The sequence below is a fragment of the Pseudomonas sp. 28 E 9 genome (assembly GCF_900004785.1).
GTDB lineage: Bacteria > Pseudomonadota > Gammaproteobacteria > Pseudomonadales > Pseudomonadaceae > Aquipseudomonas > Aquipseudomonas orientalis_A.
The window spans coordinates 333851-389687 of the sequence record NZ_CVTK01000040.1; the positions used below are offsets into that span (position 1 = coordinate 333851).

General features: G+C 59.9%; 57 protein-coding genes, 1 tRNA gene and 2 pseudogenes (1 of these 60 only partly in view). 41 read left to right on the forward strand and 19 right to left on the reverse strand.

Annotated elements, in window-relative coordinates; genetic code table 11:
• Window positions 1-324 precede the first annotated feature (324 nt).
• Both BFQ00_RS09035 and rarD read left to right on the forward strand, forming a co-directional pair.
• A complete protein-coding gene (locus tag BFQ00_RS09035) occupies window positions 325-1335 on the forward strand; it encodes an aldo/keto reductase (protein WP_065933260.1) in 1011 nt (336 codons plus the stop codon).
• Window positions 1336-1483: 148 nt separating this feature from the next.
• Window positions 1484-2365 (forward strand): EamA family transporter RarD, encoded by an 882-nt coding sequence (rarD, locus tag BFQ00_RS09040; RefSeq protein ID WP_065885686.1) that lies wholly within the window; start codon window positions 1484-1486, stop codon window positions 2363-2365.
• Window positions 2366-2412: 47 nt separating this feature from the next.
• Here rarD and hppD read toward each other — a convergent pair whose 3' ends face one another.
• A complete protein-coding gene (gene hppD / locus BFQ00_RS09045) occupies window positions 2413-3489 on the reverse strand; it encodes a 4-hydroxyphenylpyruvate dioxygenase (protein ID WP_065885685.1) in 1077 nt (358 codons plus the stop codon).
• 395 nt (window positions 3490-3884) lie between these two features.
• Here hppD and BFQ00_RS09050 point away from each other — a divergent pair, with 395 nt between their 5' ends.
• On the forward strand, window positions 3885-5426 hold the full coding sequence (locus tag BFQ00_RS09050; protein ID WP_065933261.1) for an EAL domain-containing protein: 1542 nt from the start codon (window positions 3885-3887) through the stop codon (window positions 5424-5426).
• A gap of 199 nt (window positions 5427-5625) precedes the next feature.
• Window positions 5626-5991: a histone-like nucleoid-structuring protein, MvaT/MvaU family gene (locus BFQ00_RS09055; protein ID WP_065892186.1), complete on the forward strand. Its 366-nt coding sequence runs from the start codon at window positions 5626-5628 to the stop codon at window positions 5989-5991.
• Between the two features lie 270 nt (window positions 5992-6261).
• Here the strand turns inward: BFQ00_RS09055 and BFQ00_RS09060 are convergent, their stop codons facing one another.
• Window positions 6262-6792: a DUF4946 domain-containing protein gene (locus tag BFQ00_RS09060; protein ID WP_065933394.1), complete on the reverse strand. Its 531-nt coding sequence runs from the start codon at window positions 6790-6792 to the stop codon at window positions 6262-6264.
• A gap of 178 nt (window positions 6793-6970) precedes the next feature.
• On the opposite strand from BFQ00_RS09060, the gene gloA reads away from it, so the two are divergent.
• The gene (gene gloA, locus BFQ00_RS09065) at window positions 6971-7492 is read left to right on the forward strand and encodes a lactoylglutathione lyase (RefSeq protein WP_065892185.1); all 522 of its coding nucleotides are present in this window, start codon (window positions 6971-6973) and stop codon (window positions 7490-7492) included.
• 50 nt (window positions 7493-7542) lie between these two features.
• Here the strand turns inward: gloA and ahpF are convergent, their stop codons facing one another.
• The 3 genes from ahpF to BFQ00_RS09080 all read right to left on the reverse strand — a co-directional run bounded on the left by ahpF (window position 7543) and on the right by BFQ00_RS09080 (window position 10872).
• Window positions 7543-9108, reverse strand: a complete 1566-nt coding sequence (ahpF, locus tag BFQ00_RS09070; protein WP_065933262.1) for an alkyl hydroperoxide reductase subunit F — start codon at window positions 9106-9108, stop codon at window positions 7543-7545.
• A gap of 122 nt (window positions 9109-9230) precedes the next feature.
• On the reverse strand, window positions 9231-9794 hold the full coding sequence (ahpC, locus tag BFQ00_RS09075; RefSeq protein ID WP_005788226.1) for an alkyl hydroperoxide reductase subunit C: 564 nt from the start codon (window positions 9792-9794) through the stop codon (window positions 9231-9233).
• A 145-nt stretch (window positions 9795-9939) separates the two neighbouring features.
• Entirely contained in the window at window positions 9940-10872 is a 933-nt protein-coding gene (locus tag BFQ00_RS09080) for a site-specific integrase (protein ID WP_065933263.1), read from the reverse strand.
• 170 nt (window positions 10873-11042) lie between these two features.
• Between BFQ00_RS09080 and BFQ00_RS09085 the strand changes: the two genes are divergently transcribed.
• Window positions 11043-12050, forward strand: a complete 1008-nt coding sequence (locus BFQ00_RS09085; RefSeq protein WP_065933264.1) for a DNA-binding protein — start codon at window positions 11043-11045, stop codon at window positions 12048-12050.
• Here BFQ00_RS09085 and gorA read toward each other — a convergent pair whose 3' ends face one another.
• Window positions 12051-13409 carry a glutathione-disulfide reductase gene (gorA, locus tag BFQ00_RS09090; RefSeq protein ID WP_065933265.1) on the reverse strand — a complete coding sequence of 453 codons (1359 nt, stop codon included), beginning with the start codon at window positions 13407-13409 and terminating at the stop codon, window positions 12051-12053.
• Between the two features lie 106 nt (window positions 13410-13515).
• Window positions 13516-14355, reverse strand: coding sequence for a UTP--glucose-1-phosphate uridylyltransferase GalU (gene galU / locus BFQ00_RS09095; protein WP_003230743.1), 840 nt, complete (start codon window positions 14353-14355; stop codon window positions 13516-13518).
• Window positions 14356-14654: 299 nt separating this feature from the next.
• On the opposite strand from galU, the gene BFQ00_RS09100 reads away from it, so the two are divergent.
• Window positions 14655-14840: a hypothetical protein gene (locus BFQ00_RS09100; protein ID WP_003173828.1), complete on the forward strand. Its 186-nt coding sequence runs from the start codon at window positions 14655-14657 to the stop codon at window positions 14838-14840.
• 144 nt (window positions 14841-14984) lie between these two features.
• Window positions 14985-15266, forward strand: coding sequence for a hypothetical protein (locus BFQ00_RS09105; RefSeq protein WP_065885694.1), 282 nt, complete (start codon window positions 14985-14987; stop codon window positions 15264-15266).
• Window positions 15267-15275: 9 nt separating this feature from the next.
• Here the strand turns inward: BFQ00_RS09105 and BFQ00_RS09110 are convergent, their stop codons facing one another.
• Together BFQ00_RS09110 and BFQ00_RS09115 are read right to left on the reverse strand one after the other, a co-directional pair.
• Entirely contained in the window at window positions 15276-15506 is a 231-nt protein-coding gene (locus BFQ00_RS09110) for a hypothetical protein (RefSeq protein ID WP_065885677.1), read from the reverse strand.
• A gap of 245 nt (window positions 15507-15751) precedes the next feature.
• Window positions 15752-16102 (reverse strand): hypothetical protein, encoded by a 351-nt coding sequence (locus BFQ00_RS09115; RefSeq protein ID WP_065885676.1) that lies wholly within the window; start codon window positions 16100-16102, stop codon window positions 15752-15754.
• Between the two features lie 212 nt (window positions 16103-16314).
• Between BFQ00_RS09115 and BFQ00_RS09120 the strand changes: the two genes are divergently transcribed.
• The 11 genes from BFQ00_RS09120 to BFQ00_RS09165 all read left to right on the forward strand — a co-directional run bounded on the left by BFQ00_RS09120 (window position 16315) and on the right by BFQ00_RS09165 (window position 26045).
• A complete protein-coding gene (locus tag BFQ00_RS09120) occupies window positions 16315-16617 on the forward strand; it encodes a DUF1883 domain-containing protein (RefSeq protein WP_003173824.1) in 303 nt (100 codons plus the stop codon).
• 25 nt (window positions 16618-16642) lie between these two features.
• Window positions 16643-16807 carry a hypothetical protein gene (locus BFQ00_RS29615; RefSeq protein ID WP_163001619.1) on the forward strand — a complete coding sequence of 55 codons (165 nt, stop codon included), beginning with the start codon at window positions 16643-16645 and terminating at the stop codon, window positions 16805-16807.
• 3 nt (window positions 16808-16810) lie between these two features.
• Window positions 16811-17476, forward strand: coding sequence for a DNA oxidative demethylase AlkB (gene alkB / locus BFQ00_RS09125; RefSeq protein WP_065933266.1), 666 nt, complete (start codon window positions 16811-16813; stop codon window positions 17474-17476).
• Between the two features lie 75 nt (window positions 17477-17551).
• Window positions 17552-18598, forward strand: a complete 1047-nt coding sequence (gene ada / locus BFQ00_RS09130) for a bifunctional DNA-binding transcriptional regulator/O6-methylguanine-DNA methyltransferase Ada (RefSeq protein WP_065933267.1) — start codon at window positions 17552-17554, stop codon at window positions 18596-18598.
• A 109-nt stretch (window positions 18599-18707) separates the two neighbouring features.
• Complete coding sequence (locus BFQ00_RS09135) at window positions 18708-19766, forward strand: NAD(P)H-dependent flavin oxidoreductase (protein ID WP_065933268.1); 1059 nt, start codon at window positions 18708-18710, stop codon at window positions 19764-19766.
• 105 nt (window positions 19767-19871) lie between these two features.
• Entirely contained in the window at window positions 19872-20624 is a 753-nt protein-coding gene (gene modA / locus BFQ00_RS09140) for a molybdate ABC transporter substrate-binding protein (protein WP_065933269.1), read from the forward strand.
• Window positions 20625-21305, forward strand: coding sequence for a molybdate ABC transporter permease subunit (modB, locus tag BFQ00_RS09145; protein WP_065933270.1), 681 nt, complete (start codon window positions 20625-20627; stop codon window positions 21303-21305). It begins immediately after the preceding gene.
• Window positions 21306-21310: 5 nt separating this feature from the next.
• Window positions 21311-22390: a molybdenum ABC transporter ATP-binding protein gene (gene modC, locus BFQ00_RS09150; protein ID WP_065933271.1), complete on the forward strand. Its 1080-nt coding sequence runs from the start codon at window positions 21311-21313 to the stop codon at window positions 22388-22390.
• Window positions 22391-22465: 75 nt separating this feature from the next.
• Window positions 22466-23515 (forward strand): DNA topoisomerase IB, encoded by a 1050-nt coding sequence (locus BFQ00_RS09155; RefSeq protein WP_065885669.1) that lies wholly within the window; start codon window positions 22466-22468, stop codon window positions 23513-23515.
• 124 nt (window positions 23516-23639) lie between these two features.
• Window positions 23640-25274 (forward strand): ATP-binding cassette domain-containing protein, encoded by a 1635-nt coding sequence (locus BFQ00_RS09160; protein ID WP_065933395.1) that lies wholly within the window; start codon window positions 23640-23642, stop codon window positions 25272-25274.
• A 66-nt stretch (window positions 25275-25340) separates the two neighbouring features.
• The gene (locus BFQ00_RS09165) at window positions 25341-26045 is read left to right on the forward strand and encodes a YoaK family protein (protein ID WP_065892164.1); all 705 of its coding nucleotides are present in this window, start codon (window positions 25341-25343) and stop codon (window positions 26043-26045) included.
• 155 nt (window positions 26046-26200) lie between these two features.
• Here the strand turns inward: BFQ00_RS09165 and BFQ00_RS09170 are convergent, their stop codons facing one another.
• From BFQ00_RS09170 to BFQ00_RS09185, 4 genes are all read right to left on the reverse strand, one after another.
• Window positions 26201-26554, reverse strand: a complete 354-nt coding sequence (locus BFQ00_RS09170; protein ID WP_065933272.1) for a hypothetical protein — start codon at window positions 26552-26554, stop codon at window positions 26201-26203.
• Between the two features lie 171 nt (window positions 26555-26725).
• The gene (locus tag BFQ00_RS09175) at window positions 26726-27037 is read right to left on the reverse strand and encodes an AzlD domain-containing protein (RefSeq protein WP_065933273.1); all 312 of its coding nucleotides are present in this window, start codon (window positions 27035-27037) and stop codon (window positions 26726-26728) included.
• Window positions 27034-27729, reverse strand: a complete 696-nt coding sequence (locus tag BFQ00_RS09180; RefSeq protein ID WP_065933274.1) for an AzlC family ABC transporter permease — start codon at window positions 27727-27729, stop codon at window positions 27034-27036. The genes BFQ00_RS09175 and BFQ00_RS09180 overlap by 4 nt, the downstream gene beginning before the upstream one ends.
• 71 nt (window positions 27730-27800) lie before the next feature.
• Window positions 27801-28016 (reverse strand): hypothetical protein, encoded by a 216-nt coding sequence (locus BFQ00_RS09185; protein ID WP_065892155.1) that lies wholly within the window; start codon window positions 28014-28016, stop codon window positions 27801-27803.
• Window positions 28017-28364: 348 nt separating this feature from the next.
• On the opposite strand from BFQ00_RS09185, the gene BFQ00_RS09190 reads away from it, so the two are divergent.
• The 6 genes and pseudogenes from BFQ00_RS09190 to BFQ00_RS09215 form a co-directional block, all read left to right on the forward strand.
• The gene (locus BFQ00_RS09190; RefSeq protein WP_065892154.1) at window positions 28365-29648 is read left to right on the forward strand and encodes an arsenic transporter; all 1284 of its coding nucleotides are present in this window, start codon (window positions 28365-28367) and stop codon (window positions 29646-29648) included.
• 213 nt (window positions 29649-29861) lie between these two features.
• A complete protein-coding gene (locus BFQ00_RS09195) occupies window positions 29862-30473 on the forward strand; it encodes a LysE family transporter (protein WP_065892152.1) in 612 nt (203 codons plus the stop codon).
• A 305-nt stretch (window positions 30474-30778) separates the two neighbouring features.
• Window positions 30779-31072, forward strand: coding sequence for a hypothetical protein (locus BFQ00_RS09200; RefSeq protein ID WP_065933275.1), 294 nt, complete (start codon window positions 30779-30781; stop codon window positions 31070-31072).
• Between the two features lie 234 nt (window positions 31073-31306).
• A complete protein-coding gene (gene mgtA / locus BFQ00_RS09205; RefSeq protein ID WP_065933276.1) occupies window positions 31307-34024 on the forward strand; it encodes a magnesium-translocating P-type ATPase in 2718 nt (905 codons plus the stop codon).
• 61 nt (window positions 34025-34085) lie between these two features.
• On the forward strand, window positions 34086-34433 hold the full coding sequence (locus BFQ00_RS09210; protein WP_065933277.1) for a DUF2493 domain-containing protein: 348 nt from the start codon (window positions 34086-34088) through the stop codon (window positions 34431-34433).
• A gap of 19 nt (window positions 34434-34452) precedes the next feature.
• Window positions 34453-34761, forward strand: a pseudogene (locus BFQ00_RS09215) (hypothetical protein); the annotation flags it as partial.
• 82 nt (window positions 34762-34843) lie between these two features.
• Here the strand turns inward: BFQ00_RS09215 and BFQ00_RS09220 are convergent.
• The gene (locus BFQ00_RS09220; protein ID WP_065933278.1) at window positions 34844-35533 is read right to left on the reverse strand and encodes a tellurite resistance TerB family protein; all 690 of its coding nucleotides are present in this window, start codon (window positions 35531-35533) and stop codon (window positions 34844-34846) included.
• Window positions 35534-35656: 123 nt separating this feature from the next.
• Between BFQ00_RS09220 and BFQ00_RS09225 the strand changes: the two genes are divergently transcribed.
• Window positions 35657-36184 carry a DinB family protein gene (locus BFQ00_RS09225; protein ID WP_065933279.1) on the forward strand — a complete coding sequence of 176 codons (528 nt, stop codon included), beginning with the start codon at window positions 35657-35659 and terminating at the stop codon, window positions 36182-36184.
• A 136-nt stretch (window positions 36185-36320) separates the two neighbouring features.
• Window positions 36321-36407: transfer RNA gene (locus BFQ00_RS09230), tRNA-Leu, on the forward strand.
• 158 nt (window positions 36408-36565) lie between these two features.
• On the opposite strand, the gene BFQ00_RS30405 is transcribed toward BFQ00_RS09230, so the two are convergent.
• Window positions 36566-37309 carry a hypothetical protein gene (locus BFQ00_RS30405; RefSeq protein ID WP_371914188.1) on the reverse strand — a complete coding sequence of 248 codons (744 nt, stop codon included), beginning with the start codon at window positions 37307-37309 and terminating at the stop codon, window positions 36566-36568.
• Window positions 37310-37387: 78 nt separating this feature from the next.
• Window positions 37388-37588, reverse strand: a complete 201-nt coding sequence (locus BFQ00_RS29050) for a hypothetical protein (RefSeq protein WP_130138267.1) — start codon at window positions 37586-37588, stop codon at window positions 37388-37390.
• Between the two features lie 80 nt (window positions 37589-37668).
• On the opposite strand from BFQ00_RS29050, the pseudogene BFQ00_RS30410 reads away from it, so the two are divergent.
• Window positions 37669-37884, forward strand: a pseudogene (locus tag BFQ00_RS30410) (integrase); the annotation flags it as partial.
• Window positions 37885-38007: 123 nt separating this feature from the next.
• Window positions 38008-38184 (forward strand): DUF3606 domain-containing protein, encoded by a 177-nt coding sequence (locus BFQ00_RS30415; RefSeq protein ID WP_065885692.1) that lies wholly within the window; start codon window positions 38008-38010, stop codon window positions 38182-38184.
• A gap of 75 nt (window positions 38185-38259) precedes the next feature.
• On the opposite strand, the gene BFQ00_RS09245 is transcribed toward BFQ00_RS30415, so the two are convergent.
• Window positions 38260-38853, reverse strand: coding sequence for a GNAT family N-acetyltransferase (locus BFQ00_RS09245; RefSeq protein WP_065933280.1), 594 nt, complete (start codon window positions 38851-38853; stop codon window positions 38260-38262).
• Window positions 38854-39130: 277 nt separating this feature from the next.
• Between BFQ00_RS09245 and BFQ00_RS09250 the strand changes: the two genes are divergently transcribed.
• The 4 genes from BFQ00_RS09250 to BFQ00_RS09265 all read left to right on the forward strand — a co-directional run bounded on the left by BFQ00_RS09250 (window position 39131) and on the right by BFQ00_RS09265 (window position 43426).
• On the forward strand, window positions 39131-40591 hold the full coding sequence (locus tag BFQ00_RS09250; RefSeq protein ID WP_065933281.1) for an efflux transporter outer membrane subunit: 1461 nt from the start codon (window positions 39131-39133) through the stop codon (window positions 40589-40591).
• Complete coding sequence (locus BFQ00_RS09255; RefSeq protein WP_065933282.1) at window positions 40591-41721, forward strand: ABC transporter permease; 1131 nt, start codon at window positions 40591-40593, stop codon at window positions 41719-41721. The genes BFQ00_RS09250 and BFQ00_RS09255 overlap by 1 nt, the downstream gene beginning before the upstream one ends.
• An 80-nt stretch (window positions 41722-41801) precedes the next feature.
• Window positions 41802-42479, forward strand: a complete 678-nt coding sequence (locus BFQ00_RS09260) for an ABC transporter ATP-binding protein (RefSeq protein ID WP_242527098.1) — start codon at window positions 41802-41804, stop codon at window positions 42477-42479.
• Window positions 42476-43426: an HlyD family secretion protein gene (locus tag BFQ00_RS09265; protein WP_065933284.1), complete on the forward strand. Its 951-nt coding sequence runs from the start codon at window positions 42476-42478 to the stop codon at window positions 43424-43426. The genes BFQ00_RS09260 and BFQ00_RS09265 overlap by 4 nt, the downstream gene beginning before the upstream one ends.
• 77 nt (window positions 43427-43503) lie before the next feature.
• Here the strand turns inward: BFQ00_RS09265 and BFQ00_RS09270 are convergent, their stop codons facing one another.
• Entirely contained in the window at window positions 43504-44454 is a 951-nt protein-coding gene (locus BFQ00_RS09270; RefSeq protein WP_083227334.1) for a S24 family peptidase, read from the reverse strand.
• Window positions 44455-44914: 460 nt separating this feature from the next.
• On the opposite strand from BFQ00_RS09270, the gene BFQ00_RS09275 reads away from it, so the two are divergent.
• The 3 genes from BFQ00_RS09275 to BFQ00_RS09285 are packed head-to-tail and all read left to right on the forward strand — an operon-like array spanning window position 44915 to window position 50583.
• Window positions 44915-45961, forward strand: coding sequence for an efflux RND transporter periplasmic adaptor subunit (locus BFQ00_RS09275; RefSeq protein ID WP_242527099.1), 1047 nt, complete (start codon window positions 44915-44917; stop codon window positions 45959-45961).
• Between the two features lie 15 nt (window positions 45962-45976).
• Window positions 45977-49117 (forward strand): multidrug efflux RND transporter permease subunit, encoded by a 3141-nt coding sequence (locus BFQ00_RS09280; protein ID WP_065933286.1) that lies wholly within the window; start codon window positions 45977-45979, stop codon window positions 49115-49117.
• Window positions 49118-49119: 2 nt separating this feature from the next.
• Window positions 49120-50583 carry an efflux transporter outer membrane subunit gene (locus BFQ00_RS09285; protein ID WP_065933287.1) on the forward strand — a complete coding sequence of 488 codons (1464 nt, stop codon included), beginning with the start codon at window positions 49120-49122 and terminating at the stop codon, window positions 50581-50583.
• A gap of 4 nt (window positions 50584-50587) precedes the next feature.
• Here the strand turns inward: BFQ00_RS09285 and BFQ00_RS09290 are convergent, their stop codons facing one another.
• Window positions 50588-51925, reverse strand: coding sequence for a hypothetical protein (locus BFQ00_RS09290; RefSeq protein WP_065885648.1), 1338 nt, complete (start codon window positions 51923-51925; stop codon window positions 50588-50590).
• 242 nt (window positions 51926-52167) lie between these two features.
• Here BFQ00_RS09290 and BFQ00_RS09295 point away from each other — a divergent pair, with 242 nt between their 5' ends.
• From BFQ00_RS09295 to BFQ00_RS09315, 5 genes are all read left to right on the forward strand, one after another.
• A complete protein-coding gene (locus tag BFQ00_RS09295; RefSeq protein WP_065885647.1) occupies window positions 52168-52560 on the forward strand; it encodes a DUF6152 family protein in 393 nt (130 codons plus the stop codon).
• A 64-nt stretch (window positions 52561-52624) separates the two neighbouring features.
• Window positions 52625-53407: a hypothetical protein gene (locus BFQ00_RS09300; RefSeq protein WP_065933288.1), complete on the forward strand. Its 783-nt coding sequence runs from the start codon at window positions 52625-52627 to the stop codon at window positions 53405-53407.
• Window positions 53408-53441: 34 nt separating this feature from the next.
• Window positions 53442-54932 (forward strand): alpha/beta hydrolase domain-containing protein, encoded by a 1491-nt coding sequence (locus BFQ00_RS09305; RefSeq protein WP_083227335.1) that lies wholly within the window; start codon window positions 53442-53444, stop codon window positions 54930-54932.
• A 21-nt stretch (window positions 54933-54953) separates the two neighbouring features.
• On the forward strand, window positions 54954-55442 hold the full coding sequence (locus BFQ00_RS09310) for a DUF6644 family protein (RefSeq protein WP_065933289.1): 489 nt from the start codon (window positions 54954-54956) through the stop codon (window positions 55440-55442).
• 31 nt (window positions 55443-55473) lie between these two features.
• Window positions 55474-55837 carry the 5' portion of a DUF6644 family protein gene (locus BFQ00_RS09315; RefSeq protein WP_065933290.1) on the forward strand. It continues 125 nt past the right edge of the window, so 364 of the gene's 489 nt are visible here — the first part of the coding sequence; it begins with the start codon at window positions 55474-55476; its stop codon lies beyond the right edge, outside the window.

Genomic DNA, 55837 nt, shown 5'->3' on the forward strand with positions numbered 1-55837 from the left:
TGTAAAAGCGGAACCCTAAGTGGCCGTGACCTAAATAACGGATATGTACTCGGTCTGATCCAAGATACTGGCCAGCCCTGAGGCCGCCATCGGGAGCAAGCCCCCTCCCACATTTGGATTGTGAAGCATCCGTCAGCCGGCGCCGTTCAACCTGAAGTGTCCCCACCGCCTGCCAGTCTCGGACGGATGAAAATGCCGCAGCGGTTTTTACAGAAGCGCTGCCAGCCCCTGCTGAGTGCATGAAGAAACACACACAGCGCTTGTTCCAAACCGCTCGTGTCTGGTATTGCATGACACACGTTTGCCTGCCATGAGGAGCTCTGCATGATTTACCGCACATTGGGCCAGTCCGGATTAAAGGTCAGCGCCCTGACGCTGGGCAGCATGATGTTTGGCGAACAGACCAACACTGAAGACTCGCTGCGCATCATCGACAAGGCCTGGGATCAAGGCATCAACTTTATCGACACCGCCGACGTCTACACCGGCGGACGCTCAGAGGAAATCGTCGGCGAGGCCATCGCGCGCAACCGACAGGACTGGGTGGTGGCGTCCAAGGTCGGGATGGGCCCGGCGGATGGCATGCCCAACCGCAACGGGCTGAGCCGCAAGCGTATGTTCAACGCGCTGGAGGCCAGCCTGGGCCGCCTGGACACCGACTACCTGGACATCTACTACCTGCACCGCGAGGACCCCGACACTCCGCTGGAGGTCACGGTATCAGCGATCGGCGATCTTATTCGCCAGGGCAAGGTTCGCTATTGGGGATTGTCCAACTACCGCGGCTGGCGTATTGCCGAGGTCATACGCGTGGCCGAACGCCTGGGCGTTGACCGGCCGATCATCAGTCAGCCGTTGTACAACATTGTCAATCGCCAGGCCGAAGTCGAGCAGATCACCGCCGCAGCCGCTTATGGCCTGGGCGTGGTGCCGTACAGCCCGCTGGCGCGGGGCGTGCTCAGCGGCAAGTACGCGCCGGACCTGACACCCGAGCCTGGCAGCCGCGCTGCACGCCAGGACAAACGCATCCTGGAAACCGAATGGCGCGTCGAATCGCTGCGCATCGCCCAGCAGATCCAGCAATACACCGAGGGGCGTGGCGTGGGCATGGTCGAGTTTGCGATTGCCTGGGTGCTCAATAGCGCGGCGGTGAGCTCGACGATTGTCGGCCCGCGCACCGAGGCGCAGTGGGATGCCTATACCGGCGCACTCGAGGTGAAGATCAGCGCGGAAGATGAAGCATTCATTGATTCGCTGGTAACCCCTGGGCACTCGTCCACGCCGGGGTTCAATGATGTGAGTCACTTTGTCTCGGGTCGTACGGTGCGCTCATAGGCAACCCTTGAGCCCACGCGTGTAAAACGACCATTTTCAGCCTTTTTCCGCCTTTTGCCCCAAATCAGCGCACCTGAGCCACCAAAAGCACCATAATCCGCCTCTCGATTCTTCCTGTTTATCTCAAATTGGCTTTCGTGAGGACTGCGTGTCTAAAGGTGTTGTGTTATCGGTATCGGCCTCGGTGTTGTTTGCCGTGATGTATTACTTTACGTCGCTGCTCACCCCCCTGAGCGGCCTGGAAATTTTCGGCTGGCGCATGTTGCTGACCGTGCCCTGTATGACCGTCTTCATGGTGGTCAGCGGCGAATGGCGACGGGCGTGGGAGTTGCTGCGCATGCTGGCGACCAGGCCGCGCTTGATCGGCGGCGTGCTGCTGTCGTCCGCGCTGCTCGGCGTGCAGTTATGGCTGTTCATGTGGGCGCCGCTCAATGGGCGCAGCCTGGACGTGTCGGTGGGGTATTTCCTGTTGCCGCTGACCATGGTGCTGACCGGACGCCTGGTCTACGGCGAGCAGTTGTCGCGCTTGCAGCAGATCGCCGTAGTGTTTGCCACGTTGGGCGTGCTCAACGAGTTGTATCAGGCTGGCGGGTTTTCCTGGGCAACGCTGGTGGTGATCATCGGTTACCCGGTGTACTTCGTGGTGCGCAAGTACCTGGGCACCGACCATCTGGGCGGCCTGTGGCTGGACATGGCGTTGATGTTGCCGGTGGCCTGGTGGTTTGTGCAAAGCGGCGAGCAGGGCTTCGCGGTACTGGATGCGCAGCCGAAGTTGTACGCGTTGATTCCCATGCTGGGTTTGATCAGTGCTTCGGCGCTGGTGAGCTACATCATCGCCAGCCGATTGCTGGCCTTCAGCCTGTTCGGCCTGCTCAGCTATGTGGAGCCGGTGTTGTTGCTCGCCGTAGCGCTACTGCTGGGTGAAGGCATCAAGGGCGGGCAATGGCTGACCTATATCCCGATCTGGTTGGCGGTGATGGTGCTGATGTATGAAGGATTCAAGCACCTGGTGCGTCAGCGCAGAGCCTGAATTCCAGGCAAAATAAAGCCCGGCCGAAGCCGGGCTTTATTTTTTGCCTAGTCGGCGGTCAATACACCGCGACGCACTTGATCGCGCTCGATCGACTCGAACAACGCCTTGAAGTTGCCTTCGCCGAACCCATCGTCGCCTTTGCGCTGGATGAACTCGAAGAACACCGGGCCCATCAGGGTTTCCGAGAAAATCTGCAGCAACAGGCGCTTGTCGCCTTCGATCGACGAGCCGTCCAGCAAAATGCCGCGGGCCTGCAACTGGTCCACCGGTTCGCCGTGGTTGGGCAGGCGGCCTTCGAGCATTTCGTAGTAAGTGTCCGGCGGCGCGGTCATGAAGCGCATGCCGATCTTCTTCAACGCGTCCCAGGTCGAGACCAGGTCATCGGTGAGAAACGCCACGTGCTGGATGCCCTCGCCGTTGAACTGCATCAGGAACTCTTCGATCTGGCCTGCGCCCTTGGACGATTCTTCGTTCAACGGGATGCGAATCATGCCATCCGGCGCGCTCATGGCCTTGGACGTCAGGCCGGTGTACTCACCCTTGATGTCGAAGTAGCGCGCTTCACGGAAGTTGAACAGTTTCTCGTAGAAATTGGCCCAGTAGACCATGCGGCCACGATAGACGTTGTGGGTCAGGTGATCGATGACCTTGAGGCCGGCGCCTTTAGGGTTGCGGTCTACGCCTTCGAGGTAGACGAAGTCGATGTCATAGATCGAGCTGCCCTCGCCAAACCGGTCGATCAGGTACAGAGGCGCACCGCCGATGCCTTTGATCGCCGGCAGGTTCAGCTCCATCGGACCGGTTTCGATATGAATCGGCTGGGCCCCCAGTTCCAGGGCGCGCTGGTAGGCCTGCTGCGAGTTCTTCACCCGAAACGCCATGCCGCACACCGACGGGCCGTGTTCGGCGGCGAAGTAGGAGGCCAGACTGTTGGGCTCGTTATTGAGGATCAGGTTGATCTCACCCTGGCGAAACAGCTGCACGTCCTTGGAACGGTGGGTCGCCACCTTGGTGAAGCCCATGATCTCGAAGATCGGCTCCAGGATGCCCGGGGTCGGCGATGCGAACTCAATGAATTCAAAGCCCATCAGGCCCATCGGGTTTTCGTATTGGTCGGTCATGTCGGGTGCCTCATCATGCTTGGAGTAACAACTGGTTATTTACCGGCAAGGATGAGGTCGGCGGGTGGCGCACAGGAAAGGCCTCGCACACTGCGGGCGAGGAAGTCACCAAAAATCAGGGGAGAACCGAGTTGCTTCATGGTGTCATCAGTCTCTGACGGCGAGGCTTGCGTGAGCGCAAGTCCATATTCTTGTATGCGTAAATCGATTCTACACAGCGTAACACTTTTTGTCCGCGCTCTATTTGCCCGTACGCTTATCAAATCCCCATTGCCTTGCCGCGCGCAAGGGATTTGTCACCCGGGCAGACGCTGTTACGTTTTGCTGAGCGCCTTGTGTGAATGCCATCTATCATCGGCATTGTCCCCTTCTTTTTTTTGCACGGCCGCTCCTCTATGCCCTTTACATCCCAAGGCCCACAAAGCCGAGTTGCCCGTTATTGCCTGAGCATCGTCTGCGGCCTGCTCCCCGTTTTATTGGGGGTCGTGATTCTTTATTGGCAAGCCGAGCGCACGCTAGAACAAAGCACTGCACAAACGGCCAGGGAAGCGGTGCGTCAGTTCGACTTGATGCTCGACAACACCGCCCTCGCCGCCCAGGACCTGTTGCCGCTGGCCGGCTTGCCGTGTGACAACGCGGCAACGCTGGCACTGCGTGAACAGGTCACCCGCCGGCCGTTCGTGCGCGCTACCACCTTGTCCTGGCAGAAAAACATTTATTGCAGTTCATTGTTTGGCAGCCGGCATGACTCGCCGGTCAACCCGGACGACTACGTTGGCGGGCGTTTGTGGTTGATGAACGGCAACCCCGTCACGCCGGATACCGCACTGCTGGTGTACCGGTTGGTCGACGGTGATCGAGGCGCGTTTGCCTCGATTGACGGTTACCACCTCACCAATGCCCTGCGCCTGATCAGCCGCTACGCCTCCCTGGTGTTAAAGGTGGGCCCCAACTGGCTGGACGCCGACGGCAAGGTCCATACCGACGCGCCGCCGAAGTTTGCCATAGCCCCTCACTTCCTGGCCTCCAACCGCTATCAATACAGCGTCGACGTGGGCATGCCCGAGGGTGAGGTCTGGCGTTACATGCAAGCGCGCTATCCGGCCGTGTTCAGCCTGGTGGTGTTTTTTGGTGTGCTGGCCGGCCTCCTTGCCCATTGGCTGCAAAAGCGCTCTTCGGCGCCTACCCACGAGTTGCAACGTGCCCTGGGCGCCGATGAGTTCATCCCGTATTTTCAACCGGTGGTGCGCGGCGACACACGCCAATGGGCCGGTTGCGAGGTGCTGATGCGTTGGCAACACCCAAAGGAAGGCCTGGTGCGACCGGACCTGTTCATTCCCCTGGCCGAGCACTCCGGGTTGATCGTGCCCATGACACGCGCCCTGCTGCGCCAGACGGCCGCGCAACTGGCGCCGCACGCCGAGCGCTTCAGCCGGGGGTTTCATATCGGCGTGAACATCACCGCGCGTCATTGCCAGGACCTGGAGCTGGTGGACGACTGCCGAGCGTTCCTTGCGGCCTTCCCGCCCGGCCAGATAACCCTGGTACTGGAACTGACCGAGCGTGAGTTGATCGAGCCCACCGACATCACACGGCGCTTGTTCGACGCGCTGCACCAGTTGGGCGTGATGATCGCCATAGACGACTTCGGCACCGGGCATTCCAGCCTGGGCTACTTGCGTCACTTCAATGTGGACTACTTGAAGATCGATCAAAGCTTTGTCGCCATGATCGGTGCGGATGCCCTCTCACGGCATATTCTGGACAGCATCATCGAACTGTCCGTCAAACTCGACCTGGGCATCGTGGCCGAGGGTGTGGAAACAGCGCAACAGTGTGATTACCTCGTCGCAAAAGGCGTGGACTTCTTGCAAGGCTACCTGTTCGGCCGTCCATTACCCGGCGATGAGTTCATTAAGTCGGTGACTCGTCAGTGAACAGTCACCGACTGCCTTCACGGCCAGCATGTTATTTAGACAAAAGACATGATTTACTCGAAGTGGATTAACTACTACAATTTTTCTTGCCGGCGATACACTCACAGTCAGGTGTTTTCGTTTGAGTTAGCTTAACCCTCTTGGCTTAAGGCTTTCTTCGCAGTAGATATCAGCTAACTACACTATTGGAGTACAGATTTTGTCCAGACTCGCCGAATTTCGCGCAGCAGAAAAAGCCCTTCAAGAGCAGCTTGCCCAGCTGGAATCACTGAAGAACGACGCCGGGCTGAAGAAAGAAATCGAATTTGAAGAAAAACTTAAAAAACTGATGGGCAGCTACGACAAGAGCCTGCGCGATGTGATCTCCATCCTTGATCCAAACCCGGCCAAGCGCGGCGCCACCCCCGCGGCCGCACCGAAACAGCGCCGCGCCCGCGTGGTCAAGGTCTATCAGAACCCGCACACCGGTGAGCTGATCGAGACCAAAGGCGGCAACCATCGTGGCCTGAAAGCCTGGAAAGAAGAGCACGGCGCTGCCACTGTAGATTCCTGGCTTCGCGGTTGATTAACATGCACTAATAGAAAGCCCCGCTCACGCGGGTAATGCTGTTCAGTTAAGCGTACATCGCCCTCTGTAGGAGCGAGCTTGCTCGCGAAAAACGTCAACGATAACGCGTGTTTCCTGATTGAACGCGGCGCCTGTGGTTTTTCGCGAGCAAGCTCGCTCCTACAAAAAGCCTTAACTGAACGGCATTACCGCTCACGCGGGGCTTTTTCGTTTTCAGGTTCGCAAGCGAACTTAAATTAAAGTTCACTTTCTTTCGCATACACCCATTCAAAGTTTGAGACTGTCACGTACTGAATTGACTTCATCCTGACTGGCCTCGTACGCTTGCGCCTGGCCCGCATATGAAAACACGTAGGCTTTTTCCTTATCCACCGCACCCACTAGTGTCTGCGATAGCACATGCCGACCGTTCTCGGTAATCACGCAGGTAGTTTCCAGCGCGTCAAGGCGGCTCAATGTAGCGGCGTGCATTTTGGTGCACACGCTTTGATAACCGCCCTGGGCAAAATCTTTTTGAATGGACTTGCGCATTTCCAGCAACACGCCTTGAAGATTGACCTGGTGCCCGGCCTCAATTGGCGTACCGGTCAACTCCATCACCATCAAGGTCTGGCCATTTTCGTCATTCTTGATCGCACGCTGACGCGTCACGGCCTGGCTCTTTCCGGCGGCGTCGGGTTCAACTTCCTCCACCTGCCAACCGCTGGGCCAATGGATCTCGGGGGCGGTCGCCCATACGAGCGGGCACGCCAGCAGTAGACACACGGTACTCAACAGCGCTTTACGAAACTCGATCATTGCAAAAAGCATCCAGGGTTCCAGCACCAAAGTTTGCGGCCCCGGACCCACAGCTCGCAAGGGTTGCGTCAGCTTTTTCATTTGGCGTGACCGGCAGGCCTTGCGTATCATGGCCCATCTGCACGGATGCTTGCCGCAAGCCAAGGGACCGCTTTGCCCCATTTTTTCTGGAGGGCCCATGAGCCTGCACGAACTGAACACCTTCCCCGGCGTTACTGCCCAACCTGATACCGCCACCGCAAACTTCGTGTTCAACCACACCATGTTGCGGGTCAAGGACATCACCAAGTCGCTGGATTTCTACACCCGCGTACTGGGTTTTTCCCTGGTTGAAAAACGTGACTTCCCGGAAGCCGAATTCAGCCTGTATTTCCTCGCCCTGGTGGACAAGGCCCAGATCCCGGCTGACGCGGCTGAGCGCACCCAGTGGATGAAGTCGATCCCTGGCATCCTGGAACTGACCCACAACCACGGCACCGAAAACGATGCCGATTTCGCCTACCACAATGGCAACACCGACCCTCGTGGCTTTGGCCACATTTGCATCTCGGTGCCGGACATCGTCGCGGCATGCGAACGCTTCGAAGCCCTGGGCTGCGATTTCCAGAAGCGCCTGAGCGATGGCCGCATGAAAAGCCTGGCCTTTATCAAGGACCCGGATGCGTACTGGGTTGAAATCATTCAGCCAGCACCGATGTGACGAGAAAACCCCATGATCACTCATGGGGTTTTTTATTTGCGCTTCGGATTTTACGCAGGGGCAGACGTGCGGATCAGGTGGTCGAACGCACTCAGGGAAGCCTTGGCGCCCTCGCCCACGGCAATCACGATCTGCTTGTACGGCACGGTCGTGACGTCACCGGCGGCGAATACACCCGGCAATGAGGTCTCGCCACGTGTATCGACGATGATCTCGCCGCGAGGCGTCAGTTCCACGGTGCCTTTGAGCCAGTCGGTGTTGGGCAACAGACCGATTTGCACAAAGATGCCTTCCAGGTCGAGGGTCTTGAACTCGCCGCTGTCGCGATCCTTGTAGGCAAGACCGGTGACTTTCTGACCATCGCCTTTGACTTCACTGGTCAATGCGCTGGTGATTACGTCGACGTTCGGCAGGCTGTACAGCTTGCGCTGCAACACAGCGTCGGCGCGCAGCTTGCTGTCGAACTCCAGCAACGTGACATGGCTAACGATACCGGCCAGATCGATGGCGGCTTCGACGCCTGAGTTACCGCCACCAATCACCGCTACGCGCTTGCCCTTGAACAGCGGGCCGTCGCAATGCGGGCAGAAGCACACGCCCTTGGCCTTGTATTGCTGCTCGCCCGGCACGCCCATTTCACGCCAGCGCGCACCAGTGGCCAGGATCACGGTTTTGGACTTGAGCGTCGCACCGCTTTCGAAGCGGATTTCGTGCAACTCACCGGCGTTTTTCGCCGGCACCAGGCTGCTGGCACGCTGCAGGTTCATGATGTCGACGTCGTACTGACGTACATGGGCTTCCAGGGCACTGGCCAGTTTCGGGCCTTCGGTTTCCTGTACCGAGATAAAGTTCTCGATGGACATGGTGTCCAGTACCTGACCACCAAAACGCTCGGCGGCCACACCGGTACGAATGCCTTTGCGGGCAGCGTAGATCGCAGCCGATGAACCGGCCGGGCCACCGCCGACGACCAATACATCAAAGGCATCCTTGGCGCTGATTTTCTCGGCGGCCTTTTCGATACCGCTGGTGTCGAGCTTGGCGAGGATTTCCTCCAGGCCCATACGGCCCTGGCCGAAGTTCACACCGTTGAGGTAGACACTGGGCACCGCCATGATCTGGCGCTCATCGACTTCAGCCTGGAACAGCGCGCCGTCAATGGCCACGTGGCGGATGTTGGGGTTGAGCACGGCCATCAGGTTCAGCGCCTGGACCACGTCCGGGCAGTTCTGGCACGACAGCGAAAAGTAGGTCTCGAAGCTGAACTCGCCTTTCAAGGCGCGGATCTGTTCAATCACTTCGACACTGGCCTTGGACGGATGGCCACCGACTTGCAGCAGGGCCAGCACCAGGGACGTGAATTCATGGCCCATGGGGATGCCGGCGAAACGCAGGCTGATCTCGGCACCCGGGCGGTTGATGGAGAACGACGGCTTGCGCGCATCATTGCCATCGCTGTGCAGGGTAATCAGCGTGGAGAGGCTGGCTACGTCCTGCAAAAGAGCGAGCATCTCCTGGGATTTCGCGCCGTCATCGAGGGAGGCGACGATCTCGATCGGCTGGGTAACCCGCTCCAGGTATGACTTCAACTGAGCTTTAAGATTGGCGTCCAACATACGGGCGATTTCCTTTAATTCTGGGTAAAAAAAACGCCCGAGCGAATCTCGCCCGGGCGTTTTTGAGGGCGGTTGCAGCTTACTGGGTAGGTGCGGATACCCGCCCTTGAGACTTCACAGACTTAGATCTTGCCGACCAGGTCCAGGGACGGAGCCAGGGTGGCCTCGCCTTCTTTCCACTTGGCTGGGCACACTTCGCCCGGGTGGGCAGCAACGTACTGGGCGGCCTTGATCTTGCGCAGCAGCTCAGAGGCGTCACGGCCAACACCGCCGTCATTCAGTTCAACGATCTTGATCTGGCCTTCCGGGTTGATCACGAAAGTACCGCGGTCCGCCAGGCCGGCTTCTTCGATCAGCACGTCGAAGTTGCGCGAGATGGTCAGGGTCGGGTCACCGATCATGGTGTACTGGATCTTGCCGATGGCTGGCGAAGTGTTGTGCCAGGCAGCGTGGGCAAAGTGGGTGTCGGTGGACACGCTGTAGATTTCTACGCCCAGTTTCTGGAATTCGGCGTAGTTGTCAGCCAGGTCTTCCAGTTCGGTTGGGCAAACGAAGGTGAAGTCGGCTGGGTAGAAGAACACCACAGACCACTTGCCTTTCAGGTCAGCGTCGGTCACATCGAGGAAGCTGCCGTTTTTGAACGCGGTGGCTTTGAACGGTTTTACTTGGCTGTTGATGATAGGCATCGTTGACTCTCCGTCAGGGTTTGTAGAAAGGCTTAACAAGTTGATGGGGTGAATCCTACCCATTCTCTGTGACGATGGCTCATTGGCAAACCTGATGCTGACGATTGGGTTTCTCTATCAGATGACTGTATTAATAGAAGAAATCTCATAGCAGCGTTTGGGTCGCCAGCGTCATGCCGAGAAAAGGCGTCGCTTCAACATAGCGCATGGCCGATTTCATGTCGTTCCAGCCGACGTAACTCATCAACGACTTCAGATCCCAGCCGCTGCGATGGGCCCAGGTCGCGAAGCCGCGTCGCAGGGAATGGCTGGTGTATTGCTCGGCCGGGATGCCCGCGCGCGCAAGCGCCTGGCGCAGCAGTGGAATCACGCTGTTGGGGTGCAGCCCCTCCTCGCCCAGGTTGCCCCAGCGATCGATCCCGCGAAACACCGGGCCACGCACCAGTGCCGAGGCGCTGAGCCATTCGCTGTAGGCCTGTACCGGGCACAGGCGCAGCAGTGCGGGTGTGTGGTAGGTCTTGCCGAGGTTGTCGCGGTCACTTTTGCTGCGCGGCAAGTACAGGCTGATGCCGGCTCCGGGCACCGCCTGGACATGCTCGACACTCAAGCGACACAGCTCATCACTGCGAAAGCCACGCCAGAACCCCAGCAGGATCAGCGCCGTGTCGCGTTTGGCGCGCAGCCACCCAGGCCGGTCCTGCTTGTCACTGGCTTCGCTGGCTTCACGCTCAAGCGACGCCACCACCTGCTCCAGGTGCTTGAGCTGCAACGGCTCGGCCTGCCGCTCCCGCGCAGGGTGCACGGCGCGGATACCCTTGAGTACCTTGCGCACCACCGGGGCCTTGGTCGGGTCGGCAAACCCCTGGCTGGTGTGCCACTGCGCCAGTGCCGAGAGTCGCAACTTCAGCGTGTTGACGGCCAGCACGCCCGCGTGCGCGACCAGGTAGCGCGCCACGCTGTCGCTGGTGGCGGGCAGGAAGCCACCCCAACTGACTTCGAAGTGCTCGATGGCTGCGCGGTAGCTACGACGCGTGTTGTCACGGGTCGCGGCGTTGAGGTAACGATCAAGATCACTCATGGCAGGGCCTATTCGTACTGCGAACGCCTGGTTCGACGCTAAAAATGCTTATGACACGGGATAATACGCCAATATCCCATCTGTTAAATCATGAATTTAAAGCATTTTTAGCTGTGATATAGTATGTAAATACATACCCTGTACCACAGTACGAAATCGACGGAGACCCCATGGCTCGTGGTGGCATAAACAAAGCAGTCGTTCAGACGGCCCGCCTGGCGATCCTCGCCCGTGGCGAAAACCCCAGCATCGACGCCGTGCGCATCGAAATGGGCAATACCGGCTCGAAAACCACCATTCACCGCTATCTCAAGGAGCTGGACGAAAGTGAGAGCCGCCAGACCATCACCGAAGCCCCCATTGATGATGAGCTTGGCGAATTGGTGGCACGGCTCGCCCAGCGCCTGAAAGAGAAGGCCCAGGAGCCCATCGACCTCGCCCTGGCGCAGTTTGAGCAGCACAAAAGCGCCCTGCTCACTCAGCTTGAAACGTTGCAAGAAGCCCATGATCAGCTGCAACAGCAGTTCGATATCCAGGCCGCCGCCCTCGCCGAGGAAAGCGCCGCCCTGCAAACCGCCGGCACCAGCCTGCAGGCCGAGCAAACGCGCAACGCCGGGCTCAGTCAGGCGTGCAGCGATTACGAATTGAGGCTCAAGGACAAGGACGAGCAGATTCGCTCCCTGGAAGATAAGCACCTGCACGCCCGCGATGCCCTTGAGCATTACCGCAATGCGGTCAAGGAGCAGCGTGAACAGGAGCAGCGCCGTCATGAAGGTCAGTTGCAGCAGGTACAAGCCGAGCTGCGCCAGGCCCAGCAGAGTGCGCTGGTGCGTCAGGACGAAATCACCCAATTGCATCGAGACAACGAACGCTTGTTGATCGAACACCGGGTGACCGCGAAGGAGCTGAACGCATTGCAGGAGCAACGGCGCAAAGACCAGGTCTTGCAGCTTGAGCTGAACGAGAAGATCAGCCAGGTCGACAGCGAGCGCACACTGCTTCAGGAGCGCCTGCGGGTGGCGCTGCTGGAAAGCCAGTCACGCCAGGCAGCGCTGACTGAGCATCAGCAGGCCAACAAGGCGCTGGAGCTGGACCTTCTCAAGGCCCAGGCCAGTATTGAAGCGTTGCGTCTGGCCGCCGTCGTTGCAACGACGCCAGAGGCAACCGGCGAAACCTGATCAGTCCGCCACAGGCGTGCGCATGGTGACGAACTCTTCCGCCGACGTCGGGTGCACGCCAATGGTCTCGTCAAAATGCTGTTTGGTCGCGCCGGCCTTGAGCGCGATCGCCAGGCCCTGCACGATTTCGCCGGCATCGGGCCCGACCATGTGGCAGCCCAGCACTTTGTCGGTGTCGGCATCAACCACCAGCTTCATCAGGGTCTTTTCCTGACAGTCCGTCAGGGTCAGCTTCATCGGCCGGAAACGGCTCTCGAAGATCTGCACCTTATGGCCGTTCTTCTTCGCCTCCTCTTCCGTAAGGCCCACCGTACCGATATTCGGCAGGCTGAACACCGCCGTCGGAATCATCGCGTAATCCACCGGACGGTACTGCTCGGGCTTGAACAGGCGACGCGCCACCGCCATGCCTTCGGCCAGGGCGACCGGGGTCAATTGGACGCGGCCGATCACATCGCCAATGGCCAGGATCGACGGCTCGCTGGTTTGATACAGCTCGTCCACGCTGACGAAACCACGCTCATCGAGGGTGACGCCGGTATTTTCCAGGCCCAGGTTGTCCAGCATCGGGCGCCGGCCGGTGGCGTAGAACACGCAGTCGGCTTCCAGCACCCGACCGTCTTTCAAGGTGGCCTTGAGACTGCCATCGGCTTGCTTGTCGATGCGCTCGATGTCGGCATTGAACTGCAGGTCCAGGCCGCGTTTGGTCAGCTCTTCCTGCAAGTGCTTGCGCACCGAACCATCGAAGCCGCGAAGGAACAGGTCGCCGCGATACAGCAACGACGTCTGCGCGCCCAAACCATGGAAAATACCCGCGAACTCAACGGCGATATAGCCACCGCCTACCACCAGTACGCGCTTTGGCAGCTCTTTGAGAAAGAACGCTTCGTTGGAGCCAATGGCATGCTCGCGACCTGGAATGTCCGGGATCTGCGGCCAGCCGCCCGTGGCGATCAGGACATGCTTGGCGGTGAAGCGCTCGCCATTGATTTCCACCTGGTGCGGATCCACCAGGCGCGCATGCCCTTCGTGCAGGGTCACGCCGCTGTTGACCAGCAGGTTGCGATAGATACCGTTGAGACGGTTGATCTCCCGGTCTTTGTTGGCGATCAGGGTCGCCCAGTCAAAGTTCGCCTCACCCAGCGACCAGCCGAAACCGCTGGCCTGTTCGAAGTCTTCGGCAAAATGCGCGCCGTACACCAATAGTTTCTTCGGCACGCAACCGACATTCACGCAGGTACCGCCCAGGTAGCGGCTTTCCGCCACGGCCACCTTGGCGCCAAAACCTGCGGCAAAGCGCGCCGCGCGAACACCGCCGGAACCGGCGCCAATTACATACAGGTCAAAATCATAGGCCATTTCATTCTCCTCGGCAGGACACCAGCATACCGACTTACATGGGGCTGAAAAACGAAAAAGCCACCCGAAGGTGGCTTTCAGTTGAAACAGATCGGCAAGCGTGAAATCAGTACGCCTTGCCAGTCTTGTAGAAGTGCTCGTAGCAGAAGTTGGTCGCCTCGATGTAGCCTTCAGCGCCGCCGCAGTCGAAACGCTGGCCCTTGAACTTGTAGGCAATTACGCAACCATCTTTGGCCTGCTTGAGCAGGGCGTCGGTGATCTGAATCTCGCCGCCCTTGCCTGGCTCGGTTTCTTCGATCAGTTTGAAGATGTCCGGGGTCAGGATGTAGCGGCCGATGATCGCCAGGTTCGACGGTGCATCTTCCGGCGCTGGCTTCTCGACCATGTCACGCACGCGGATCAGGCCATCACCAATGTCGTCGCCGGCGATCACGCCGTACTTGTTGGTTTCCGCCGGGTTGACTTCCATTACCGCAACGATGGTGCAGCGGTATTTCTGGTAGAGCTTGACCATCTGGGTCAGCACGCCGTCGCCTTCCAGGTTTACGCACAGGTCATCGGCCAGTACCACGGCGAACGGTTCGTCACCGATCAGCGGGCGACCGGTGAGGATGGCGTGGCCAAGGCCTTTCATCTGGGTCTGACGGGTGTAGGAGAACGAGCATTCGTCGAGCAGCTTGCGAATACCGACCAGGTATTTTTCCTTGTCGGTGCCCTTGATCTGATTTTCCAACTCATAGCTGATGTCGAAGTGGTCTTCCAGTGCGCGTTTACCGCGGCCGGTCACGATGGAGATTTCATTCAAGCCGGCATCCAGTGCCTCTTCGACGCCGTACTGAATCAGTGGCTTGTTCACCACCGGCAGCATCTCTTTGGGCATGGCTTTGGTCGCTGGCAGGAAGCGAGTGCCGTAACCGGCTGCCGGGAACAAGCATTTCTTGATCATATGAGTCCTTACAAAGGGCTGTGCGTACGGAATTCGGCGCAGTCTAATCAGGCCGCAGTCACCTTACAATGGGTCCTGCTGGCGCCGCGATGTCATCATAGAGAAAAAATGTCGGCGTAAGTTCCGCTGATCTTTCAACCGGCAGGCTGGCCGGCGCTCAAGTGTTGATTTTCCAAAGAGCCTGATCCTTTGTAGCACGCTTTTCCAAGCCTGGCACCGGGCTGGAATTACTTGGGCAACGACGGGGTATTTGCGGCTATCATTGCACCCTTGAATCAGCTTACGAGATTGCTAATTAGATGTCAGAACCCAAAGGCGTAAACGGCTACCTGATCACCCAGCGTGCGGACGGTTGGCACTTGATCAACTTCCATGGCGACAGCGTCGCGGGCGTTTTCGAGACCGAAAGCATGGCCATTGCGGTGGCCGAGGTGTTCGTCGATGAAGCCGGTCACGCGTCGAGCAAGCGGCCGAAGGGCAAGTAAGCCACGCGGTCTTGCAGCAAAAGCCCCGCAGAGCGGGGCTTTTTTTGTGTTTGGCTGTACCTAGATGGCAGTTCGCTATAATCTTCCGCCAACGCCCCACGTCAGTGTCAGCGCTCTCCCCCACACCTTCGAAGACGACTCTCTATGAACAAAATCCTGGCACTCACTGCGGTATTGGCGCTGGCCGGTTGCACCACCACCTCCGACACTTACCTGAAAAATGGTGAACAAGGCCTGACCATCGACTGCTCGGGCGAAGCCAATTCATGGGCCAGTTGCTATGAGAAAGCCGACGCCTCCTGCGCAGGCACCGGTTACCGCATCGTCGGCACCGACGGCACCCCGTCACTCAAGGAAAGCGAGCAGACCCTGGGCAAGGATGTCGGCAATTTCAAAGGCCGCAGCGTCGTGGTGGTGTGCAAGTAAGCCTTGGTGCTACAGGTGAACTTCGGCGAATTTGATCCCCAGGCCGCGCAGGGTTTCGATCAAGTCATCCAGGCGCGGGAATGACTCGACCTCATCCTGATCGTCCACCAGGAAGTAACTGCGGCCGTCACTTTTCTTGAAGAATACGATCCACTCGCCCAGGTCGGCAGGGTTCTGGATGACGTGGGTCGCCGTGATCTGACCTTCAGCATGGCGGGCTTTGACGTGTTCTCGCTTCATAATGGGACATTCCAGGCGGTGCGATGCTGCTCAAACGGGTTTGAGCGGCATGCTTGTAGGCAGTGACCGACAGTTTAACGGATGCCCTGCCGATCGACACGCCATTGGGCCTTCCCATCAGCATGATCGGCTTTATAGGCTCAATACCGAATAACGCATAAAAAACCCCACCCGGCAGGAGCGGAGAAGCTCGTCCTGCCGGGTGGGGCTCTCATCGGATTCAGTTCGTGGACATACGCCCTGGCTTAACCGGAAATGCAATCCTCCCCGGCTTTTTTCACGTCGCCCGGCCGAATCGGCACGTTGGACATGCTTTCATAGAGCTTGATGCTGCTGCCGCTGGAGCGGTCCTCGATTTCAAAGATCGCTGACGGATCGGACGAAAATTTCTGCGGCACGATCACTTGAATACCTTCCTTATGCGGTTCGATCTGTGGCGGACGACGTGTCGCCTCCAGCTTGCGCACGACGCACGCCGCATACTCCTGCGGCTTTTTCCCGGAAATGACCACCAACGTGGGTGGGGTCTGCTTGATATCTGCAACCGAAGCACACCCAGCGATTGCCAAGGCCAGCACCAACACACTCCACTTCATACTAAAACCTCCGATAAAGACCCTACGACAGCGGGCATAGGAAATTTCTCCCGCCAATGTAGGATTTATCTCTAAAAACTCGGTAAATAACTGTTTTAAATTGTCGAAGTCGTCGACGACGGCCCGATAATAAACGCGCTGGGGCTGATAAACTCCATCTTAACCTACGTATCGTTCTGATTTTTCAGAAAAAGCCCTTCTGGAGACACCCCATGAAATTCATCCACCAGCGTGAGCACCTCAACGAGGGAGACATTGTCGTCATCGAATGCTCACAGACCTGTAATATTCGTCTAATGAGCGATGCGAATTTTCGCAGTTTCAAGAACGGGGGGCGGCATACCTACCACGGTGGCGCCTTCGATAAATTCCCGGCGAAAATCACCGCGCCCAGCACCGGTTTCTGGAACATCACCCTGGATGTGGTCACGCGCCGCGCCATCAGCGTTACCCGCAAACCGGCGCTGTCCCACAAGATTCGCATCGTTCGTCGCACCAGCACCAAGCTGAGCTGACCTGAACACCGTAAGGAAAAAAGCTGTGAACACCACCAAATACGTCATCAAGTACAAGCTCAACGGCGAACGTCGCTTCGAATTTGCCCAATTGACCAGCAACAGCGTCGAGGAGGCCCGGCAGGCCCTGGCGAAAATCCACGATGCCAGCGACGAAATCACTGACATCAACGTGAGCAAGGCGCTGTAAGCCATGGCCGGGCCTACCGCTGACCTGTTCGCCGATGAGGCCTTGCAGCAACCTGCAAGGCGCGAACAGATTGGCGAAGAGTCTTACGTCCTGGGAGGTTACGCCCTGCCCTGGATTGAGCGTTTATTGCCCGAATTGCGGCGTGTCCTGGCCCAGTCGCCGTTTCGGCAAATGGTCACGCCCGGCGGCTTTACCATGTCGGCCGCGCTGAGCAGTTGTGGCGCGCTGGGCTGGACCACCGACACCCGCGGCTACCGCTACAGCCCCCTCGACCCGCGCAGCCAGCAACCCTGGCCGGCAATGCCCGACGCGCTGCGCGAATTGGCCATCTCGGCAGCGAACGCGGCGGGTTTCAGCGATTTTTCGCCGGATGCCTGCCTGATCAACCGCTACGTACCCGGCGCCAAAATGTCGCTGCATCAGGACAAGAACGAGCAGCGCTATGACGCGCCAGTGGTGTCGGTGTCCCTCGGCCTGCCGGCGATTTTCCTGTTCGGCGGCCATCAGCGCAGTGACAAGACGCAAAAAGTCTCGCTGTTCCACGGTGATGTGGTGGTCTGGGGTGGGGTGGATCGCCTGCGCTTCCATGGCGTGATGCCGATCAAGCAAGGCGAGCACCCGATCATGGGACCGCAACGCATTAACCTGACCTTTCGCACCGCCGGCTGATTTGACCGCAAGCTTCGGAGTGTCGAGCGCCAACTGTCGGGTTAATCTGCCGATCACCACTCAAGAGTGCAGGCCATGAACCACTCACTAGACCCACGCTGGGCCGCCATCGTTGCCCGCGATGCCAAGGCCGATGGACTGTTTGTCTACGCTGTGAAAACCACCGGCGTGTACTGCCGCCCCAGCAGCGCCTCACGTTTGCCGCGTCCGGAAAATGTCGAATTCTTCGACACCCCGGCACACGCTGAAGCTGCCGGTTATCGTCCCAGCCGACGCGCCGCCGGCGACCAGACTCAACTGGCCGCCCACCATGCAAAGCTGGTCGCCGACGCGTGTCGCCAGATAGAACAGGCCGAAACACCCCCCAGCCTGGAGGCCCTCGCCCGCCAGGCCGGCTTGAGTTCGTTCCATTTCCATCGCGTGTTCAAAGCCGTCACCGGCCTCACCCCCAAGGGCTACGCCAGCGCCCTGCGCTCGCGCAAAGTGCGTGATGGGCTCAAGGCGCAGCAGTCGGTCACCGATACGCTGTACGACGCCGGTTTCAATTCCAACAGCCGCTTTTACGCGGCGGCTGACCAGGTGCTGGGCATGAAGCCGCAGGAGTACAAGGCCGGCGGTGCCAACAACCTGATTCGCTTTGCCGTGGGCCAATGCTCGCTGGGGGCGATTCTGGTGGCGCAGAGTCAACGCGGTGTGTGTGCGATTTTGCTGGGTGACGATCCGGATACGCTGGTGCGCGACCTGCAGGACCAATTCCCCAACGCCGAACTGGTCGGCGCGGATCGGGATTTCGAACAATTGATCGCCCAGGTCGTGGGCTTTATCGAAGCGCCCGCCCTGGGCCTGGACCTGCCGCTGGATCTACGCGGCACGGCCTTCCAGGAACGGGTGTGGCAGGCGCTGCGGGATATTCCGGTGGGCAGCACGGCCAGCTACGCGCAGATTGCCCAGCGTATCGGCGCGCCGACGGCATTTCGCGCAGTGGCCCAGGCCTGTGGCGCCAACCACCTGGCGGTGGCGATCCCCTGCCATCGCGTGGTGCGCAGCGACGGCGCGCTGTCCGGCTACCGCTGGGGCGTAGAGCGCAAGCGCACACTGCTGGCACGGGAAACCTCGGACTGACCCGGCTGCATAAAGCACTGCCCTCGTCCAGTGAATAAAACAGAGTGGCCGGGTGCCAAGGGGCCTGCTAAAACAGCGAAAAGCCTCACTGACGCTGGAGACGCACCCCATGAGCACTTGGCCAGACACGCGCATTCTCGACCTGCTGGGCATCGACCTGCCCATCATCCAGGCCCCCATGGCGGGCGCGACCACCACCGCCATGGTGATTGCCGCCTGCCAGGCCGGCGCACTGGGCTCCATGCCTGCCGCTGCGCTGAGCATCGAGCAACTGCGTGAGGCGTTGACCGCCATCCGCCAGGCCGGCACCCGCCCGGTCAATGTCAACTTTTTCTGCCATCAGGCGCCCGCAGCGAACGAGGAACACGAGCGGCGCTGGAAAGCGCTGCTGGAGCCCTACTACCGCGAACTGAGCGCCGATTTTGATGCGCCGACCCCGGTCTCCAATCGTGCGCCCTTCAATGAAGCGGCGTGTGAGGTGATCGAAACCTTTCGCCCCGAAGTCGTCAGTTTTCACTTTGGCCTGCCGGAAAAAGCCTTGCTGGACCGGGTAAAAGCCACCGGAGCCAAGGTGCTTTCATCGGCGACGACGGTCGAGGAAGCGATCTGGCTGGAACAGCACGGCTGTGATGCGATTATCGCAATGGGCCTTGAGGCCGGTGGCCACCGCGGTATGTTCCTCAGTGACGACCTCAACGGCCAGATCGGCTTGATGGCGCTGCTGCCGCAAGTCGTCGACGCCGTCAGCGTGCCGGTGATCGCGGCCGGTGGTATCGCGGATTCGCGCGGGATGCTCGCCGCGTTTGCCCTGGGCGCCTCGGCGGTGCAGATCGGCACGGCATACCTGTTCACCCCCGAAGCCAGTATCAGCGCTTCCCATCACCATGCCTTGCGCCATGCCCAGGCCAGCGAAACGGCCCTCACCAACCTGTTCACCGGGCGCCCGGCGCGGGGCATTGTCAACCGCGTGATGCGCGAGCTGGGCGCGATCAACCCCGCCGCGCCAGCGTTTCCACGGGCCGGTGGCGCATTGCTGCCGCTGAAGGCCAGGGACGAAGCCGGCTTCAGCAACCTGTGGGCGGGTCAGGCCTTGCGTCTGGGGCACGACCGCTCGACGTACGACCTGACCCGCGACCTGGCCGAGCAGGCATTGGCCAGGCTGCGCTAGGCCTGTCGGCACGTGGCGCAACTTCGCACTGTACCGGCACCCGCCAACCGCTATATATTCTCGTACATAGCGGCAATCGGCCGTACACCCTCAAGGAGTTGCTTCATGATGATCCGCGCCGCGCGCCTGGCCCCCCTGCTCGCCGTCTTCGCCCTGGGTTCGGCGCAGGCCGATGAGGTGCAAGTGGCCGTCGCCGCCAACTTTACCGCGCCGATCCAGGCGATTGCCGCCGACTTCGAGAAAGACACCGGCCACAAACTGGTCGCGTCCTTCGGCGCCACCGGGCAGTTCTATACCCAGATCAAGAATGGCGCGCCGTTCCAGGTGTTCCTCAGTGCCGATGACACCACCCCGCAAAAACTCGAGGCCGAGGGCGATACCGTCAAGGGCTCACGCTTTACCTACGCGGTCGGCACCCTGGCACTGTGGTCGGCGAAAGAAGGCTACGTGGATGCCCAGGGTGAAGTGCTCAAGCGCAATGCGTTCAAGCACCTGTCCATCGCCAACCCGAAAGCCGCGCCGTACGGCCTGGCCGCCACTCAGGTGCTGGCCAAAGAAGGCTTGACCGATCAGGTCAGGGACAAAATCGTCGAAGGCCAGAACATCACCCAGGCCTATCAGTTCGTGTCCACCGGCAACGCCGAGTTGGGCTTCGTGGCGCTGTCGCAGATTTACAAGGACGGCAAGTTGTCCAGCGGTTCGGCGTGGATCGTGCCGTCGTCCCTGCATGACCCGATCAAACAAGACGCGGTGATCCTCACCAAAGGCAAGGACAGCGCCGCCGCCAAGGCCCTGGTCGATTATTTGAAAGGCCCGACGGCCGCTGCGGTAATCAAGTCTTACGGTTATGAACTGTAAATGCCGCTCACGAGTGCTGATTTTTCCGCGATCTGGTTGACGGTCAAACTGGCCTCGCTGACCACGGTGATCCTGCTGCTGATCGGTACGCCAATCGCCCTGTGGCTGTCGCGTACCCGTTCTTGGTGGCGCGGGCCCGTTGGTGCAGTCGTCGCACTGCCGTTGGTACTTCCGCCGACGGTCATCGGTTTCTATCTGCTGTTGACCATGGGGCCCAATGGCTACGTCGGCCAGTTCACTCAGTGGCTGGGCCTGGGCACCCTGACCTTCAGCTTCGCCGGGCTGGTGATCGGCTCGGTGATCTACTCCATGCCCTTCGTGGTGCAACCGTTGCAAAACGCGTTCTCGGCCATCGGCACGCGCCCGCTGGAAGTGGCGGCGACCTTGCGTGCGGGCCCGTGGGACACGTTTTTCACGGTGATCCTGCCGTTGGCTCGCCCAGGATTCATTACCGCGTCGATTCTCGGCTTCGCCCATACTGTCGGCGAGTTCGGCGTGGTGCTGATGATCGGCGGCAATATCCCGGACAAGACCCGGGTGGTCTCGGTGCAGATCTACGACCACGTCGAAGCCATGGAATATGCCCAGGCCCACTGGCTGGCCGGGGCGATGGTGGTGTTCGCGTTCCTTGTATTGCTGGCGCTCTACTCCAGCCGTAAAACCAAAATGGGCTGGAGCTGATCGCGATGATTGAGGTACGCCTGCACCTGAAGTACACAGGCTTTGCGCTGGACGTGGAGCTGCAATTGCCGGGCCGTGGCGTCACCGCCCTTTTCGGCCCTTCCGGCTCCGGCAAGACCACCTGCCTGCGCTGTATCGCCGGCCTGGAGCGCGCCGCTGACGGCGTTGTGCAGATCAACGACGAGGTCTGGCAAGACAGCCGTAACGGGGTGTTCGTGCCGCCGCACAAACGCGCCCTGGGCTACGTTTTTCAGGAGGCGAGCCTGTTTCCCCATCTGTCGGTGCAGGCCAATCTGGCGTTCGGCTTCAAGCGCATCCCACGTGCGCAGCGACGCGTGAAAATGGCCCAGGCCACTGAGCTGCTGGGTATCGCTCACTTGCTTGCGCGCGACCCGCAGCACCTGTCCGGTGGTGAGCGCCAGCGCGTCGGCATCGCCCGCGCCCTGCTCACCAGTCCCCGCTTGCTGCTGATGGATGAACCCCTGGCGGCCCTCGACAGCCAGCGCAAAAACGAAATCCTGCCTTACCTCGAACGCCTGCACGACGAACTGGATATTCCGGTGCTGTACGTCAGCCATGCCCAGGACGAAGTGGCGCGCCTGGCCGACCACCTCGTCCTGCTCGGCGACGGCAAGGCCCTGGCCAGCGGCCCCATCGGCGAAACCCTGGCGCGCCTCGATCTGCCCCTGGCGCGGGGCGACGATGCCGGTGTGGTCGTCACTGGCCGCGTGATTGCCTATGACGAGCACTATCAGTTGCTCACCCTGCAACTGCCCGATTGCCTCTCGCAGATACGCGTAGCCCACACGCCGATGGCCCTGGGCACACAGCTGCGGGTGAAGATTCAGGCACGGGACGTAAGCCTCAGCCACCAGGCGCACACGCACAGCAGCATCCTCAACCGCCTGCCGGTGACCGTCATCCAGGACGTCGCAGCGGATAACAGTGCCCATGCACTGGTGCGTCTGGATGCCGCCGGCACGCCGCTGCTGGCACGCATCACGCGGTTCTCGCGGGACCAGCTGAATGTGCAGCCGGGGCAAGTGCTGTGGGCGCACATCAAGGCGGTGGCGGTGCTCGCCTAAACCATTTGGCACGACCGCAGGGCGACGCGGTCAATCAGACATACCGGCCTGATCCGTTGCCAAGGAACCCGCACCATGCCCGACTCTTCGCTGCCCGCCGATCTGCCCCGCGACCTGCACTATGTTGACGACAGCCAACCCGGCATCCGCCGCAAAAAGCTGCGCGGCAAGTTCCAGTATTTCCGCCCCGACGGCGAGCGCATCACCGATGCCGATGAGATCAAGCGCCTGAATGCGCTGGCGGTGCCGCCCGCCTACACCGATGTGTGGATCTGCGCCGACCCGCGTGGCCACCTCCAAGCCACCGGCCGCGACGCCCGTGGTCGCAAGCAGTACCGCTACCATGCGCGCTGGCGCGAGGTGCGTGACAGCGACAAGTACGCACGTCTGCAGGCATTCGGCGCGGCCTTGCCCAAGTTGCGCAAACAATTGGAAGCACAGATCGCCCAGCCCGGATTCACCCGCGACAAGGTGCTGGCCACGGTGGTGATGTTGCTTGATGCCACGCTGATCCGCGTCGGCAATACCCAGTACGCCCGCGACAACAAATCCTACGGTTTGACCACCCTGCGCAACCGTCACGTGGACATCAAGGGCAGCGAGATAAAATTCCAGTTTCGCGGCAAGAGCGGCGTGGAGCACCAGATCAGCGTCAAGGACCGGCGCCTGGCCAGCGTGGTCAAGCGGTGCATGGAACTGCCCGGGCAGAACCTGTTCCAGTACCTGGACGAAAACGGCGAGCGCCATACCGTCAGCTCCCAGGACGTCAACGCGTACCTGCACAGCCTGACCGGCGAGGATTTCACCGCCAAGGACTACCGCACCTGGGCCGGCACGGCCATGGCGCTGGCGGTGCTGCGCGAATTGGCGTGGCAACCGGAGTCCGACGCCAAGCGCCATGTGGTGGCGATGGTCAAGGACGTCGCGAGGCAACTGGGCAATACGCCGGCGGTGTGTCGCAAGTGCTATATCCACCCGGCGGTGCTCGAGCATTTCAGCCTGGGTGAGCTGTCCAAGCTGCCCAAGCCGAGGGTGCGCAAGGGCCTCAAGGCCGAGGAAGTCGCCCTGGCGATGTTCCTTGAGCAACTGGTCGCAGACTTGCCCAAGCCCGCCAAGGCGGGTTAGCCTGCGAAGCCCTGTCACTCTCGAGACGATTGCCGACGTGAACAACTAAGCCTTCCAAAAATGTATCTGCAACGAGCCGCCTGGCGCGCACGTTGGCTTGTTCGACATTTTCCTGGAGGTGCTGATGACTCACGTCAACCGGCTGCCCGCATTGATTTCCTTGCAACACCTGTGTTTCCAGTTCGCCAATGGCGAAACCGTGCTGGAAGACCTCAATCTGTCCATAGACCGGACCCCCACCGGTATCGTCGGTCGCAACGGGCGCGGCAAAAGTATCCTGGCGCAATTGATGGCCGGCATCCTGCAGCCCACCTCCGGTACGCTGAAGGCCCCGGCCCATGTGGTGTATGTGCCCCAGAACGTGGTGGTGCGACCCGGTGCGAGCGTCGCTGACCTCACCGGTACCGCCCAGTGCCTGGCCGCCCTTGAACGCATGAATCAGGGCGTGGGCCTGGCCGGCGACCTGGCGCTGATCGATGAGCGCTGGGACCTGGCCGAACGTCTGCGCACGGCCCTGGATACGGCGGGGTTGACGTCAATTGGCGCCGCGTCCCGGGTCGATCAACTCAGCGGAGGACAACTGGCCAGGGTGGCGCTGATCGGCGCGTTGCTGGCGGCGCCGCCGTTGCTGATCCTCGACGAGCCCAGCAACCACCTCGACAGTGGCGGGCGGGCCTGGCTGCTGCAGCAATTGGCCGCCTGGCGCGGTGGCCTGGTGGTGGTCAGCCATGATCGGCAGTTGCTCAACACCATGGGCCGGATCATCGAACTGTCGCCCCTCGGTGTGCAGGCTTACGGCGGCAACTACGCCGCCTATCTTGAGCAACGCGACGCCCAACAGCAGGCGGCTACCGCAGCGTGGGAATACGCCCGCGAGCAGCGCAGCCGCGAACGTCAACGCTTGCAAAAGGCCCATGACAGCCTGCAGCGCCACGCGGCGCGCTCACGTAAACAGGCAGAAACCGCCAACGTCGACCGCTTTACCAGGGCGCGCTGGAAGAGCGCCGCCACGCAAATCGTCAGTGCACGGGGCAGCGCCCATCGCGATCACAAAGACACCCTCGACGCGCAGGTGCGCCAGGCCTACGCACGTGTGGTGGACGAAACGCCGACCCTGCTCGCCCTGCCCGGTTCGGCGCTGGCCAACGGTCGCCAGGTGGTCAGCCTGCACCAGGCGCAGTTGCCCTGGCTGGACCCGCGTGCACCTTCGACCTACCTGAGCCTGGACCTGACCGGACCGGTGCGCGTGGCAGTGCGTGGGCCGAACGGTTGCGGCAAATCCACTTTGCTCAAGTTGCTTGCCGGGCAATGGCACGCCGTCAGTGGAACCTGTGCGGTCACGGTGCCCTGCGCCTATATCGACCAGCACCTGACGCTGCTGGACGACCAGCGCAGCATCGTCGAACAGCTCAACCTGCTCGACACGCCGCTGATGGAAGCCGAACTGCGCACACGCCTGGCCTTGCTGCAGCTGGATGCCCGGCGCGTGACCCAACCCGCCGGGCAACTCAGCGGTGGCGAGCGGTTGAAGGCGGCGATGGCGATCGCTTTATGGCGCGGGGCACCGGCGCAACTGTTGCTGTTGGACGAACCGACCAATCACCTGGACCTGGAGACGGTGGTGGCCTTTGAGCAGGCCTTGCAGGGATTTACTGGCGCGCTGATGGCGGTGTCCCACGACGAGGCGTTCCTGCAGGCGATCCAACCCAGCCATTACCTGAGCTGGTACAGCACCGGGTGGCGCCTGGAGCCTGTGTGATCTGATTGCACGCCGTCGCAAAGCGTCCTAGGGTAGTGGCCGGATAATCTCACTGGAAACCGGCCGATGCTGCCTTCACCCGTCAAGCCTTACGCCAATGCCGCGCTCGCCCATCGACAACGCTGGCGTGGACGCGTGGGACTGCTGCTGGTGGCTGGTTTGTCGGTACTTGCCGGCATGACCGATGCCATTGGTTTCATGGCCAGCGGCGATTTTGTCTCGTTCATGAGCGGCAACACCACGCGCCTGGCGGTCGCGATCAGTGCAGGCGACGGAGGGCTTACCGCACGCCTGGTATTGCTGGTTGCCACCTTCATCATCGGCAACGCGTTGGGGGTGATTGTCAGCCGCTTGAGCAAGCGCCACGCGCTGCCCCTGTTGCTCAGCATCGGCGCCCTGCTCTGCGGTGCGGCACTGCTGCCATGGTCCGATACGCTGCCCGCGCTGTTGGCGGCGATTATCGCCATGGGCATGCTTAACGCGGCTGTCGAGCAAGTCAATGGCGTGCCCGTGGGGCTCACCTATGTCACCGGGGCGCTCTCACGCTTCGGTCGCGGGCTGGGCCGCTGGTTGATGGGCGAACGCCGCAATGGCTGGCGCATGCAGCTGGTGCCGTGGGCAGGGATGTTTGTCGGCGCGGTGATCGGGGCACTGCTGGAACAGCAGATCGGGCTGCGCGCGCTGTGGGTCAGTGGCGCGCTGGCGGGGTCACTGGGCCTGGCGACCCTGGCGATACCCCGGCGCTGGCAGTTGGGTTTCATGCCACGCTGAACGGCAGGGTATGGAAAAAAGGTGCCCGCCCGACGTTTCGGCCTCGACATCCGTGTACCGGTAAAGAGCCATCACGTCGGGCGAGCCGGTGAATAATAAGCCAATGCCCGACGGCTGTCCCGCCGGGCGTTTCTGAATATGACTAAGGCAAGGTATTACAGACAAGTGGCGAGCGCAGCCAGACGACGTTTGGCGGGCATCGTGTCCTCTGCAGCGTAATACTTGACGGTCGAACCTGCGCCCGTGCTCAGCACATCCACAAAGTAATCACCGCCCGTGGTGTACACCGTAAAGCCCCCGGCCTCGGCTGCTTCCTTGAAGCCGCCGGCATCGACGCCGAACACGCCTTCGTCCTGCCAGCCGTACTGAATGCATTGGGCGACCACCAGAGTGGCCTTGTCCGACGCCATGGTCTTGTACGGGCTGCCCGCACGCGCCTCCTTCATCTTCGAACCCGCGCAGCCGGCCAGCGTCGCCAGTACCACTGCGCCTATCACCACTTTGTACATGCCTGTGCTTCCTTGGAAAAAACGTGACTCTACCATTGCGCCGCCGCCAACTGACGCGCCCATGAACTTTGTTTCACTGTAAAGGCCAAGCCGGCCGCTTATAGTGGCCACGCTCATTTTTAGAAGTCTCCCTTCTGCCCGCCCTCCCGCGGGCTTTTTTTCGCCTGCGGTTCACAACCACCAGCGCAGCAGATAAAACAGCGCCATGCTCGACAGCACCGTGACCAGCACGCTGCGCGTCCACAGCATCAACCCCACGGCGCAGACCCCGGCCAGCAAATAGGGGTTGCTCGGGCTCAGGTCGAGCTGGTGGTCTTTGATGAAAATAATCGGCCCGCAAATCGCGGTGAGCATGCCCGGTACGGCAAACCCGAGGAACTCACGCGTCCCCCGATTGAGTCGTACCGGCAGGCGCGGCTCGATAAACAGGTAGCGGTTGAAAAACACCACCAGCGCCATTGCCACAATCATCAGGTAGATCATCGCTGCCCGACTCCCAGGCGTTTGCAGGCGAACCCTGCGCTCATCCCCAACACGCCCGAGACCACCACCGCCGATTCCCAGTGCAGGTAACTCAGCCACACCGAACACAACAGCGAGACGGCGACGCAGACCAGCGTCGGCACGTCGCGCACCACCGGCGTGATCAGCGCGATAAAGGTCGCGGCAATCGAAAACTCCAGCCCCAACTGGTCGAGGCCGGGAATGCTTTTGCCCAGCACAATGCCGGCCAGGGTGAACAGGTTCCAGATGATATAGAACGTGAGGCCCACACCCAGGGCATACCAGCGATTGAAGGTCTGACGGTCATAGTGGCTGACCAGGGCAAAGAACTCGTCGGTCAACAGAAAACCCAGGCTCATGCGCCAGCGGGTGTTGAGCGAGGACAGCGTCGGGCGCATGTGCATGCCGTAGAGCAAATGCTGGGAGGTCAGCAGCAAGGTGGTCAGCACGATGGAGATCAGGCTGGCGCCGCTTTTGACCATGCCGATCGCCACCAGTTGGGCCGCGCCGGCAAACACGATGGCGGACAAGCCCTGGGCTTGCAGCGGCGTGAACTGCGCATCGATGGCCATGGAGCCGGCGAGCAACCCCCAGGGGGCGCAGGCCAGGGATAACGGAATGACAGCAATCGCGCCACGTGTGAACGCGTCATAAGGGAGGGCAGCAGGCATGGACGGGGCTCATCGACAAACAGTCGGCCAGCATGCCGGCGCACGCGGGCGCTTGTCTTGAACGATCTTGCTCAGGCCAGTTTTACCGAGACCAGTTCCACCGAATCGCGCGCTTCGCGCAGTTCGTAGGCGTCCTGGTTCAACCGGTGGATGGTGTTGAGCAGGCGCTGGCGCAGCACTTCATCGCCGAGTTTTTCGACGGCACGCATCAGGTCAAACGCCGCGGTTTCGTTATTATCCGCGACGGAATCCAGGGTTTTGCGCAGGTTACGAGTGGCTCGGGTCACGCGGGAACTTCCTTCATCAGCAATGGGCGGGCACTTTAGGACATTGATGTTTCATTTTAATTTCAATCACTTGTGGTCGATCATCGGGCAGTTGATCCACGTCAACCGAAATCAGGATTTGACCTACGTGGCCCTTTATCCGCAATCCTGTTCAAATGCTGGCCGCTGCCGCCCGGGCACGGCTGACGCTATTAATCCTGCGCGTGCGCGAACTTTACGCAGGCGAACTGATCCATGCCTTGGATGACAGCCGGCCCTGCTGGCAGAACGACGCGCCGCGTCCGGATGCACTGGGCGACAGACCATAACCGGCCAGCACTTGCTGCTGAGCCATCGGAGCGTTAATTCATGCTTGTCGCAATTGCGATTTTCCTTGTCACCATCGTGCTGGTCATCTGGCAACCCAAGGGCCTGGGCGTGGGCTGGAGCGCCAGCCTGGGCGCGATCCTGGCCCTGGCCTGCGGGGTAATCAGCCTGGCGGACATCCCGGTGGTATGGCACATCATCTGGAACGCCACCGGTACTTTTGTCGCCTTGATCATCATCAGCCTGTTGCTGGATGAAGCCGGGTTCTTTGCCTGGACCGCGCTGCATGTGGCGCGCTGGGGGCGTGGCCGAGGCCGGCGCCTGTTTGCCTATATGGTGCTGCTCGGCGCACTGGTGTCGGCGCTGTTCGCCAATGACGGCGCGGCGTTGATCCTCACCCCCATTGTGATGTCGATGCTGCTGGCCCTGCGTTTTTCTCCGGCGGCGACGCTGGCATTCGTCATGGGCGCAGGCTTTATCGCCGACACGGCGAGCCTGCCGCTGGTGGTGTCGAACCTGGTGAATATCGTCTCGGCGGATTATTTCAAGATCGGCTTCAACGAATATGCCGCCGTGATGGTGCCGGTGAACCTGGTCAGCGTCGCCGCGACCCTGGCGGTGCTGCTGTGGTTCTTCCGCCGCGATATTCCGCAGAGCTACGACCCGGCCGACCTGGAACAACCCGACAGTGCCATCCACGACCGTGCGACGTTTCGTGCCGGCTGGTGGGTGCTGGGTATTCTGCTGGTCGGCTGCTTCGCGCTGGAGCCCCTGGGCATTCCCATCAGCGCGATTTCCGCGGTCTGCGCCGTGCTGTTGCTGGTGATCGCCGCCAAGGGCCACACGATTTCCACGCGCAAGGTCTTGAAAGACGCGCCATGGCAAATCGTGGTCTTTTCCCTGGGCATGTACCTGGTGGTGTACGGCTTGCGTAACGCCGGCCTGACCGATTACCTGGCCACCTGGCTCGACACCTTCGCCGCCCATGGCGTGTGGGGCGCGGCCATGGGCACCGGTGTGCTGACCGCGCTGTTGTCTTCGGCGATGAACAACCTGCCGACGGTGTTGATCGGCGCGCTGTCCATCGAGTCCAGCCATGCCGTGGGCGTGGTCAAGGACGCAATGATCTACGCCAACGTGATCGGCAGCGACCTGGGCCCGAAAATCACCCCTATCGGCAGCCTCGCCACCCTGCTGTGGCTGCATATCCTGGCACGCAAGGGCATCACCATCACCTGGGGCTACTACTTCAAGGTCGGGATTGTGCTGACCGTGCCGGTGCTGTTGATCACCCTCGCCGCCCTCGCCTTGCGCCTGAGTGTCTGAGGAATACCATTCAGTTGAGCGTATACGGCCGTCTGTAGGAGCGAGCTTGCTCGCGAAAAACGTCAACGATAACGCGTGCTTTCTAAATGAACGCGGTGCCTATGAGTTTTTCGCGAGCAAGAGCTAGGCGCCCGCTCTTGCACATTCAATGCTGCATGGTTTCCTGCCCTCGGACTGACGTATGCTTTCGCACTTTCTCGAAAGGACACGGGCATGCTGACGATCTTTTTCTACGCGCTGGTTTTCGGCTTTGTATTTTGCCTGTCTCCCGGCGCAGTGCTCGCCGAAACCCTTCGCCGTGGTTTGCTCCACGGTTTCACACCGGCCCTGTTGGTACAGGTTGGCTCGCTGGTGGGCGATGCGGTCTGGGCGGTGATCGGGCTGACGGGCATCGCGCTGTTGATCCAGCATGAGGCGGTACGCGTGCCGCTGACGGTGATCTGCGCGCTTTACCTGGCCTGGCTGGGCATCCGCAGCCTGATCGATGCCTGGCAGCTACCTCAAGTCGAAAGCGCACCCGCCAGTTCGGCAAAAAACGCACTGGTCGTGGGCGCGACGATCTCCCTGGCCAACCCCAAGAACATCGTTTACTGGGGGGCCTTGGGCAGCGCGTTGTCGGGCATCGTTGGTGCTACTCCGAGCCATGGACAAACACTGATGTTTTTTGCAGGCTTTATGCTTGCGTCGGTGCTGTCCTGCTTTCTTACTGCCGCGCTGGTCAACTTGCTGCGCAAGAATGCTTCGCCGACTTGGCAACGCATCAGCTATGGCGCTTGCGGTATTGTATTGATTTATTTGGCAGTCCTCGCGGCACAGAGTATTTGAAGTTACATAGGCCGCCACTTATCTGAATAAATTCTGAACATCGACTCATTTAATTAACCATGCGTTGACATTCTGTAACTGCCTGAGTAAATTGCCCCTGCCCGCAACAGGGGCCTTTTTTAAACCTCACAAAAGAAGCCAATGGACACAGTATCTAGTCGCTGTCCGAGCACCGCCTCAGCGGGCGTCGGGCGCCAAACCCAGAACATGACGGGACTTGCCTTCCAGGCCCGGTAAGCTGCGCTAGAGCTTGATGCTCCACCGTAACTGCCTCGCCGGTCGCGTGTCCGGTCCCGAGGTGTGTTATGACCTTGCAAACCCTTGTTTTACCTGATGTATGCACCCTGGCCGCGGCCCTGCGCGCCAAGCTGGGTCGTGCGCCCACCGGCTTGCGCCCTGCCCGCGCGGCCTTTGATTCATCCTCCCTCCAAGTGCGTCCGGCCCGTCCGCTGGCGCATTGGCGTGTCTGCCCGCAAAGCGGCCAATTGGTGCAGCAGTGGGATCACGCAGACCCTCAGGACCCGCAGAGACCGATCGTTTCCAGCCTGGCCCAGGCTGCCGTGATGCTCGGTTTTTACTTGAGCGCTCGCGCCGCCTGACCTGTCTGGAAACAGCAACTTTCTTATTGACGCACTGGAGTTCCTTATGAACTTTCCCAGTCGTGGATGGCTGCGCGCACGTTAATTAGCGCGCCGTCAGTATTCACTGTTATGGATTATCCAGATCCTATTTAAACCGATCGCAAAGTTCGCGGCTCGGCCTGCTTTCGCTCGCCTGTTATCAGGCAAGTATCGGGCATGTTGCGTCGAGAGTTGGCGACAGGAGTACACACCATGAGCGCCGTAAAAAACACGCCACTGCAGCACAAAAAAGGCAGCGACGGCAGCACCCCCAAACTGTCGATGCGCGCCGCCCGTGAGGCCCGAAACGGCCTGTCCGCCACCCTGGCCAACGTGCGCGCCACCCAGGATGGCCTGACCGAGCTGGACGCCTCGGCGCGCCTGCATCGCGAAGGCTACAACGAAGTGGCCCATGACAAGCCGCCTCACGCCCTCGTCCAGTTCCTGCAGGCACTGAACAATCCGTTTATCTATGTGTTGCTGACCCTGGGCGGCATCAGTTTCATCACCGATTGCTGGCTGCCGATGCAGGACGGCGAAGCAGCCGACCCGACCAAGGTCATCATTATCATGACCATGGTGCTGCTCAGCAGCCTGCTGCGTTTCTGGCAGGAACACCGCTCGGCCAAGTCCGCCGAGGCGCTCAAGGCCATGGTGCGCACCACCGCTACTGTGCTGCGCCGCGAACAGGTAGGCGCCCGGCCGACCCTGCGCGAAGTGCCGATGCGCGAGCTGGTCGCCGGTGACATCGTGCACCTGTCGGCCGGCGACATGATCCCCGCCGACATCCGCCTGATCGAATCCCGCGACCTGTTTATCAGCCAGGCAGTGCTCACCGGCGAAGCCTTGCCGGTGGAAAAATACGACACCCTGGGCGATGTCACGCAAAAGTCCGCGTCCCCGTTGTCTGCCGACCCGGACAACCTGCTGGACCTGCCGAACATCTGCTTCATGGGCACCAATGTGGTCAGCGGCCGGGCGACAGCCGTGGTGGTCGCCACCGGGCCGCGCACGTATTTCGGCTCGCTGGCCAAGGCGATTGTCGGCTCAAGGGTGCAAACCGCGTTCGACCGTGGCGTGAACAGCGTCAGTTGGCTGCTGATCCGCTTCATGCTGGTGATGGTGCCGATTGTGTTCTTGCTCAACGGCTTCTCCAAAGGCGATTGGGGCGATGCCTTCCTGTTCGCCCTTGCCGTTGCCGTAGGCCTCACCCCGGAAATGCTGCCGATGATTGTCAGCGCCAACCTGGCCAAGGGCGCCACGGCCATGGCCCGGCGCAAAGTGGTGGTCAAGCGCCTCAATGCGATCCAGAACTTCGGCTCGATGGATGTGCTGTGCACCGACAAGACCGGCACCCTGACCCAGGACAAGATTATCCTCGAGCATCACGTCAACGCCTGCGGCCAGCGCGATGATGCGGTGCTGTCCCTGGCCTGGCTCAACAGCTTTCACCAGAGCGGCATGAAGAACCTGATGGATCAGGCCGTGGTGCAGTTCGCTGCGCAGAATCCCAGGTTCGAAGTGCCGTTTGCCTACAGCAAGGTCGATGAATTGCCGTTCGATTTCGTCCGCCGGCGCCTGTCGATCATGGTCAAGGACGCCGCCGGCGATCATCTGCTGGTGTGCAAGGGCGCCGTGGAAGAGATGCTGAGCATTTCCACCCACACCCTGGAAAACGGCGCCGCGGTACCGCTGGATGAGCGCCGCCGCGAGCAGTTGCTGGCGATCGCCAATGACTACAACGAAGACGGCTTTCGCGTACTGGTCGTCGCCACCCGCACTATCCCTGCAGCGCTGGCGCGCCAGCAGTACACCACCGCCGATGAACGCAACCTGGTGATCCATGGCTTCCTGACGTTCCTTGATCCACCCAAGGAAACCGCCGGCCCGGCGATTGCAGCGCTGCAACAAATCGGTGTGGCGGTCAAAGTGCTGACCGGCGACAACGCGGTCGTGACCAGCAAGATCTGCCGCCAGGTCGGCCTCGAACCCGGCCAACCGCTGCTGGGTCCGCAAATCGAGGCGATGGACGACGCGACGCTGCTGCGCTGCGTGGAACAACGCACGGTGTTTGCCAAGCTCACGCCGCTGCAGAAATCGCGGGTGCTCAAGGCGCTGCAAGCCAACGGCCACACCGTCGGTTTCCTCGGCGACGGGATCAACGATGCGCCCGCCCTGCGCGATGCCGACGTGGGCATTTCGGTGGACAGCGGCACGGATATCGCCAAGGAGTCGGCCGATATCATCCTGTTGGAAAAGAGCCTGATGGTGCTCGAAGAAGGCGTGCTCAAGGGCCGCGAGACCTTCGGCAATATCATGAAGTACCTGAACATGACCGCCAGTTCCAACTTCGGCAACGTGTTCTCGGTGCTGGTGGCCAGTGCGTTCATTCCGTTCATGCCGATGCTGGCGATTCACCTGTTGCTGCAGAACCTGATGTACGACATCTCCCAGCTGGCCCTGCCGTGGGACAAGATGGACAAGGAATACCTGGCAAAGCCACGTAAATGGGATGCGAAGAACATCGGCCGCTTCATGATCTGGATCGGACCAACCTCGTCAATCTTCGACATCACCACCTTTGCCCTGATGTGGTACGTGTTCTCGGCCAACAGCGTGGAAATGCAGACCCTGTTCCAGTCCGGCTGGTTTATCGAGGGCCTGCTCTCGCAAACCCTGGTGGTGCATATGCTGCGCACCCGCAAGATCCCGTTCTTCCAGAGCACGGCCGCCTGGCCGGTATTGATGATGACCTGCATCGTCATTGCCCTGGGCATCTACGTACCGTTCTCGCCCCTGGGCACCCTGGTGGGCCTGCAACCGCTGCCGCTGGCGTACTTCCCATGGCTGGTGGGCACCCTGCTCGCCTACTGCTGCGTCGCCCAACTGATGAAGACGATCTACATCCGCCGCTTCAAGCAGTGGTACTGACCCCCTCCGTTCAATCGGTGAAGGCCGCCCGGCCCTCACCGTGCAACACAAGGATTTACTCATGCGCGTGTTGATCTGTGCAGGTCGGCATTACGCCGACAGCAAAAAGTCCCGCCAGGTGCTGGACGCTTACCACCGCCTGCGCCCGGTGCAGGTGCTGATCCATGGCGGCAACCAGTTCCTGGGCAGCGACATCGAGGAATGGGCCCGCGAAAACGCGATTGACGTGGTGCGCTATCCGCCGAATTGGCAACGCCACGGCAAACAGGCGGAACGCCAGCGCAATCACTTCATGCTGGCCGACAGCCGCCCCGACGTAATCATCGCCCTGCCGGGCGGTGATGACACCTCGGAGCTGGTCTGCCAGGCCAGAGCCAGTGGCATTTCGGTGCTGAGCGTAGAAAGCTGAAATTCAAGCGAGGTGCATCATGCACAACCCTCACAAACCAAAGCAGGCGGACGGGTTTGCCAAATACCGCGCGCGTCACTCGCGCCCCGTACGTCCCAGCCTGCTGCTGTTGCCGCCGGCCAGGCGCCGGGCGCTGCAGCGCAATCTGATATTTATCGGGGTGAGCCTGGGCGTTGTCCTGCTCATGGCGTTTTTTGCCAAGGCTCATGCGGCAGGCGGCGCCTATGTGGTCGACGATGGCGCCATCAATGCCCCGGGCGAATGCAACGTCGACGCTTGGCACACCGCCAACCGCCACGCTGGCGGTACCCATTCCACGTCGGCAAGCGTGTCGACGTGGACCTGGTACTCGGGCGCAGCCTGATCGGTGAGCGTGACCAGTGGCTGACCACGGCGGCAACCCTGAGGTTTTAAGCCTTGGCCTGCTGCTCCAGGTGCAGTTGCAACTGCGGATCGATGTGCAGCTGCCCCGCCAGGTCGTCCAGGTAATTGCGCTCTGCATCCTGCTGATCATCGACCAACAGGACACTGGCCAGATACACCTCGGCCGCCACCGCCGGGTCTGCGGCAAACTCGGCGAAATCCGCAGCATCCAGCGGCTTGGCGACTTCAGCGTCGAGCCACTGCTGCAATTGCGGGTCGTCAGTATGCTTGCCCAGCTCATTGGAAATCAGCTGCTGCTCTTTTTCATCAATGTGGCCGTCGGCCTTGGCGGCAGCGATCAGTGCGCGCAGCACTGCGTGGCTGTGCGCTTCGACTTGCGCGCCCGAGAGCTGGTCGGCTGTCTGGAACGCTGGTTGTGCGTGGCTCGCCTGCTGGCTCTGCCAGGCCTGATACGCTTTGTAGGCCATCATCCCGAGAGACGCCAACGCGGCATAGTTCATCCCACCCGCGCGCCCTTGTGTTGGACGCGTAGCCGCGCCACCGCCCAGCATGCCGCCGAGCCCACCCAACAAATCGCCGAGGCCGCCGCCCGAAGCATTACCGGCGCGGTTGCCCTTGAGCAGTCCTCCAAGTACTCCGCCCAAACCGCCGCTCGAAGAAGCGCCGCCCTGCCCTGCGCCGCGCAACAGTTGCTCCAGTAAATCGCCGGTATTCATGGTGTCGCCCTCCCAGGTACGTAGTGGCGTTAATCAACCTTAGTCCGACCTTGATGGAACACCATGACCGCCGGGCGGGCAAGCTTTATGATGGCGCCACAACAACCTCAAGGGAGAACCCAGGTGAACCGCATCGAGCACATCGGGTTGATGGCCAACTACAATCAATGGATGAATCGCAAGGTCTATGAGGCTGCCGGCACGCTCACAGACGCAGCGTTGACTGCGGACCGCCAGGCATTTTTCGGCTCGATCCTCGGCACCCTCAATCACCTGGCGCTGGGCGACACCGTCTGGCTCAAACGCTTTGCCCAGCACCCGGCGGGATTCAGCGCGTTGGCGCCCTTGAACGCCATCGCCACACCCGGCGACCTCAGGCAATTGGCGTTCGCAGACATCCGTGAACTCTCAACCCATCGGGCCTGGCTGGATCAACTCATCCTCGATTGGGCCCACAGCTTGCACGACGCCCACCTGGACCTGCGATTGAGTTATCACACCATGGGCGGCGTAGCGTCTGAAAAACCGTTTTTCGGCCTGCTGATGCACTTCTTCAACCACCAGACCCATCATCGCGGCCAGGTGACCACATTATTGAGTCAAGCCGGCGTGGACGTGGGTGATACCGACCTGCTCGCGCTGATTGACTGAGCGGAGCCTGCCTCGCAGCGTAGATCACTGATCTGGCAGGTTTTTTCAGACCTGTGTTTGTGCAGGAAAGGATGCATCGAGGTTGCGCCGGAGCGTTTGGATCTATATATTCGCAACCCTGCTGCACCGCGCTACCGCCCGAATGGCGAAACTGGTAGACGCATGGGACTTAAAATCCCCCGCTCGTAAGGGCGTCCCGGTTCGATTCCGGGTTCGGGCACCATAGATATCAAGGGCTTGCCGGGGAAACCTGGGCAGGCCCTTATCGTTTTTGTTCCGTAATTTTAGAATTCGCTGCGCAATTACCTTCTTTCGGCGTCCTGCCGACCTGTCTCCCAACCCATCTTTTTCACGAAGAAAAACCGCTCTCTTCATCTTCAATCAGTGTTTCAAAGCATCACACTGTGCACGTAGGTCCCGATCGTTGATCGAACCGCAACTACCGTTGTTGGTTCTTGCGTTACACAGATAGCGCTGATCGCGGTCGTCAATACTATTGCAGCTGCCTCCGTTGGTTTCCGCATTGCAGGCATAGCGCAGGTCCCTATCGTCGATCGAACCGCAACTGCCACGGTTGGTTCTTGCATTACATAGATAGCGCTGGTCGCGGTCGTCAATGCTATTGCAACTGCCTCCATTGGTTTGCGCATTGCAGGCATAGCGCAAGTCCCTATCGTTGATCGAACCGCAATTACCACGGCCTTCCTTGGCTTTGCAGTAAGCACGCTGGTCCGAATCGCCAATGCTGTCGCAACCGGCAAAGGCATAGCCGCTAACCATTAGCAGCATCACAAACATCAATCTCATCGTTTTCGTCCCTGGTTTGCCGGGAGACCACCCGGCATTTGCGGGTTTGGAGCCGTTTTCCCCTTCAATCACTTCGTAGGCGTTTGGCAGCATATTGCGAAGGGCGCCACTCAAGCAAAGCGCCTGCAACATCTGTCTCGCGCCGTCCATGGCTTCCTCTCCGGTTCGAAAGGCTTCAGGCGCAGAGATGGTTTTTTGTCCATATTCGGCTCCTACCTTTATTCGCACGTTTGCCTCGCCGCGCCATGGGTTATCGCCTTTCTTGGAGGCAGACAGCCAACATTTGACGCCGCTAAACTCTTCAAAACCAAGCTTCATTTTCGCCCCCGTGGGCTGGCTCCATGCCGGTCACCCGTAATACCCTATGTCACTGAACAGCGCCAGCCGGCGAGGAGTTCAGCGCTTATCGTGAGGATTGGGATTCCATGTGCTGCCGAGAAGTATGGCCCCAGGACCAATCAAGCAAGCCCAATAACCATTTGTACTTGGATAGAAAAACGGCCCGAATGCACCGACCACAAGGAAAGACACACCTGCCCATAACCGCTTACGCGGCGTGAACCACTCGCGGAACGCTTCAAGCTTTTTACCGGCCATCACCACCTCCTTGTTTGAAAAGCAGCAAAGCATATCACCCACTTAAACGAATCACGCCAGCCTGCGCGGATCCCTTATGCCTGGTGTATAAGCACGCTGAACAGCCGCTACGGGATGCGCTCGATTTGTTCCACCTGACCGGGCGGCGCATCGCTGACACCGTGAAAATGGATGAGCGAGACATCCGCGACAACGGGGTGTCCGTAAAGCAAGGCAAGACGCATGCAAAAAGGAGAATTGAGATAACGGCTGAGCTGAAGGTTGTGATTGATCGAATCATGGCCAGGAAAGATGGGACCGCTGCGGCGTTCTGCCGAACGAAATCCCCACCGCTGTATTCCGACCGAACTACCCACCTCTACCAACGCTCTATCGAAAGACTCCTGGACGTTTCCAGGTCAACCCGCAGGGAGCTGAATATGTCTGACGATCTGAACAACCGTGGCCCGCAAGACCGTGCTCGAGTAAACACCTCCGAAGCCTGGGAGCTGAAGCATTGGACGAAAGAGTTTGGCGTGACTGAGCAACAGCTCAAGGATGCAGTGAAGGCTGTTGGCCCAATGGTCGCCGACGTGCGTAAAAAACTCGGTAAATGAAAATGGTAACGCCCCGCCCTTTTTGCGGGGCTTTTTAGGCAAACCCAATTTCACCCACCATAACCGTCTCGCCAATTAAAAGAGGAACCGCCCTGCACCCGCGTCTGATGCAAGCAAGCTGAACTGGTGGAGGCTTAAAAACTTGCCATCCTTCAGCTCAACGTCACGAAGCGTTCCTTCAAGGCGAAACCCAAGTTTTTTCAAAAGCGCGCAGCTGGGCTCGTTATCGGGCTCTACGTCTGCGTGGATACGATGGAGTCCCATATTGCGCAAGCCGTACCGCACAACTGACGGCAGAGCTTCAGTCAAAAGGCCTTGTCGCCAGTGCTCTGGCATCAACCAATAGCCGATTTCAGCCTTGCGGTGCCTGTGGCACCAATCATTCAGCCCGCATGCTCCGATCATTGCGTCATCGGTCTTCAGGGCGATAGCCCACCACATTCCTGTCTTCTGCACGACTATGTGCTCAAACCACCTCATCTGCTCATCGGTAGCAGCCAGGCTTGTATAGGAAACACCGTACTGAGCGACCACACGGGGATCCGACAGTCCCGCGTAAACAGAGGCAACATCCCCAGGGCGGACTTTTCTCAGTTTGATTCTCCTGAGCGAGAATTCTGGAAATTCTTCAGGCAATTTATGGCTCACTTTTTTCTGACGCGGCTGCATGCCGGTTTCCCGTAATACCCATATCACTACACCGTCTCGCTAATCAAAAGCGCTTTCTCCACAAACTCTCCATCAACCCTTGGGCAAAAGCACACATTGGGTGAGTACCATTGCATCCGCTGCGGGGTATCCGCCATTTCCAAATATGATGTTTAAAACCCAACTATCAGCATGCGGGCAAAACCCTACCTCTGCGCTCACAAGATCCATCCTTATTGAAAAAATAAAATAACCATACAGAACCGCAGCCTACGATGCGGTTCTTGCAATTAACCACATGCCCCTAAAGCCTCGAACAGCCATTTACTACCAGGTGAAGAACATCAAGCCTTTTATCAGACTTAGAACAAGTAGGACTAGGTTGGCTCTTTCGCTAATAGTGCTATTGGTGCTTGCCGGTTGCTCCGTGGCGCCGCTGCCTCCGCTGAACCCGGCGGCACCTGACGCATGGCGTAATTCACGCGCCTATACCGCGCCTGCACACCCGGAGTTCAAGCAGTGGTGGCATGCGTTCGGTGATCCCGAGCTGGACGCATTGGTGATTCGCGCCTTACAGAAAAACCTGGATGTTGCCGAGGCAACAGAGCGATTACGGGCAACACGAATACTCAGTCGACGCGCGCAGTCGCCCTACTTGCCCGCACTGGGAATAAAGACCACCGATGCCGTCAGCCCCGACACCAGCACCTCTTACTTGCTCCTGGGGCTCGACGCACAATGGGAACTCCCGTTGTTTGGGGCAAAACAGAGTGCCGATCGTCTTGCCCATGGCCATGAAGCGCTGATGACGGGCGACTTACGCACGGTACGCGTGTCATTGGTCGCAGAAGTGAGCAGTCGTTGGATTGAACTGCGCGCGGCGCAGCAGCTTGAAGCTACCTTGAGCGCCATTGAGCAAGTGCAACGTAAAAAGCTGGAATTATTGCTTGTTCGCGAGCACCTGACTCTCACCGCCTCTACCGAAATTGCAAAGGCTCGGGCCGAACTGGCGCGTTCCACAATGGCGCTGAGTGCACCACGACAAACCATAAACCGAAGCGCGCAACAGTTAGCGCTACTGGTCGGGCAAAGCGAGCCGGATCCGCTGTGGCTGCAGCCCGGCCCCCCACCCAAACTGGGGCCTTGGCAACTGACCAGCTTACCGGCTGACCTGTTGCGAACGCGGCCTGAGATCAGTATTGCCGAAGCTCAGGTACTCATTGCCGCGGGCGAACTGGGTATGAGTCGGGCCGATATCTATCCGCGTATCAGTTTGGGTGCGTCATTGCAGTGGTCAGTCAATATTGCCAGCAACCGCAAACGAACGCGCAGTGGCGACAGCATCTTCTCGGCCGGACCCGGGATAAGTATCCCGTTGTTCGACTGGGGTCAGCGATTGGCCAATGCACAGGCCAAGGACCATCAATTGCAGGCCGCAGTCCTGGCCTATCAACAATCCGTATTACAGGGCGTCGCTGAAACCGAAACCGCGCTGGGAGACCTCGAACAGTTGCGTGTGTATGAACAGTCGTCCCTGCACGCGTTGACCGAATCTCAAGCTTACCTTGACGCGCTGGAGCAACGTGCCCGATTGGGTTTGCTGAGTGAACTGGACATCGACGATGCCCGGATTGAGAAGCTGAACGCCCAGCAACAGGTCGCTCGCGCCAACGCCGAGCGAGGTTTGGCCTACATCACGTTGTACAAAGCACTAGGCGGTGCGCCATTGCCGGCAGATACCCTGAAGGACATTGACTGATGGTTGCCCTTGCGCGTCAAACGCTCCTCTACGAATGGCGCCGGTTCCTTCCCGCGATTATTGCGGTGGGTTTTGCCGGATTGCTGCAATTGCTCCAAGTGGGTCTGGTGACGGGAATCTTCAGTAGTGCCAGTGTTTATATCACCCGCTCCGCCGCTGATCTCTGGGTGGGATTCCCAGGCACTCAAAGCGTCAACCTGGGCCGAACAATAGACGCCGGCGTGGAGATGCGTCTGCGCATGGATCCCGACATCACCAGGGTTGAGCAATTTCAATGGCTGGATGCCGATTGGCGAGGCGCACGCGATACCGGCGGTGTCTCGGTATTTGTCTCCGGTATTGAGGCTGGGCCACGTGGATTGATGTTTCAGCAACTACTGGCTACGCCGCTACGCGCACTTTTGAACGAGCCGGGAGCCGTCATCGTCGACCGCGCCGACCTGGTCACCCTGGGCGTCAATCTGGGGGACGTGGCCACCATTAACGGCCGTCGCGTACACGTCGTGGGCATCACCGGCGGCTTGCGGGCGTTGGGGGGTGTGAATGTGCTGACGTCGTTGTCCACCGCCCGACTACTCGATACCGCCATCGCCAGTGACCGCACCACCTACCTGGTGGCCAAAGTGCGCGATCCGGCCCAGGCGGATGCGGTTGCCGGTCGTCTCGAAGGGGCGACGGCGTTCGGCAGCTACGCGGTCTGGACTGCAGAGCAATTTGCTCATCGCTCACAGATGTATTGGATTTTCGATACCGGGGCCGGGGCTGGGGTGTTGTTCATGGCCGCCATCGTATTTTTGGTCGGTGCGGTGATTACCAGCCAAACCCTGGTGGCCGCCGTGGCCGGTTCCATTCGTGAATACGCGACCTTGAACGCCCTTGGCGTCGGCGTGAACGCGCTGCGCAAAGTAGTGATGGAGCAAGCGTTCTGGGTCGGGGCGATCGGCCTGTTGGGCAGCAGCATCCTGGCTTGCGGATTGTTCGCCATCGCCTGGCATTTCAACGTTCCCGTGGAAATTTCACCCGCTGCGGTGGGCGCTTGCCTGCTGCTAAGCATGATTCTGGCGCTGGTATCCGGACTGGCAGCCATTCGAACCTTACGTCAAGCCGATCCGGCGAGTCTTCTGAGATAGGCCTTATGAAACCGTTAAGATCAGCAATTCCAGCCACACTTCAGGCAAGCAATATTCGCAAATCCTTTATAGCGGGTGGCGTGACTACGCCTGTGCTGCATGATGTCAATCTGGCGATAAGGCCAGGCGAGCTGACGTTGATCTCAGGACCGTCCGGCTGTGGCAAGAGTACGTTACTGGCAATTCTCAGCGGCTTGCAACGGCCGGAACAAGGCCGTGTTACCGCGCTGGGGCATGACCTTGGGAAACTCGATACCCATGAGCTGGAAAAATTTCGCCTGCAACACACGGGATTTATTTTCCAGGGTTTCAATCTGTTTCCTGCCTTGAATGCGCTGCAACAGGTCGAGCTGCCCCTGAGCTACCTCGGTCTCTCGGCCAAGGACGTCACCAGACGTGCTACCCAAGCCCTGGAAGACGTTGGCCTGGGGCCGCGCATGCACCTGCGTCCTTCCGAGTTGTCCGGCGGTGAAAAGCAGCGCGTCGCCATTGCGCGAGCCGTGGCAAAGGAACCTGAACTGCTGTTCGCCGACGAACCCACCAGCGCATTGGATGCGGCCAACGGCCAGATCATTATCGACATACTGCACAAGATTGCGCGCAATCGAGGCACAACGGTGTTGTGCGTAAGCCATGACCCACGACTGATAAATCATAGCGACCGTGTCTTGACCATTGAAGACGGTCGAATCCTGGCTGACCACGCCTCTTTCTCCCACGCAATCAACATCGCCAGTAAAAAGGAACATGTGTTATGAATCCGGGTTCGTTTCGGCCATTGCTGGCACTGGTTCTCGCCCTGGGTCTTACCGGTTGCGGTATGGAAGACGCCTCTTCAGGGGCAGTGCCTGCCGCCCCTCCCTACCTGGCCATCGCGCGCGGCCGTCTCGATGTTGAAGGCGGGGTCTTGAAGCTTGGCACGCAGCGAGAGGGCGTCGTGAAAAAAATCGGGGTAAGCGAGGGCGATCAGGTACGTAAAGGCCAATTGCTAGCCTCCCTGGACAGCGAACTTGCGCAACTGGCCGTCAGTGCGGCGCAGGCCGAGCAACAACAACTCGAGGTTCGCGCCAAGCAATTGGCCAGGCACTTCAAGGCCGCTGATCTAAAGGCCAAACGGTTGACGACCGCTGCAAGCGTCGGGGCCGGCGATCAACAGAGTGCTGACGATGCGCGTGAGGCTGCGCAGCAGTTGCACGATCGAATTGAAGATAATGACGCGGACGCAGCCGTCACCAGGAGAAAACTGGCCAGTGCGCGCTATGAACTGGAACAGCGCAATATTGTTTCACCCGCGGATGCGCAGATTGTTCGTAGTTTTGTTCAACTGGGCGCGTCCCTCTCCGCGTCATCAGGACCCGCATTCATATTATTGCCCACTACAGAGCGCATCATACGGGCCGAGTTGAACGAGTCATTTATCGGCATCGTTGTCCCGGGTATGAAGGCACAAGTTACCGATGATACCGGCAGCGGACTACCGGCCATATCTGCCCATGTACTGCGTGTCAGCCCTGTGTTTGGTACTAGCACGCTTGAGGACGATCCGCAGACACGCGGTAATCTGCGTACCGTCGAATGCATATTGGTGCTCGATCAGGCGGTGCCCGCTTCCGTACGTATAGGACAAAGGATGTTGGTACATTTTGGCGTTGATCGCAGCCAGCGCAAACGGTTTCATAGCCCTTTTCCCGCTGATGCGGAATAACACACTCGCTTCTGACTTTACTGCGGCGTGTCGCTTGTGCGCCAACGCCGCTACGCAGGCTTCCCAATATTGAGCGCCTACATCCAGCTGGAGGTCCATATCACACGGCCCATGATGTCAATATCATTGACCTGTGCCTTTGTTACGAGCACATCGCGGTATGCCTTGTTTTCATTAATGATGCATGCCGAACCGTCCGAAAGTCGCTGCAGCCGCTTGGCATACAACTGGTCGTTCAAACGAATCACATAGAGGGCATCGGCATCGAGCTGGTTGCGTTCCAGGTCAATCATTACGATATCGCCCGCATTCAATATTCCAGCCATCGAATCACCCATTACTGGAATCGCTAGAAGCTGCTGCGGGCACAGTTTCTGTTTGTGCAATGAGTCAGCGGGGAACACCAGGTGGGTGAGAACGTTTGCGCTGAGACTCCCTGGCCCCTTACGGCCATGCAAAACGGGCTCGTAAAGTGGAATATAGACGTAGGCGTCATTATTCCCACTGCCTGCTCCATTTTGATCGGGCTGACTCTCCTTACAGCCCCCACCCGCCAACCAATCAAGTGATACGTTGGCGACGACAGCCATTCTCCAGGCCTTTTCAATATTAGGTACAACCCGTCCTTTTAGATAACTGTATAGCGAACTGTTAGCGATTGCGCATTTATTTGAAAATGCGTGGGGTGTTTCATCGCCCAGCGCTTTTTTCAAGCGTGCGCTGAACCCGCCAAATTCTTTGACAGCGCCGTCGCCAGGAGGAACGCTCAAACGTTGTGAGTTGTGATTCAGGGATACTGTACTGCTTGATTGCCCGATAACGTGCGGGGCTCCCTTCCCCGCCAACCAATCAAGCGAGACATTGGCCGTGACGGCCATTTTCCAGGCTTTTTCCAGACTCGGGACAGATTCACCACTCAAGTATTTGCGCAACAAGGGTTCGGAAACACCACTTTTCTTCGCGAATGAATAGATTGTTTCACCGCCAATCGCCTGTCTAAGCCGCTGATTAAAACCATCAAATTTCATTATATCGACCTGTGCCAACTTGCCTCTGCGCACCCTGACTCAACCGTTATTGCGAACAGCCAGATCGATTCAGCGCCGGGTTTCCAGGGGCTCTTTATATATAACGCATGCTCCATGAACAATGCCAAGACCGTGTGGAGAAACGATGGAGTTTTGATGGAGATTGAACAACGCCAATGTTTTCGGCTACTCCGAACATCATTGCCGCACGTCACGTTTAGTTTCCAAATCCACATTATCTACACATAACGTCGAATGAATCCCAACCCTTTTAGTTGAACATTCCATTTGATCGCCACGGCCTTGAGCCTGGCAACATTTTCAATGAGGTTATTCAGGTATGTCTTTCAGATCCGGGCGACCGCGTCCCTTTTGGATCGGGCTTTTTATGTTCGCCTTAACCGGGTGTCACCCCGAGGGGCAAGTCGCCGACGACGTGCCTATCCCACAGGTTTCCGTAATGGCCCTTGAACCCGCTTCCATAAAAGTCAGCGAGGTACTGCCTGGCCGTGTTTCGGCAGTTCGCACTGCCGACATTCGCGCGCAGATCAGCGGCATCGTGCACAAGCGTCTATTTGATCAGGGCGTTGAAGTGACTGCCGGCACGGCCTTGTTTCAGATTAACCCGGCCCCCTTCAAAGCCGAAGTCGATAGCGCTGCAGCGCTGGTGCTCAAAGCGCAGGCCGCATTGAAACGCGCACGTATCCAGGCCGAACGGCTTTCGCCTTTGATGCACGCCGAGGCAGTCAGCCGCCAAGTCTACGACGATGCCATATCACTGCGCGATCAGGCCGAGGCGGATGTCGCCCAGTCCAAGGCAACCCTGGCTCGACGCCGGCTGGACCTGAGGTTCGCGACAGTCGACGCGCCGATTGCCGGACGCATTGACCAGACCCTGGTGAGCGAAGGCGCGCTTGTATCATCAACTGACAGCGCACCGATGGCGAGAATCCAGCAGATTGACCAAGTGTATGTCGATGTTCGTCAAACCGCATCGACACTGCGCTCGCTGCGTGAATCACTCAGCGCCCAGGACGGTCAACGCGCGCCTGGCTTGCCCGTAGAGATTCTCGACAGTTCCGGCAACCCCACCGGCCTCAACGGCAGCATCCTGTTCTCCGGGATCAACGTAGATGCGGGTACCGGAGACGTGTTGCTCCGCATACTGGTCGACAACCCCCATCGCCAGCTGCTGCCAGGCCTGTTTGTACAAGCGCGGGTGCCACTGGCCGATTATCCGCAGGCGCTGAGCGTACCGCAGCAAGCCGTACTGCGTAGCGGCGGCCAGGCACGCGTGTGGGTGATAGATGCCAAGGAGCAGGCACATGCTGTCGCAATCGAACTGGGGGAACTGGTCGATCGCCGCTACCGCGTGGTGTCCGGGCTCAGCGCTGGACAGCTCGTGGTCATCGAGGGTCTGGAGCGCCTGACCGAAAACGCGCCAGTCAGCGCCGCCTCCTGGCAGGCGAATGCCGCTGCGCTCCCACTCAACGCCACTGCGCGTTAGGCAGAGAACCCCCTCATGTCTCAGTTTTTCATCAATCGCCCGGTGTTCGCCTGGGTGATCGCGTTGTTCATTGTATTGTTCGGCCTTATTGCCATTCCGCAACTGCCGATCGCGCGTTACCCCTCGGTAGCGCCTCCGTCAGTCAGCCTGACGGCCAGTTATCCGGGGGCTTCGCCGCAAACGCTTAACGACTCGGTCGTCAGCCTGATTGAACGTGAGCTATCAGGCGTGAAGAATCTGCTGTACTTCGAATCCGCTGTCGACGCATCGGGCACCGCGCAGATCAGCGCCACTTTTGTGCCTGGCACCAACCCCGAAATGGCCCAGATCGATGTACAAAATCGCGTCAAGGCGGTGGAAACACGCCTGCCGCAGGTGGTGCGTCAGAACGGCATGCAGGTCGAGTCGGCGGCGTCGGGTTTCCTGATGATGATCGGCATGACATCGCCCGACTTGCGCTTCGGTGAACTCGCCCTCAACGATTACCTGGCGCGCAACGTGGTGCAGGAGCTGAGACGGATCAAAGGCGTGGGTCGCGTGCAGTTATTCGGCGCTGAGCAGGCCATGCGTATCTGGGTGGAGCCGGCCAAGCTGACGGCGTTCGGCTTGACCATGAGTGATGTGGCCCAGGCAGTCGAGCAGCAGAATGCGCAGATCGCCCCGGGTCGATTGGGTGACGAACCCACACTGCCCGGCCAGCGCCTGACGATCCCGTTGACCGTGCAAGGGCAGCTATCAACCCCCGAGCAGTTTGCGGCTATCGTACTGCGCGCCAATGTGGACGGTTCAAAAGTGCTGATTGGCGACGTAGCGCGTGTCGAGCTGGGTGCGCAATCCTACGCATTCTCCAATCGAGAAAACGGCAAGGTCGCGACCAGCGCCGCCATTCAGCTCGCGCCAGGCGCAAACGCCGTGCGCACCGCCCAGGCGGTGCGCGACAGATTGGCAGAGCTCGCACCCAGCATGCCGACAGGCATGTCGTACTCCATCCCCTTCGACACAGCACCCTTCGTCAAGGTCTCTATCGAGAAGGTCGTGTATACCTTGCTCGAAGCCATGGTCCTGGTGTTTCTGGTGATGTACCTGTTCCTGCAAAAAGTACGTTACACGTTGATCCCCGCCATCGTTGCACCCATCGCCCTGCTCGGCACCTTCGCCGTGATGTTGCTGGCGGGGTTCTCGATCAACGCATTGACCATGTTTGGCATGGTGCTGGCCATTGGCATCATTGTCGATGATGCCATCGTCGTGGTGGAAAACGTGGAACGCCTGATGGCTACCCAGGGGTTATCGCCAAGAGCGGCGACGTCCCAGGCCATGAAGGAAATCAGCGGTGCGGTGATCGGGATCACCCTGGTGCTCACGGCGGTGTTCATACCCATGGCATTCGGCACCGGGTCCGTCGGCGTCATCTACCAGCAATTCACCCTGTCCATGGTGGTATCGATCCTGTTCTCGGCGCTGCTGGCGTTGACCCTGACGCCCGCGCTTTGCGCAACGCTGCTGCGCCCGGTCACGCCTGGTCATTACGACAAGCGCGGCTTTTTCGGTGCGTTCAACCGAGCCTTCGAGCGACTCACTGGCCGCTACAGCGAGCGCGTAGGCCAAATGGTCGGGCGCAGCGGCAGGATGATGCTGATTTTTGCGGCGATATGCGCCGTATTGACCGTTGCCATGGCGCAGTTGCCCTCCTCGTTTCTGCCTGAGGAAGATCAGGGTTATTTCATGACATCGATCCAGTTGCCAACCGGCGCGACCAGCGAGCGCACATTGGATGTGGTCAAGGTGTTCGAAGCCCATGTGGCGTCACGTCCGGCGCTCGCCGCCAACCTGGTGGTACAGGGCTTCAGCTTCGCAGGTTCCGGCCCCAACACGGCCATGGCGTTCACCATGCTCAAGGACTGGAATCAACGCAATGGTGCGACAGCGAGCAATGAGGCCGCACTGGCCCAAAGCGCGATGACCGACAGTGTCGAAGGCACCACGATGAGCCTGATGCCGCCTCCGATAGATGACCTGGGGACGTCGTCCGGCTACACCTTTTTTCTACAGGACCGGGCAAATCGTGGAGAGCACGCGCTCCTGGCGGCCCAGGCGCAACTGCTGAAACTGGCCGTGCAGGACAAGCTCGTCAGCGGCGTTTACGCCGATGGCCTGCCACCTGGCGAGAGCGTCCGGCTGGAGATCGATCGGCAGAAGGCCGAATCAATGGGCCTGTCGTTCGCCGCCGTGAACAGCACGTTGTCTTCGGCCATGGGCTCACTCTACGTCAACGACTTTCCCAACGCAGGACGCCTGCAATCCGTCATTTTGCAAGCCGATGCCGCTGCGCGTATGCAATTGGAAGACGTACTGAGCCTGCGTGTACGCAACTCGACAAATGGCATGGTGCCGTTGCGCGAAGTGGTGACGCCGGTGTGGACCGAGTCCCCCCAGCAAATGATGCGCTTCCAGGGTTTCCCGGCGGTGCGCATTACCGGTGGCGCTGCCGAAGGTGTCTCAAGCGGAGCGGCAATGGCGCAAATGGAGCGCCTGGTCGCGCAGTTGCCCCAGGGCTTCGCTGTGGCGTGGACAGGCCAATCGCTACAGGAAAAACAGTCGGCAGCGCAGGCGCCGTTGTTGATGTTGTTGTCAGCGCTGGTGGTTTTCCTGGTGCTCGCGGCATTGTACGAAAGCTGGTCGATTCCTCTTTCAGTGGTGCTGGTGGTGCCATTGGGCCTGCTCGGGGCAGTCGCCGCAGTGATGCTGCGAGGCTTGCCCAACGATGTATTTTTCAAGGTCGGGATGATCACCATCATCGGTTTGTCGGCAAAAAATGCCATCTTGATCGTAGAGTTCGCGCGCCAGTTGCATGCTGAAGGCCGAACATTGATCGACGCGGCAGTCACCGCCTCTCGGCTACGCCTGCGCCCGATTCTGATGACGTCCATGGCCTTCACTCTCGGCGTTGTCCCCCTGATGCTCGCTTCGGGCGCCAGCGCGGAAACCCAGCATGCGATCGGCACTGGCGTATTCGGCGGAATGCTCAGTGGCACCTTGCTGGCGGTGTTCTTTGTGCCCGCGTTCTTCGTCTTCGTAATCGGCAGCCAGGAACGCTTGCAGGCATGGCGTGCACGCCGCTCCAAGAGCACCTCAACCATGACCCCGGAAAATTAAACATGCGTTTGTTGATTTGCTTGTCCCTGGCTGGCTGCCTGTCCGCCTGTGTGCTGACGCCCAAGCTGGACAGTCCGGCGCTGCCCGTTCCTTCGCACTTTCCACTGCAGGAAGGGGCCGCGATGAACTCAGGCGCTTCGTTGACGGCTGCAGCCCTGGGCTGGCGAACGATGTTCGGCGATCTGCGTTTGCAGCGGTTGATTGACCTGGCGCTGCAGAACAACCGTGATCTGCGTCTGGCTACGCTGAATGTCGAAGCCGCCCGGGCCATGTCACAGATTCAGATCGCCGGACGTTTTCCTTCCGTGTCCGCCGATGCAAGCGCCACTCGCGAGCGGGCCGCAGGCGTGAGCGGCCAGGGCAGCGAAAATCGCCAAGTCACTCAGCAGGTGGGTGTGAACGTGGGCATCAATGCGTTCGAGCTGGATCTGTTCGGACGTGTACGGGCACTTTCCGATGCCGCGCTGGCACGCTACTTCGCCAGTGAAAATGGCCGTGAAGCTGCTCAGATCATCCTGGTGAGTGCCGTTGCCGAGACGTATTTCGCGCAGCAACTGGCCCGTGAGCAGTGCCAATTGGCCGAGCGCACACTCGCGGATTGGCGAGTGTCCCTGGAACTGGCTCGCCTGATGAAGACGTCGATGCAGAGCAGTGAGTTGGACGTCGCCCAGGCCGAAAACCAGGTAGCACTGGCCGAAGCCGACCTGCAGGCACGTCAGCGTACGCTTGCCAAGGCCGGCAACGCCCTGCAATTGATTGTCGGCAGCGAGCTGCCCAACGATCTGCCTTCGGCACTGCCGCTGGAACGGCAACCCGTCATCGCACGACTGCCCGCCGAACTGCGGGCTGACGTGCTCTTGACGCGTCCCGATGTGCGCCAGGCCGAACAACACCTTATCGCCAGCAACGCCAACATCGGCGCCGCGCGTGCGGCGTTCTTTCCGCGAATTTCACTGACCGCCTCTTTTGGTTATGCCAGCTCATCAATCGGGGACTTGTTCGATCCCTCGCGGCAGGTCTGGAGATTCGTGCCTCAAGTGACCCAACCGCTGTTCCAGGCCGGGCAGCTACGCGCCGAACTGGACCTGGCCAAGGTCCGTAAATCCGAAGCCATTGCCCTCTATGAGCGCACCATCCAGACGGCTTTTCGGGAGGTCGCGGACGCCTTGGCCGGTACGGCGACATTCGATAGACAGATCGAAGCGCAACTACGTGCCGTAAAGACCGCGGAACGCCGCCTTGGGCTGTCAAACCTGCGCTATCAGGCGGGGCTGGATGGCAGGCTGGAGCTGCTGGACGCACAGCGTCTGCTCTACGCCGCACGCCAGGCGTTGTTGGAGTTGCGACGTGACGATATCGTCAACACGGTCGCGCTGTACAAGTCTCTGGGAGGTGGTTTGCAGGACCGCAAGGAGGCGTTGACGCAAAACGTCAACGCCTGCCCGGACTGCACCAGCCCTCAATGACGACTCAGAACGTCGCCCACACAATGAACTGCATGTAGGTGTTGGTTGAGGCGTCGCCGCTCTGCCGGCCACCGTTGCCCAGCCACTTCTCCGGTTTGTAGAAGCCAATCAGCGGCGACAGCGTGATGTTCTCCGTGACCGCCCAATCGACAAAAAAATCGACCTCCTGCGCAGCGAAGTCCAACTCATGGCGACGGGAAAGCTGGTGATAGTTGAACGCCATCGCATTAAGGGTCAACTTCTCGGTCGGCTTGACCGAGAGGAGCACGTCGTGGATCTCCATATTCGAGGTCACGGAGCCCGCATAATTAAGCCCGATTTCTCCCTGCAGGCGCTTGCGATAACCGCCCTGGAACAGGAAGTCCCAGCCTTCGGAATAGCGCGAATAACGATAGCTGACGGTCGGTTGCCATGGCTTGTCGACGAAGGTGTAACCCGCGTCGAAGAACATCGCCCGCTGCGAGCCCGAACGCTTTTCCTGACGGGCCACTTCGAACGCAAAATCGGCGTTCTCGATCCCGGCATTGCCCTGTCCACGGATGCTGTAGACGTTCATGCCCTTGCGCTCAGCCCGATCTGCGAAGGCGTATTTCTCTTCCACATCCAGGCCGTGCACGTAGGTCGAACCGATAGAACCAATGGGTGTGGTGTAATCGATGGTCCCCACTGCCAGTTCGGTCTTGGACTGCCCGGGGTTATCGGACTTCAACCATATTACGCTGCCGTGCAACCCTTCCTTGCCGCCCAGCTTGAGTACCGCTGTGTTGCCAAATGCCAGGCGTTGGCCCAGGTAAAAGGCGCCACCCCGATCGAACCGGCCATCACGCACGCCCTCGATGGGGCTGAACGCGTTACCTGCGTCGAATCCATCGTCGGTGATCAGAAAGCCGTCCACCGTGACAATCTGACGTCCGAAAGAGAAATCCACGCCATCCTTGCCGAGGGCGGGTAGCAAGTCGCCCGATCGCCAGCCCAGGAACGCGTCTTCCACAGCGGTGCGTCGCTCGTCGCCCGCCGTGGTCGCCCCCATGTCTCCGTCACCCCATGACCCACTGCTCAGCAGGCTGAAGCCACCATAGACCGAGCCGGCGAAGAGCTTGTCCGTGGAACCATTGAGTCCGTATTTGACGTAGCCCTCTTGCCAGTGCATGCCGCCGGGTTGTTTGTCTGGATCGCCCAGGTAGTTATGGGTGCCGCCGAACCAGCCAAATGCAGCACCCAGGTCGGCATTCAAGACGGTTCCACCGCCCTCTTCGTTGTAAAGCGTGTAGGCCTGTGCCTGCCAGCCGACTGCACAGAGTGCAACCAGCGACAGCATTGGCGCGTAAGGGCGCATGCGCATGACGTCTCTCCTGTTTTTATTGTTGTGAGGCGAGGTAGGAGTGTTACGGCTTGGCGCAGGCACACGGTAACCCAAATCAGCACCCTGCGAGGGATTAGTCGTCCTCCCCTCGTCGTGCGAGGTCTAGAACGGTGCAGGCACGCCCGCAAAGCCCTCAATGGTTGCCGTTTTGGGCTATGTCCCGTGGACGCGAGCGCCCTATGCTGGGCCCATAAGAACCATAAAAAATCGAGGCACCCGTCATGACCCCTTCGTCACGCTTCCCGTTTTTCCGTCAGGGGCTCTGTCTTCTGACCCTCATCGCCTGCAGTGCCTTACCGCCTGCTGCCAGTGCTCACCACTCTTTCGCGCTGTTCGACCAGACCCAGACGCTCACGATCAAGGGCGTGGTCGAGCGCTTCGCCTGGACCAACCCGCACATCACGATCTACGTCGATGCTCCCGGCCCGCCGGCCCAGCGCTTCAAGATCGAGACGGGCAGTGTCAACGCGCTCAAGCGCACGGGCTGGACAGCCGACTCGATCAAGGCTGGCGATAACGCCGAAGTCTCCTTCAAACCGTTGAAGAACGGTGAACCCGGCGGGCTGCTGGTGGAGATCAAGATCGGTGACGTGGTGCTCTCGGGTGGCGGCTGAACGCGACCTCTCCCGAATGCAGCAATAACAGAACTGGGCAAACCAGCAACGTGGAGACATTTCAATGAAATCAGCACTCACTTCCCGCACAGCGATGATTTTCCTCGGGGTGGTGCTCGTCACCTTCACCGGGATGAGCAGCGCCGCGACAGCGTCGAAACCCCAAACCGACAAGCACAGCGTAGCCAAGCGGCCAGACATCAGCGGTACCTGGGAAAGAACCCCGGATGACTGGTTCGGCGAGAACCCGGACGACCCGGTACACCCCGGTGGCCCAATGGACCTCAAGGCGCCCTACGCCGCCGAGTACGTTGAGCTCAAGAAAAAACAGGCGGTGGCCAACGAAGCCGGAACGCCGATTGCCACAACCAGTTCCAAGTGCCTGCCTGAAGGCATGCCGACCATGATGGCAGCCCTCTTCCCGATCCAGATCATTCACGACGACAAGCAAGTGATCGTCCTCGGCGAGTACCTGCAGCAAGTGCGGCGGATTCTGTTGAACCAGGCCATGCCACCAATAGAAAAGCTCGACCCGCTGTATCAAGGTCATTCACGTGGCCACTGGGAAGGCGACACGCTGGTGGTCGAGACCCAGCGCGTGCGCACCGATGTACTTTTCTACGACGTGCCCCACGGGCCGGCGATGAAGATCACTGAACGCATCCGGTTGCGCGGCCCCGATCACCTGGAAAACCAGGTCCTGATCGAAGACCCGCAGGTACTCAATACCCCATATCGCTTCACGTTTGAGTACAAGCGCTCCAACTACGCCATCCAGGAGTACGTGTGCGAGAACAACCAGATCGTGATCGACAGCGAGGGCAAGGCATCCCTGAGCCTTGAGTGAAACCACCCCACCCTCTCCTGCTGGAGCTTTACGAATGGAACGCCTGACACCCCTGAGCCTCTGCGTGGTGCTGTCGCTGTTCATCGCAGCGAACGCCTTCGCCGAGGTCCCGCGCATGCCCATGGCGATCGCGGTACCACCGTCCGACAAGGCGCCGCTGTCGTCGGCGACACGCCCGGGCACCGAATACAGTGACCTCGATCACTACGGCTACATCGAGCAAGAGTTCTACCTGCAAGGCGTTGCCCCGGCCATCACCGCCGCCGGCAAAACCGTGCTGGAAGCGCCTTACACCACGCGCATTCTGGTGCGCAAACCAGCGGACCCGGCACGCTTCAATGGCACGGTGGTGATCGAGCCGTTCAGTTGGTTCGGCGAACGTGCCGCGGGCTGGATCCTGACACGCGACTACCTGCTGCGGCGCGGCTACGCGTATGTCGGGTACACGCTGAATGTGAACAAGCCGCCGGTGGACCCCAAGTTCATCTCCGATACCCCGGCGGCCGAAGCCGAGCAGATCGCCCAGTACGGACGCATCGTGAACTTCGAGTTCATGCGCCGCTTCGACTATGCCCGCTACGCGCCGCTGGGCACCTACTACGACCCGGCACACTTCACGCGTGGCGCCGCGCCCGATCCGTTTGTGCCGCAGTCCCAGGGCATCGGCGCGCAACTGGCGTTGCTGCTCAAAACCAACGGTGCACAGAGCCCGCTGGAAGGCCTCGACGTGCAGCGCGTCTATGTGAATAGCTGGGCCGTCACCGCGCAAGTCTGGATGGACTATCTCGACCAGGGCCGTCACCAGCAATGGCGCATGCCCGACGACACACCGCTGATCGACGCCTACATGACCGGCCGCATGGCCTACGGAGAAGTGGGCGGCGACGTGATCCGGGTGCCCCGCCAGATGCCCGAAGGCGTGCCGTTCGTGACGGTCTTCAGCCAGTCCGAACTGCTGCACGACGTGATCGAAGGCATCCCCACGCCGCCGGACACCGACTCTCCGCAATTGCGCTACTACGAAGTCACCGGCATGCCCCATCTGCGCCTGGCCGACCTTGGCACCGAGCACACCGAACAGCTCGCTGCCGACGTCGGCAAGGGCGACGACCCACGCTGCCGGACGCTGTATGACGAACCGGTTGAATTGGTGGTCTCGGCACTGCTCGATGGCATGGACCAATGGGTGCGTGACGGTAAACCGATGCCCAAAGCGCCTCGGGTGATACGTGACGGCAAGGCGGTCGCCCGTGCGCCCGCTACCGGCAACCTGCAAGGCGGGGTGCGCCCGCCGTGGGTCCAGGTGCCCAGCGCCAGCTACCTCACCGATCAAGAGACCGGCTGCGGGCTGATCTACGACACCAAGGTGCCGTATTCCAAAGAAGTGCTGGGCAAGCGCTATGGAAACTTCAGCCGCTACGCACAGAAATTCGAAGACGCCAAAGCCGTTTCGATCAAGGAAGGGTACTTGCTGCCGGAGGATGCGGCGGGCCTGCATCCGATCGCAACCCCTCAAGATTTCTAACCCACTGCGGAAGAAAAGCCGATGTCATCTTCACTCATCATTGCCTGGATCTACGCGTCACCGTTGAGCACTGCGATCCGCGACATCCTGTGGGTGATCCCCACCGTGCAGAGCATTCATATCATCGCCATCACCGTGCTTTTCGGCTCGGCGCTGATTTCCGATCTACGCCTGGCGGGCGTGTTCGCCGGCGATGAGCCCTTGCGCGGCATCGTACGGCGTTACTACCCGTGGATGCGCAATGCGCTGATCGTCCTGCTGTGTACCGGGCTGGTGATGATCATCGCCGAGCCCGACCGGGTGCTCGTCAACTCCACGTTCTGGCTGAAGATGGTCCTGGTGGTGACGGCGTTCGGCCTGACCTGGCTGCTTCGGCGTCCGCTGCTGCGCCCTGCCGACACTGCAGGCAGCGACGACACGTCGCGTTCCGTCAAGGCGTTTGCGTGGCTGTCGATCGGTCTGTGGTGCGTCGTGATCATCTGCGGTCGCTGGATCGCCTACACGATCTAAGCGTTTTCAACCAAGTTCTCAGGTACTCGCCATGGATATCCAACCCCTGCTGCAAGCTGTCCAGGACACCTCGGTCGCGACGTTCATCCGCGAATCAGGCTCGGCTTTTCCGATGCTTGAATCGGTGCACGTCATCGGCATTGCCATCGTCTACGGCACCATCGCCGTGGTGGACTTGCGCCTGCTTGGCGTGACCGCCCACCGGCGCGGCGCATTAAAGCTGATTCAGGATTTGCTGCCCTACACCTGGGTGGCATTCGTGACCTGCGTGATCACCGGCCTGCTGATGTTCTGCGCCAATGGCACGACGTATGTGCAGAACACCGCGTTCCTTTTCAAAATGGGCCTGTTGATGCTGGCAGGTATCAACATGGCGGTTTTCCATCTGGGCGCCT

Bases quoted from the DNA above. Each gene is read 5' to 3' on its own strand.
- BFQ00_RS09035 (WP_065933260.1), top strand. From the start codon at position 325: ATGATTTACCGCACATTGGGCCAGTCCGGATTAAAGGTCAGCGCCCTG.
- hppD (WP_065885685.1), bottom strand. From the start codon at position 3,489: ATGACCGACCAATACGAAAACCCGATGGGCCTGATGGGCTTTGAATTC.
- BFQ00_RS09050 (WP_065933261.1), top strand. From the start codon at position 3,885: ATGCCCTTTACATCCCAAGGCCCACAAAGCCGAGTTGCCCGTTATTGC.
- BFQ00_RS09060 (WP_065933394.1), bottom strand. From the start codon at position 6,792: ATGATCGAGTTTCGTAAAGCGCTGTTGAGTACCGTGTGTCTACTGCTG.
- gloA (WP_065892185.1), top strand. From the start codon at position 6,971: ATGAGCCTGCACGAACTGAACACCTTCCCCGGCGTTACTGCCCAACCT.
- ahpF (WP_065933262.1), bottom strand. From the start codon at position 9,108: ATGTTGGACGCCAATCTTAAAGCTCAGTTGAAGTCATACCTGGAGCGG.
- ahpC (WP_005788226.1), bottom strand. From the start codon at position 9,794: ATGCCTATCATCAACAGCCAAGTAAAACCGTTCAAAGCCACCGCGTTC.
- BFQ00_RS09080 (WP_065933263.1), bottom strand. From the start codon at position 10,872: ATGAGTGATCTTGATCGTTACCTCAACGCCGCGACCCGTGACAACACG.
- BFQ00_RS09085 (WP_065933264.1), top strand. From the start codon at position 11,043: ATGGCTCGTGGTGGCATAAACAAAGCAGTCGTTCAGACGGCCCGCCTG.
- gorA (WP_065933265.1), bottom strand. From the start codon at position 13,409: ATGGCCTATGATTTTGACCTGTATGTAATTGGCGCCGGTTCCGGCGGT.
- galU (WP_003230743.1), bottom strand. From the start codon at position 14,355: ATGATCAAGAAATGCTTGTTCCCGGCAGCCGGTTACGGCACTCGCTTC.
- BFQ00_RS09100 (WP_003173828.1), top strand. From the start codon at position 14,655: ATGTCAGAACCCAAAGGCGTAAACGGCTACCTGATCACCCAGCGTGCG.
- BFQ00_RS09105 (WP_065885694.1), top strand. From the start codon at position 14,985: ATGAACAAAATCCTGGCACTCACTGCGGTATTGGCGCTGGCCGGTTGC.
- BFQ00_RS09110 (WP_065885677.1), bottom strand. From the start codon at position 15,506: ATGAAGCGAGAACACGTCAAAGCCCGCCATGCTGAAGGTCAGATCACG.
- BFQ00_RS09115 (WP_065885676.1), bottom strand. From the start codon at position 16,102: ATGAAGTGGAGTGTGTTGGTGCTGGCCTTGGCAATCGCTGGGTGTGCT.
- BFQ00_RS09120 (WP_003173824.1), top strand. From the start codon at position 16,315: ATGAAATTCATCCACCAGCGTGAGCACCTCAACGAGGGAGACATTGTC.
- alkB (WP_065933266.1), top strand. From the start codon at position 16,811: ATGGCCGGGCCTACCGCTGACCTGTTCGCCGATGAGGCCTTGCAGCAA.
- ada (WP_065933267.1), top strand. From the start codon at position 17,552: ATGAACCACTCACTAGACCCACGCTGGGCCGCCATCGTTGCCCGCGAT.
- BFQ00_RS09135 (WP_065933268.1), top strand. From the start codon at position 18,708: ATGAGCACTTGGCCAGACACGCGCATTCTCGACCTGCTGGGCATCGAC.
- modA (WP_065933269.1), top strand. From the start codon at position 19,872: ATGATGATCCGCGCCGCGCGCCTGGCCCCCCTGCTCGCCGTCTTCGCC.
- modB (WP_065933270.1), top strand. From the start codon at position 20,625: ATGCCGCTCACGAGTGCTGATTTTTCCGCGATCTGGTTGACGGTCAAA.
- modC (WP_065933271.1), top strand. From the start codon at position 21,311: ATGATTGAGGTACGCCTGCACCTGAAGTACACAGGCTTTGCGCTGGAC.
- BFQ00_RS09155 (WP_065885669.1), top strand. From the start codon at position 22,466: ATGCCCGACTCTTCGCTGCCCGCCGATCTGCCCCGCGACCTGCACTAT.
- BFQ00_RS09160 (WP_065933395.1), top strand. From the start codon at position 23,640: ATGACTCACGTCAACCGGCTGCCCGCATTGATTTCCTTGCAACACCTG.
- BFQ00_RS09165 (WP_065892164.1), top strand. From the start codon at position 25,341: ATGCTGCCTTCACCCGTCAAGCCTTACGCCAATGCCGCGCTCGCCCAT.
- BFQ00_RS09170 (WP_065933272.1), bottom strand. From the start codon at position 26,554: ATGTACAAAGTGGTGATAGGCGCAGTGGTACTGGCGACGCTGGCCGGC.
- BFQ00_RS09175 (WP_065933273.1), bottom strand. From the start codon at position 27,037: ATGATCTACCTGATGATTGTGGCAATGGCGCTGGTGGTGTTTTTCAAC.
- BFQ00_RS09180 (WP_065933274.1), bottom strand. From the start codon at position 27,729: ATGCCTGCTGCCCTCCCTTATGACGCGTTCACACGTGGCGCGATTGCT.
- BFQ00_RS09190 (WP_065892154.1), top strand. From the start codon at position 28,365: ATGCTTGTCGCAATTGCGATTTTCCTTGTCACCATCGTGCTGGTCATC.
- BFQ00_RS09195 (WP_065892152.1), top strand. From the start codon at position 29,862: ATGCTGACGATCTTTTTCTACGCGCTGGTTTTCGGCTTTGTATTTTGC.
- BFQ00_RS09200 (WP_065933275.1), top strand. From the start codon at position 30,779: ATGACCTTGCAAACCCTTGTTTTACCTGATGTATGCACCCTGGCCGCG.
- mgtA (WP_065933276.1), top strand. From the start codon at position 31,307: ATGAGCGCCGTAAAAAACACGCCACTGCAGCACAAAAAAGGCAGCGAC.
- BFQ00_RS09210 (WP_065933277.1), top strand. From the start codon at position 34,086: ATGCGCGTGTTGATCTGTGCAGGTCGGCATTACGCCGACAGCAAAAAG.
- BFQ00_RS09220 (WP_065933278.1), bottom strand. From the start codon at position 35,533: ATGAATACCGGCGATTTACTGGAGCAACTGTTGCGCGGCGCAGGGCAG.
- BFQ00_RS30405 (WP_371914188.1), bottom strand. From the start codon at position 37,309: ATGAAGCTTGGTTTTGAAGAGTTTAGCGGCGTCAAATGTTGGCTGTCT.
- BFQ00_RS29050 (WP_130138267.1), bottom strand. From the start codon at position 37,588: ATGGCCGGTAAAAAGCTTGAAGCGTTCCGCGAGTGGTTCACGCCGCGT.
- BFQ00_RS30415 (WP_065885692.1), top strand. From the start codon at position 38,008: ATGTCTGACGATCTGAACAACCGTGGCCCGCAAGACCGTGCTCGAGTA.
- BFQ00_RS09245 (WP_065933280.1), bottom strand. From the start codon at position 38,853: ATGCAGCCGCGTCAGAAAAAAGTGAGCCATAAATTGCCTGAAGAATTT.
- BFQ00_RS09250 (WP_065933281.1), top strand. From the start codon at position 39,131: ATGCCCCTAAAGCCTCGAACAGCCATTTACTACCAGGTGAAGAACATC.
- BFQ00_RS09255 (WP_065933282.1), top strand. From the start codon at position 40,591: ATGGTTGCCCTTGCGCGTCAAACGCTCCTCTACGAATGGCGCCGGTTC.
- BFQ00_RS09265 (WP_065933284.1), top strand. From the start codon at position 42,476: ATGAATCCGGGTTCGTTTCGGCCATTGCTGGCACTGGTTCTCGCCCTG.
- BFQ00_RS09270 (WP_083227334.1), bottom strand. From the start codon at position 44,454: ATGAAATTTGATGGTTTTAATCAGCGGCTTAGACAGGCGATTGGCGGT.
- BFQ00_RS09275 (WP_242527099.1), top strand. From the start codon at position 44,915: ATGGCCCTTGAACCCGCTTCCATAAAAGTCAGCGAGGTACTGCCTGGC.
- BFQ00_RS09280 (WP_065933286.1), top strand. From the start codon at position 45,977: ATGTCTCAGTTTTTCATCAATCGCCCGGTGTTCGCCTGGGTGATCGCG.
- BFQ00_RS09285 (WP_065933287.1), top strand. From the start codon at position 49,120: ATGCGTTTGTTGATTTGCTTGTCCCTGGCTGGCTGCCTGTCCGCCTGT.
- BFQ00_RS09290 (WP_065885648.1), bottom strand. From the start codon at position 51,925: ATGCGCATGCGCCCTTACGCGCCAATGCTGTCGCTGGTTGCACTCTGT.
- BFQ00_RS09295 (WP_065885647.1), top strand. From the start codon at position 52,168: ATGACCCCTTCGTCACGCTTCCCGTTTTTCCGTCAGGGGCTCTGTCTT.
- BFQ00_RS09300 (WP_065933288.1), top strand. From the start codon at position 52,625: ATGAAATCAGCACTCACTTCCCGCACAGCGATGATTTTCCTCGGGGTG.
- BFQ00_RS09305 (WP_083227335.1), top strand. From the start codon at position 53,442: ATGGAACGCCTGACACCCCTGAGCCTCTGCGTGGTGCTGTCGCTGTTC.
- BFQ00_RS09310 (WP_065933289.1), top strand. From the start codon at position 54,954: ATGTCATCTTCACTCATCATTGCCTGGATCTACGCGTCACCGTTGAGC.